We start from the raw sequence: 56,724 nt of genomic DNA, 5'->3' as shown, positions 1-56,724 counted from the left end.
TGGAGTACAAGCACTCATGGCGCACAAAGCGCCATAATCTCTCAATTAAGTTCAGATGGGGAGAGTAGGAGGGTAAGTACAACAGCTCAATCCCCAAAAAGCCAGCTACATCCTTGACAAAGCGACACTTTTGATAGCGGGCATTATCCAGGACGAGGGTGATCGGAATGTCCAAATCTAGCTCAGACAAATGCACCAACAATTCGCACACTGTTTCGGCATTGATATAGGTCTCATTGGTGACGCTCACCACTTCTTTAGTGACGGCATTAATCGCTCCCAAGACATTGAAGCGCTTGCGACCCGAAGGGGAGCGCATAAATATGCGGGTAAAACACCAGATGAATCCTAAATAGGCTCGATGGACAAAGTGAGCGGCATCAACAAAGAAAACGGCTTTCTTTCCTGCTTTGGCCTCTTCTAGTAATGGTTCCAGCTTTTGCTGACGGAAGTTTTCTTGCTCTTCAATCTTGTCGGGGTCTGACCCTTTGCCAGGGACAAAGCCCACCTTTCGACAGCCCATGCCGATACGGTAGAGAAAAGCCCTAATTTGTGTGGGATTGCGCTTGATTCCCGTGAGTTCTTCGATTTTGGCCTGGGCTTCAGCCACCTTTCGCGGCGGATGCTCCTGGAAGTAGACCTCAATAGTTTTGACCTGCTCATTGAGCTGACTGGGCTTCCCTTTGTAGTTCAATTGCTTCAGTTGCTCTATTCCTCCTTGCTGATACTGTCGAACATAGCTAACTAAGGTCGTTTTACTAATTTGGCATAAGCGACGAATCTCTTGATGGGATAGCCTCCGACTTTTCAGGTAGAGCACTTCCATCTTCTTTTGTACTCGGGGATGGGGATGATGATAGCGTTCGTAATTTAGCTGTTGAATTTCTTCTTCGCTGAACTCAATCTGGATCATATCTCGCCACTCTTCTTCAGTTGAATACTGCCGCATTATCCCACCTCAGCCCATCTCAAAAAAGTCCACTATTCACCCGCTCGGAGTATAGCTGACTATTTTGAGGACGTGGACAATGGCGATAACTTAACCTATAAGCTTGATGCAACCGTTTCTACTTTTCAAACTAGCACTGGTGAGAACAAATTTTTCGACGTTTTCTCCATTGATAGTAGCAAAACCCTTACTCTAGGCTACGCTAACGGTATCACTGGAACTGCTACAGTCAAGGTTAAAGTTACCGATAATGCCAATGAGTCAGTGAAAACTAGTTTTGATATTTCCATTGCCGATCCAAATGAAGAGACAACAAGTGCAGACACTCTTACCACTGCTGACGATACGGTTACGACTGATAAAAACACGTCTGTAACGATTTTAGCTACCGAACTACTTAGTAACGATACGGGAAATGACCTGAGTATTGTTGGAGTGGATAATGCAGTCAACGGCACGGCAGTTGTTGATGATTCAGGGAACGTTAATTTTACTCCTAATGCCAACTTTAATGGAAATGCCAGCTTTGACTACACCGTTACAGACGGCACAAATAACGGCACGGCATCTGTAAATGTTGTGGTTAATGCTGCTGATTCTGCTCCTGTTCTTACTAGTCCCATTCCTAATATTACAGTTGCCACAAATGCCTCTAATAGCGTTATTGCGATCGCTGACTACTTTTCAGATTTTGAAGATGGGGATAATTTAGCTTACTCTTTTGGTATATCCTCTTCAATTCAAGGTGGTACAAGCAACAAATTCTTCGATCATTTTTCGTTTGATCCCGCGACTAAATCGTTAATCTTAGACTACGCTGATGGGGTTGTTGGAACTTCTACTATCAGAGTTATAGCCACTGACAGTAATAATCAATCTGTTGAGACAGATTTTGTCGTTTCCGTTGTGGATTCAGTTGGTGAAATATCAAATGAAGCAACCCTTACTGCGGTTGATGATTCAATTTCCACAAGCGAAGATACACCCGTAACCGTGTTGGCAAGCGAACTATTTGGTAACGATATCGGTGGCAATTTAAGTATTAGCAGTGTAGATAGTCCGTTTGGTGGAACTGCAATCTTAGATGAATCGGGCAATGTTAAATTTACCCCTGCTGCTGATTTTTATGGGAATGCTAGCTTCGAGTATACCATTAGCGACGGTAGCTCTACTGCTACTGGTTTAGTGTCAGTTGATATTGCTGCCGTTGATGATGCCCCTGCTCTTACCAAAACTATTCCCAATCTTGTTCTAACTCAAAATGCTCCTAATAGCCTTGTTCAGCTTGCCGATTATTTTGAAGATGCAGAAAGTGGTGACAATTTAGCTTATTCTCTTGGTGCTTCTTCTTCTATCCAAAGTAGCTCTAGCGGTAGATTCTTTGATGGTTTAACCCTTGCTCAAGACAAGGCTTTGACTCTAAACTATGCTGATGGTGTAATTGGCAAATCGACTATTATCATCAAAGTCGCTGATAGCAATAATCAATCTCTTGAGACGAACTTTACTGTTTCGGTGATAGATGTTGATGTTCAAGGAGATATTTTACTTGGCGGCAACGGCAATGACTATCTTGTCGGAAAACAGGGGAATGATACTTTAAATAGTGGGTCAGGAAACGACTATCTAGCAGGTGGTGCAGGTTCCGATCGTTTTGTCCTCAATAGTTCCAACCAAGGAGTAGATACTATTGCTGACTTTGCAGTTGAAGATGATGCTTTGGTACTGTCTGCTAATGGTTTTGGTGGAAATCTTACGGTAGGTATGGTTAGTAGTGAAATGTTTACAGTCGGTACTGCTGCTACAAGTAGCGAGCATCGCTTTATTTATGATGCTGGTAGTGGCGATCTTGCTTATGACAGTGATGGAACAGGAGACGATGAGCAGGTTAAAATCGCTAACCTCACTAACGTTCCTACCTTAGCTCATAGCAATCTAATAGTTGAACGGTAGTCCCTACAAAACAGTGGAGGTCGAGAATTGACCTCTCTAGCATCAGATAAAATAGGAGATTATTCTCAGACTAGCGATCGCTGACTTATTGATGACAATTAAAGCTTACGATCCCTCACTCATTCATCGACTGTTCCCTCGCTACTGCCCTTGTCAAAACTGTTCCTATTACTTGGACTTAGATAATTACATTACTCTTGATGGGACATATTCCGTCAAAAATGATAGTCGAAAACGACAAAGACTTTACTGTCATGGAGGAGAACATCGCTTTTCCGAGACTGCATATTCCAATTTATTTGGACATCATGGCAGTTTTCAAGAATATGTTCAAACGGCCAAAATGTCTGGCTATGGTTTAAGTACAGAACAAATTGCCGATGTTTTAGAACGAGACGAGCGAACCATCTGCTCATGGCAAAAAGCTTTAAGTTATAAATGCAAAAGCTTTCATTTGGCTTTGTGTTCCTTAATCGGGCTAACTTTGATATCCATTCAAATGGATGAAATCTGGTCTTATTTAAAGAAAAAGAAACGTCAGTTGTGGTTATTTATTACGTTAGAATCAAAGACTAAATTCTGGGTTAACTTCGAGTTAGGCTCTCGCACCTCTCATACTGCTCATCGTCTTCTTAAAAATCTAGTTTACCTAATGCCTTGGGGGTTTGAGCATTTCCTTTTAGTCACAACAGATAAACTGGCAGCTTATGAGAAGGCGATCTCCAGCCATTTCCAGAAAGTTCGCTACGCCTATCTTCAAATTGTCAAACAACGCCGAAAAAAGAGGCTCGTAACGGTTAAACAAAGGATCGTCAAAGGTCAAGAGAGTGATTTCGGCAACAAGACCAAGAATACTTCTTACATCGAAAGATTTAATCTAACTTTGAGACAAAAAATCTCTTATCTACAGCGCAAAACCCTCGGCTACTGTAAACATCAGAAGAACTTTCAGCAGATCTTATGGATTAATTTATTTGATTATAACTATCGTCAATCTCATAAAAGTCTACGTCAAGACTTAACTGGTGAGTCTGAGAAATTCAAACGTCGCTATCAACATTTTACTCCAGGGATGAAAATGGGTCTGACTACAACTCAGTTAGAATGGCGGGATTTGATTCTTGCACCCATCCCTGAAAATGCCCATAAATTCTCGACCTCCACTGTTTTGTAGGGACTACCCAAACTTCTGCAAGTACGATGCTATATGTATCGCCGTTGTTGTCTTTCCGATTCCGCCTTTTAGTCCTATTAAACAGACATCCATTTTTTTGATTCTACTAGTTTATACCGCATCAATCTAACTCACAATTCTATTTTTGTATAATCCTAAAAATTTACATTTATACCTTTTTATAATTATAAAATTCTACAGCTTTAGATTTTTAATAATAAAAACAGAAAAAGTCTCTCATCCTAATCTCACCGATCAATCCTCCGTGAGCAGGAAGGAGGGGCAACACAATATAACGACACCTAAACTAAGCTCACAATCACTGTTGCCCCTACTTCTTGCGAACAAACTACGTAGCCCATCTCTCTCTACTCCAAGGCGATCAGATCACCTTGAACACCAAAAAAAAGCAGGTTGTATATATATACAACCTACCTAAAAAAGAGCAAGCAAACTTTACTCAAGTTCGCAATAGCTCAAAATCATGAACTTATCGGCGTAGGAACGAATCTCAATGTAGGAATACCAAGCACCTTCGCCAGTATACCCGTGGGCTACAACTTGCGGCTCACAAGGAGAAATCCCCTCGGGCAGACTTTCAACGATAGCAAAAGAACTTACGCTCTGTCCCCAAACTAGCTCAGAAGGTGAAGAAGCCTGAAAGGTCAAAGTTCGCGTAAAAGCGTGAAGCCGAGATATTTCGATAGCCATAGTTTGTTAATTGAACTCAACAGGTTCCAGTCAAACAGGGGCTACCGCGAAGGCAAGGGCAAGGAGGACACGACGCAGCTCCGTACTACCCTTGCCGAGCGTATGGGGGTCTGGGGGTTTCCCCCAGATATAAACGCGAAGCTCGAGCTTGCCCCTGTTAAACTGGAAAAACCTGTGTGATAACCCCACCGATTCACCCTGACTTTTCACGGCATCTTTGGAAAAGAGTATAAGTTAGGTAACAATGTTCGCTAACCTTTGCTGAATCTTGATGCTTCCTCTACCAAATCCTCCAACCCCATTGAAAGTGTACTCATCCCTCGCTCCAATGCTTCAATTCGGCCACGACGAGATAGAGCTTCAACCGCGTTCAAATAATCTTTACTTCCAGCTTTGCCTAAATATCGATGACGAGATGGAGTCCCATTTTTGGTGACAAAAATCGGTTCATGGGACATCCATTTGTAATACCAATAACGACCCCCCTTTTGTCCTTTGGCTTGGTAACGGACAATCCAACAACCAGACGGAGCAATTTCTCCTTCAGAGCGGATGTCTTCAATATCTTGTTGGAGTTGTTTGAGAAGATGTTTAAGTTCATCTAGACGACTGGCTACATCCTTCTGTTGACGGGCATTGGGCATAGTTAAGACCAGAAAAAGTCCTAATTCATTATGTAATAAAGTTCGCTAACCAAATCCTTATCCTACTCCCGCACCTCGTAGCAATCAACTCCCTCCTAAACTTTAAAATGGGAGCGTAATTGCCATCCTTCACACAAAGATTGCAATTCTAAAAATCCGCGCCATAAAACGGTAATACCAATATTACTTTTCTTTCGATGACTCAAGTAACCGCCCAAACGAGCTACAGCTTGCATCGCCCAGGCTACCGTCAAATCTACTACGGGGACTGATTTTCTTCCTTTGGCAGCTAAAACCTCAAGTTGTACCTCATTTAAAACCGAAGATGCCGGTGCTTCTGGTTCGGTTCGATTTAAATAAGTCATTTTTAACAATTGTGCCGCAATATTTGTTAAAAATCCTAATAATACCTGCATACTATTTCCAGATAGACGATAGCTTTCCGCCTTACATCCTGACTTGAGAATTTTATGATATTCTTCAATTCGCCAACGGTAAGTGTACCACCGTAAAATGGTTTGTGCCTGTTCCTCATTTGTAACGGGTTCTGTAGTCAAGATCATCCATTCTACGCGTTCACAGCCCTCTGGGGGGTCAATTTCTACGGCATAAACCCCATAAACTTCAAAAGATTCTGGTTCTTTAATTCTGGCGGGACTACGAAGTTTAATAGGTGCATATCTAATTGCCAAAACTGCGATTCGCTCTGTCCTCTGTTTGGTTTTGGCTAGTTCTATCGCTACTTCCATCTTGATCGGTTGGGATGGTAGCCATGACCATAGATAACTGTTTTCTCCCTCAAGTGCTCGATTATGTGCTGCTCTTACTACTAACCCTGTATTTGAGGTTTTACTGACTTGAGCAAAGACTTCCGCAATGTCCCCTTCTCGGTCAAATACATGGATAATTTTGGGCCTTGTAGGCTCTGGAACGGAGATTTTTAAGAGTTTTTCGACTTCTTTGAGAGCTTCTATCCATTTATAAGATTCTTTCTCTTCAATTGGGCGTTTTCTGGCTTCTGCTTGTTTTTTCTTCCTCTGTTTCTTCGTTAGATTTTCCCCTTTTTCTTCATGCTCTCGATGCCACAGTTTTTCTGTTAGTAATCCTATTGGTTGTCCATTGTCGGCATCAAGGGCTAAGGTGCTATGTAGAATTAGTCCATTTCCCCCATTGCCAATCGGTCCATATTCGGCTCTTTTGTCGAGGATTTTTTTGTAATCGAGATAGGTTGTATCTCCCACTGCTAATACGATGGGGAGTGCTTTAATCTGAGCTGCTGTTTGAAGATGATAGGGTTGGCACACACTGCTTAAGCTAGTTTTCGGATTGGCAAAGAATTCATAAGCTCTTTTCAGGTCACTTGCTCTCTCAAAAATCTCTGAGAGTGGCTTGCCATATTTTAACGATAATCTTGATTCGATGAACATCGCCCTTTTGGTTAAACGTTGATCTCCAAAGTCGCATTTTTCCGTTATTGAATTTTTGGTCTGATTCATTCATAACTTACAATCGGCTCAATTATTTTGCTCTATCGAGAGCGCAGATTTCTCTAAATGAGTAATTGTTAGCGAATATTGTTACACAACTTATATTTCCTCCAAAAGATGCCGTGAAAAGTCAGATTCTCCCCATTCAATCCAATCAGCATCTGCTAAAATTTGGATCTCTTTGGCAATACGTCTTACGTCTTCGGTTTTATCGGAGTTGTTGTCTAAAATAGTATTCATCACAAAAGACGTTCGCACTTTCTTAGAGCGCGATCGCGGGTAAGTTTATAAAACAAAAAGCGACGAACAATTTAATGTTCGTCGCCATATTTATTTGTTCATATGTTTATTGTAACATATTTGTATTACTTTTACCGTCGCTTTGGGTTTAAAGCCTCTTTCTTCTAGGAAGACTTCTTTTAGTTATTAGTTATTAGTTATTAGTTATTAGTTATTAGCTAAAGACTAAAGACTAAAGACTAATAGCTAATGGCTTAGAGCTTAGAACTAGAATTGATTTTGTTTGAAATCATCGATTGCCCTGTGAAAGATATCGCTGAAAGATTCGTTAAGTTCGTCTTTCATCATCTCGGCGATTGTGCTGTAGTCTTCAGGTGAAAACTCTGAGATATCGATATTTTGCGAAGAAAAGTCTTCCTGAGATAGCCACAGCAAGGCAATCTCAGGATAGTCAATGATGTTTTTGTTAGTCATTGTCAAAAATGTGATCGCTCTTTATTAGAGTGCGATCGCGGGTAAGTTTGTAAAACAAATGGCGTGTACAAATTAATTTGTACACGCCATATTTATTTGTCTTATCTTATTGCAACATATTTGTAGCACAAATAACATTGATAAGGTTAAAGTGTTCGAGGTCGGAAGTAGTTACGGCAGCAGTCGCTGCAGCTATATCTATCCACGAAGACTCGTTTTTGTAAATTTCGTGACGAATTTCTTGCTCACGGCATTTGGCAGCAAATAATTCATCGAGGTTTTGTTGTACCTCTGGACTTAAAAATTGAGGATCAAGCTCTAAGTCAAATTTTTTGTTTAAACTTTGAACGAACTCTCGTTGAATCCATTCAAGCCAGTCCTCGCGCATTTTTAATCGTACCAGTTCATCGTATACATCTTCATCTAAGATAGATGATGTTTTGATGTATTCTAAATTATCTATTAGATAATCTAAACTCCGACTTTTAAAGCCTTCCTCGCCTATTAATAGACGAACATCAATACCTACTGTAGGTATTGAATAATCACCGAATATCATGTACAAACCTTTTAGGTTGTAGGTATCCCAAATGCAATACAAGTTTGCTTTTTGGATTAGTATATGAGATACGGGATCAACAACTAGTATGAGTTGTAGATTTTCTGCGAAGTTATTACGTTCAGCAGGATAGAGGCAATGTCTAAATACCTCTTTCTCTTCCCCTAAGGGGGAAGCTTCTCCTTCGCAATTTTTGCCGTTATAAGCAAAAATTGTGCCTAAATGACTATATTTTTGGGCGATTGTTTCAAATGTTTCAAAATTCATCACAAAATGCGATCGCTCTTTATTGGAGCGCGATCGCGGGTAAGTTTATAAAACAAATGGCATATACAAATTAATTTGTACATGCCATATTTATTTGTTCTATATCAATTGTAGCATACTTGTGTCGTATAAGCAACTAGTCTTTGTTGCCAATTTTTCGTTGTTCTAGATTTTTCTGCGTTGAAGAAGCCACTTTGTAGTATAATGTTTATTACAAATGCGATCGCACTTTATTGGAGCGCGATCGCGGGTAAGTTTGTAAAAAGGAATGGCGTGGACATTAAATTGTTCACGCCATTCCTTTGTTCTTATACTCCGAGCGGGTGAATAGTGGACTTTTTTGAGATGGGCTGAGGTGGGATAATGCGGCAGTATTCAACTGAAGAAGAGTGGCGAGATATGATCCAGATTGAGTTCAGCGAAGAAGAAATTCAACAGCTAAATTACGAACGCTATCATCATCCCCATCCCCGAGTACAAAAGAAGATGGAAGTGCTCTACCTGAAAAGTCGGAGGCTATCCCATCAAGAGATTCGTCGCTTATGCCAAATTAGTAAAACGACCTTAGTTAGCTATGTTCGACAGTATCAGCAAGGAGGAATAGAGCAACTGAAGCAATTGAACTACAAAGGGAAGCCCAGTCAGCTCAATGAGCAGGTCAAAACTATTGAGGTCTACTTCCAGGAGCATCCGCCGCGAAAGGTGGCTGAAGCCCAGGCCAAAATCGAAGAACTCACGGGAATCAAGCGCAATCCCACACAAATTAGGGCTTTTCTCTACCGTATCGGCATGGGCTGTCGAAAGGTGGGCTTTGTCCCTGGCAAAGGGTCAGACCCCGACAAGATTGAAGAGCAAGAAAACTTCCGTCAGCAAAAGCTGGAACCATTACTAGAAGAGGCCAAAGCAGGAAAGAAAGCCGTTTTCTTTGTTGATGCCGCTCACTTTGTCCATCGAGCCTATTTAGGATTCATCTGGTGTTTTACCCGCATATTTATGCGCTCCCCTTCGGGTCGCAAGCGCTTCAATGTCTTGGGAGCGATTAATGCCGTCACTAAAGAAGTGGTGAGCGTCACCAATGAGACCTATATCAATGCCGAAACAGTGTGCGAATTGTTGGTGCATTTGTCTGAGCTAGATTTGGACATTCCGATCACCCTCGTCCTGGATAATGCCCGCTATCAAAAGTGTCGCTTTGTCAAGGATGTAGCTGGCTTTTTGGGGATTGAGCTGTTGTACTTACCCTCCTACTCTCCCCATCTGAACTTAATTGAGAGATTATGGCGCTTTGTGCGCCATGAGTGCTTGTACTCCAAGTACTACCTGACTTTTCACGGCATCTTTTGAAGGGTATATAAGTTGTGTAACAATATTCGCTAACAATTTTATCCATTTCGAGAAATCTGCCCTCTCGATAGAGCAAAATAATTGAGCAGATTTTGAGTGGTGAATGAATCAGACCAAAAATTTAATAACCGAAAAATGTGACTTTGGAGATCAGCGTTTAACCAAAAGGGCTATGTTCATCGAATCGAGATTATCGTTAAAATATGGCAAACCACTCTCCGCGATTTTTGAGAGAGCAAGTGACCTGAAAAGAGCTTATGAATTCTTTGCCAATCCGAAAACTAGCCTAAACAGTGTGTGCCAACCCTATCATCTTCAAACAGCAGAGCAGATTAAAGAACTCTCAATCGTATTAGCAGTAGGAGATACAACCTATCTCGATTACAAGAAAATCCGCGAAAAAAGAGCCGAATATGGACCCATTGGCAATGGTGGGAATGGACTAATTTTACATAGCACCTTAGCTGTAAATGGGGAGAATGGACAACCCATAGGATTATTAACAGAAAAACTGTGGCATCGAAATCATGAAGAAAGTAAGAGTTTAACTCAGAAACAGAAGCAGAAAAAGCAAGCGGAAGCAAGAAGACGTCCGATTGAACAAAAAGAATCTTATAAATGGATAGAAGCTCTCCAATCCGTCCAGAAACTCTTAGAAAAATCCGAACCAGAGAGTATTAGCACCAAAGTAATTCATGTATTTGACCGAGAAGGAGATATCGCGGAAGTCTTTGAACAAGTCAGTCAAACCGCAAATACAGGGTTAGTGGTAAGAGCAGCACATAATAGGGCATTATCAGAGTCAAACAGTTATTTATGGTCATGGCTCCCATCTCAATCTATCAAGATGGAAGTAGCAGTAGAATTAGCCAAAACCCCAAATCGAAAAGAGCGAACCGCTACTCTGGCAATTAGATATGCACCCATCAAACTTCGCAGTCCTGCCAGAATGAAAGAACCAGAATATTTTGAAGTTTATGGGGTTTATGCCGTAGAAATTGACCCCCCAGAAGGCTGTGAACCCGTAGAATGGATGATCTTGACCTCCGAACCCGTTACCAATGGGGAACAAGCACAAACCATTTTACGATGGTATACTTACCGTTGGCGAATTGAAGAATATCATAAAATTCTCAAGTCAGGGTGTAAAGCGGAAAGCTATCGTCTATCTGGAGATAGTATGCAAGTTTTACTGGGATTTTTAACGAATATCGCTGCACAATTGTTAAAAATGACCTATGTTCATCGAACCAAACCAGATGCACCTGCATCTTCAATTTTAAATCAGGTACAAATTGAGGTTTTAGCTGCCAAATTTGGAAAATCAGTCACCGCAGTAGATTTAACGGTAGCTTGGGCGATACAAGCTGTAGCTCGTTTGGGCGGTTACTTGAGTCATCGCCGAAAGAGTAATATTGGCATCACGGTGTTATGGCGTGGCTTTTTAGAGCTGCAATCTTTATGTGAAGGATGGCAATTACGCTCCCCTGGTTGAAGTTTAGAAGCGAGTTGATTGTAACTTTGGAGAGGACTAGAATGAGAATATAGTTGGCGAGTCTTTGTTACACAACTATATCCGATTATTTCTGAGCTGAACTATGGCTAATGCCCGTCAACAGAAGGATCTAGCCACTCGTCTAGATGAACTTAAACATCTTATTAAACAACTCCAACAAGATATTCAAGACATAAGGGACGAAGGTGAAATTGCTCCGTCTGGTTGTTGGATTGTGCGCTACCAAGCTAAAGGAAAAAAGGGTGGTCGTTATTGGTATTACAAATGGATGTCCCATGAGCCGATTTTTGTCACCAAAAATGGCAATCCTTCTCGTCATCAATATTTAGGTATAGTCATTCTAAATAATTTCCGTATGATTTAACGATGTCATCCAAGGAAGTACCAGGAGCGGAATAAATACGTCTTTTTTTGAGGATGCCCTAAAGGATTAGCTTCGCGTCGCAAAGTCTTGTTCGATACGATTAAAATCAGGTGAATAGGGTGGTAAAAACAAAACTTTGTGACCCGCTTGTTCGGCAATGCGAAACACATCATCCTTGCGATGAAATGCCGCATTATCAAGAATTAGAGTGGAGTTTGGTTTCAATTCGGGAATTAGATGCTCTTCGAGCCATTGATTAAACCATAAAGCACCATTTACTTCCTTTAAAAAGAACTGGTGCTAACAACTCTTTGCCTCTTTTGCCAGCTATCAGACTTGTTCTTGTTCCTCTTTTACCATTGCGATTGGCGAAGCCACTGCCCTTCGGGCAATCGCCGTAAGTTTTTTGTCCTCGTTTTGACCAGCCATAAGGACGATAGACATATTCTTCAAAGCCTGATTCATCCAAGTAAACTAAATTGCTTGATCCGTCAAGAATGACAATTTTACGTAAATTTCTCAGAAAGCTGATTCGCTCACTATGCTTACGTTCAGTGTATTTCAGCGTTTTTTTTACGAGTTAACTTCATTTGCTTCTGGGCATACCCAATAGCACTCGTATGCACTCCAAAATATTGCGCCCTTTCTCTTAACAAAGCATCTGGATTTTCTTGAATATGTTGGGCAATTGCTAGAGAGTCTAGTTTTCGCTTTCTTCCAAGTTGTGGTGCTGGAGTCAAATTCTTTCTTCGACACCAATCATTCACACACCATAGACTTACCTCATATCTTCTTGATGCTTCGGCTTTGGAGCCTCCAGCCGCTACAAAGTCCACTACCCGCTTTCGCAAATCTACACTATAAGTCATCTAACCTGATTGATTTCTCATCTAGCTTATATTATTTCATATGTTTCCTATTTAGAATGACTATAAAGCTGGAAGTCAAGCTTATTTGAAAGCGGTTGAAGCTCTATCACGTCGTGGTCGAATTGAAGCTTTGGAGCGAGGGATGAGTACACTTTCAATGGGTTTGTCAGATTTGGTTGAGGAAACCTCAAGATTGAACAAAAGTTAGCGAACATTATTACCTAGTTTTTTTTCGACCCAAGATACCGTGAAAAGTCAGCAAGTACTACGAAGATTTTGCTTCTTTCAAAAGCGCCATTGCCGACTGCATTGAGAACGCCAACACAGAACATCAGGAGAAATTGGAGAGCCTACTGAGTTGGAATTTTCAGTCCTTCAAAAAAGTCCAGATCTCAACCGTCTAGAGTATAACTGGCGATTCGGCAATTTGAGCAAGTAGCCTAGTTTTTAATTCGCTTTCAAGTTGGGCAAAGGTATTTCTAATGGTTGTTCTGCCCGCAGCGCTAGGATTGCTATTGTTCCAAGCTCGACCAACAAATTTTTCAAGAAATTCTAGTTCATAGTCAAAAGCATAAAAGCTATTGCTGCTTAAATTTGATACGTTGACACCTGCCCAGCGTATCAAAATAGGACGCATCAACTCACTCGCGGCAGAAATGTCACCCGAATTTACGCCAGCAGCAAATGATTCAACTAAGGCAACCAACTCTGAATCTTTTGCCATTGCAATCCGCAAATCTGGTAAATTACCATAACCTCTCAAATTTGGAAGAGTAAAAATTTGTTCGGTAAAAGTAATCTCTGAATTAAATGTAGAATAAGGATCGTAATAAGAATTTTGTTGATCGATATCAAATAAAACATTGGCTACTTGATGCTGTGTACCATCTGCAAATTCAAAACTAGCTATTTCATTAATTAGATTGCCATTGTTGCTAATACTAACAGCGTTACCTGTCGCGTCAATTTTGACAATATCATAATCTTCTAAAGTGAACAGTTCTTGAGGACTGGAATAACCATTTTGATCTAAGTCTCGCCAAATCTGCAATTGTGCAAAGTTAGCATCGTCAGCAGTAATTTGACCATCATTATTACTGTCTAACTCTTTGAGTTCGTCAAAACCACTCGTATTTTGATTTCCAAACAGTTCTGAAATATCGTTAATATGGCCGTCATTGTTACGGTCTAGTACCAAAAAACCATCTTGGGGTTTAACCCAGCCAGTTGCTTCGCGAAAACCATCACCATCAATATCAAACCGAACAGTTAGATCGTTGGTAGATGTTAACTCCACACCGTTTCCATCTAAATCTAAAATTAGAGGGTCGTAATATTGTCGCTGGATTTGATTTTCTGCTTGTTCAAATTGAGCTTCAATCTCTTCAGCATAAACTGGCTGATCTACAGAACTAATCAGTTTATCTAGAGCATTTTTTAATCTGTTCTTTAGCTGCTTTGAAGCAGAATCTCCTAATTTTTCTAATCGGTCAATTTCTCGATCTATTTTATCTCCTAGCTGTTCGAGAGCGCGTTTACCATCCTTTGCTAAATCAATTACGTCACTAATTAAATATTCCGCAGCAGGTGCAAAACCTTTTAATTCCCTTTTTTCATAATCTGTAAAAAATTCCTGAAACTGCTTGCTTATTTCTTTATCGGGATCATAATAATTATTTCTAAAAACTGCACCTAAAAAGTTGGAGTTATAGTCTTCTTTTTGATGAGCGCTAGGAAAGTTTTTTGTTCCTTGTTGTACTTCGATTGCTGCTCCCAACGGTTCTCCAAAACCAAAAGGTATGTCCGCAGATTCGAGAAAATGGCGCATATCGATAACCCTACCTGGATTATGAACGTCTCGAAGATACCGATGACCTTTAGGTCCTAATCCCTGTTCTGATATCTCAATATCAGAAACTTTGGCGGGCTTGGCAGGTCCACCGCTAAATTGAAGCTCTTTCAGGGTTTTTCCTTTAGAATATTGTATGAAAGAATCAACAGTTGTTGATTCACTAAGATGCTTTTTTCTCTCTGCTTCATTTACTTCACCAAAACGATCGCGATAAGGAAAATTCATAATTATATCTTTAATAAAATAATAAAATTTGCTGAAATAATTACACAAAGCCAATCCTTTCAGGACTATCAGAAAAGACTTTAATTACTTTTTCCGTTTTGCTATCAAACGCCAGCATATGCCATTCGTAGCATTGTTCTTTTCCTGAATCTTCAACAATACAACTATTAAGATCGGCACATAGCAACCAAAATTCCCATTGGCTCTTTTGCTCTGGGAACAATAAGCTTGTTGGGTAAACTATGCTTTCTATCTCGTCCTGCTTAAGAATTAATAAAACTTCTTCCTTGCTCATTCCAAGCTGTATCTTATTAAGATTTTTTCTAATAGCCTCGCACTCGGCTTTACTAAAATCGGGCTTCAAAAAAGCATAAAGAGCCAAAGAACCAAAAAGAAAAGGAAGCAATACGAATGATGCAATTAAAACTTTTAGCTTATTCATTTTCATATTTATTAGCTTTTGGCAATATTTTTCAACTGTTTCCCAGAAAATAGTTTTAATTTAATCTTTAGGCTTTAGTTTGTAAGTAATAACAACTAAATATTATTACTTACAAACTACATAAATATATTAGCTTTCCTAAAAAAACATACTCGTATAAAGATTTGGACAAAATTTGGCAGTGTTGCGAAAATAAAGGATAAAGGTAAAAGTCAAGATAAACCCTGGATTATCCTAAATTTTAGACAGCGATCCCAAAAATGGAATGAACAAATTTGATTTGACCTAAAATGTCGTCTCGTTCCACATTTGAGATTTGGCCTTTGCGGATCATGTTCATAGTTTCATATCCAGAAATAGTTCGACTGGCACTATCAAATTCCCGAAAATGCTGGCTAGCAATGACTCGCCGTTTGATATATCGATGATCCTGCTCAATGATGTTGTTCAAGTATTTGACGGCTCGATGTTCCACAGAATCAGGAAGAATACCCGATTCCTTCAAATCCTTGATAGCTTTGGGATAAGCCTTATCCTTATCGGTATTAATGACTCTAATCTTTCTGGTGTCTGAGTGTCCAAAGGCTTTAAGGAAGAAAGTTGTCACTGCGGGAGCATCGCGATTCTCTGTCAGCAGGAAATCAATAGTATTGCCGTTACTGTCGATGGTCCGATACAAATACTTCCACTCACCCTTGACCTTGATATATGTTTCATCCACTCGCCACGAATCATTGGTTGACCCCAGGTGCTTACGACAACGTTGATTCAACTCAGGAGAATAAGCAATTACCCAACGGTAAATGGTAGTGTGAGCAACCTGTAATCCTCGCTCGCGCATCATTTCTTCAAGGTTTCGATAACTCAATGGGTATCGAAGATACCATCTCACGCACAACAGAATAAAATCTGCTTGAAAGTGTTGCCATTTAAATGGTTGTTGAGAATTCATTCATGTTGAGCTTGAGACAGCAGTTCAATACTACTACATTAATATTTTATTTTTTTGCAACACTACCTAGGTGTGACGGATAGTTATAGTAAACCGTCACCAACTATAAATTTACCCATCACAGTAGGAGAAGTCACAAAAATAGATCTAAAGAGTATTGAGATGTTCAAGTGTATTTTTGAGCCATAGTTTTGGAGCGTTTATAAACGGCAGATTTTTTTCGAGCAGTCAAACGTTCGGTGGCAAGCTTGAGAAGACGCTTTTTGGAGGTGGGACTATTCAAAGAGAGAATCAGGGCAGACTCCATGAGTGTGTCCCAACTAGTATCGGGATGTTCATAAAGTATTTGATCAATCTCCTTACGAAGAGCAATCTCCAAAGTGAGAAGTTTAGGCTTGGAAGTTTCAACAACAAGATGAGTTTCATGATGAGCTATGGATGGAGAAGGGGATTTTGGAGAAGTAGCTTCTGGGGTCAGAGAATCATCTTGATGGAGATTGGGGTCAGTAAAACCATCATTGGTACGGGGCTTAACCTTATGGGGAGTTTGTTTATCTAACTGTTGATAAATGTCGTTCATCTTTAAGGGTCTCTAGTTTGGTAACAAGTTGTTCAAAGGGAAAAGCTAAATCAGGTTTTCCTAAATCAGCCAAAGTGGAGTTAGTAGAGATAGCTTTTTTGGGGATAGTAGATTCTCTAAAAGAAGGAAGAATAAAACTAGAGTCAACCAACTTAGACATTTGTTCAATGGCAGCGGCACTTTCAATAGAGCGATTAAGACCGAACCATTTATCACGGAAGGGCAAAATGGCTAAGAGTTGAGTATGAACGACACCAGAAGCAACAATTTCATTGACAGCAGAAAGAGTCCGATTCAAGGATAAGACACCTTTGACTTCGGGTTCGGCGGGAATCACAAAATAGTCAGAAGAACCAATTCCAGTCATACATAATTGAGACTTTTGGGGAGGAGTATCGACTAAACAAAAATCGAAATCCAAGTGGGTTTGAGAAAGTTTATTTAATTGGTTACGCAGACGGATGATACCCATACCAGAGGCAGCCAAAAAGTCATTAGCGACTTCTAGTCCATCATCGGCGGGAATAATAAACAAATTATCCAAGTTAGGAACAGGATAAATAGATTCGATAGTAGTCTCGCCTTTGAGAAATTCAAAGATACTAGCTTCGTCTGGATTAACGATGACTCTCAAGAAAGTGGAAATATTATGCTGTGGATCTAAATCGAGAACCAAAGTTTTAAAACCTTGAAGAGCAAGTAAGCGAGATAAGAAATAGACAAGGGTTGATTTGCCTTGACCGCCACTCAAGCTAACAGAAGTTAAAGTCTTCATCGCTTAGTTTAATGAATAAAACAACATGATTATAAGTTAGATTTTCAAAAAAACAAGAGTAATATAGTTTGTATGGATATTTGTTAAATAATTTAATAGTTTATATGTACTTTAATTTGTTAATGTAATTAACCTGTATGTTGTATAAAATTAAACAATAAAGTTTTATAGTTTATATAAACTATAAAACATACAAATTATTGTTTATATGTACTTTAATTTATAAACACAATTGACTTATATGTTGTATAAAATTAAATAATAAAGTTTTATAGTGTTTTATAGTTATATAAGGCTGATAGTCAAGAAAAGTTAGAGAGAAATGACAGATTCAATGGGAGGAAAAGACTTATCTTTCTTATTGTGAGTAGAAGAGAGTTGATGTTTTTGGTGATGAGCGTCGATTTCAGATTTACGAGCGTTATAGACAGCATAGACAGGATGCTGACCACAACCAGCCAGACGTTTTAAGCCAGCAACACTAATAGACCATTTTTCGCCATGAGGACGATCAAGAGTATCGTTAAAAGCCATAATCGCATCGATATATTGATTAACTTTCTGGCGAACTTGCATCGAATGTGACTTGCGCGGGGAAACTTCAGATTGTGGTTTAGGTGGAGTTTTTTGAGTCTTCTGTGTAGGTTTACTTGATTGAACCAATGTACTCTTAGAAAGAGGAGAAGAGTTAGCTGGTTGCGGAGGAACCTTAGGTGGAGAGATGGAAGAAAGACTATGGTCAAAAACATGAACAAGTTCGCCAATAGCATGAGTCAAATGATCCAAAGACTGTTGTTGCTGACTCATTTGGTTTAATTGCTGATCCATCTTCTCAAAAAGGATTTGAGTATGAGAAACCTTTGACTCTGATTCAGTAACAGGTTCCCTGTCTTCCGTGGCGAAAACAGGCTCCTGATTCTCTTCCATATCAGTAGTAGCTTCGGAAGCGGAAACAGAGGAAGAAGACTCTTCAAAACTATCTAATCGTTCGAGCAGAGCTTCAGGAGAAAGATTGAGGCGATCAGCATTATCAATCAGAGATTGAGCAAGATTCAGAACGTAATGATTGGCATTAGCTCGGGTTTGGAGACCAAACCGCTCTTGAATGTGAGCCAGGGCAGAGCGATCGCGTTGTGTGACAGTAATTTTGACGATTCGACCGAGATTTTTGGAAGAAGAAGTCTTTTGAGGTTGAGGAGCAAAAGCCTTGAGAATTTCAACTCCATCTTCATCGAGACGAATACCCAAACGACCGTCAACATTACCATGACCGTCGCTAATTTTATAATCCCAGTAATGACGGGAAGAAGCCATGTCAGTTTGTTTAGTTGGATTCTTCTCGTCGAGAATCTTAAAATGTCCTTGGATGTAGGCTCGAAACTCCAAATCGCTAACAGAGGTCGGACAAAACCAATGAGTAGCAATAGTAGCGTAGACAGCACGAAACAAATGAGAGTAAAGATTATTCTTACCATCTCTGGTAGGAACTAAATCACGAAAGTGGCGATCGCAAGTCCGAGCAACAATTGGTTCATACTTATCATTGATTTGGCGATTGGTCAGATCTTGAGTGTCCAAAAGAGAACGCAAGCGAGAAATAGCATCAAGAACGAAAGGAGCTTCAACCAGAGTAGGAATTTCAAATTCTAAAGGAACAGACTCGTGACGACGTTTAGCAGCCCCAACAAACATGACGGAAAATTGAGAAACCAGTTCAAAGGATGCAGTTTGAAGAACTTCGCTAACCCGACGACCAGTGATGACAGCCAAGCCAGCAGCAATATCAGACCAAGTATGGCTCTGGAGTAAATCCAAAGCGGTTTGGGTGATCTCATCAGGATGAGCCAAGAATTGAGTAGAACGATGATGAGTATGAGAAGCAGCTTGAGAATTAATCGCAATCCACTCATCTGAAGATAAGCCGACAACACTTAAAACAGGATGTTGGGGGTCAAAAACCTTAATTGCATTTCTGACATCAGTAATACGATTCTTTTGTTGAGAGGGAGAAGTAAGACCACGCTCAACAAACTTATCTTTGATCAGAGCATCAAACAGTTTAGCTTTTGACCGATCGCGAGCACTATTGGTAAGAGGAATTAACTGAGGAAGAAATTCATCTAAAAGCTGTTTGAGCCATTGAGTACGGGCGCATTTGATAGCATCCTGAAATTGTGGAGAAGAGGTATCGAACATGAGAAAAAAACTGGAAAAGGGAATACATCAATATCAATGTCAAACACAATCATCAATATCAATACTTCAATATTGCGGTATAGATTATTAAAAGTCAAGAAAGTGATATTGATGATGATGAGAGGAATTGAATTTTCAAGCTATAAAGCTCTTTATGACCTAGGGCGAACGCATCTTAATTGTGAGAACAAAGGAGTTAGATAGTACACAAATACCAATCAACAAAACGATAGTGAGCCTGCTGAAAATGTATGAGTCGGAGCAAGTGGAGCGTACGATTGCGCTCCGCCCTAAACAAAGGCTTAAGCCGCATGTACTTGCTGAGTCTAACGACTTGCTCCGCAACCGCGTCGCGCAGTGGCAAAGCCAATCGCTTTATTCAAGGTGAGAAAGAGAGAACAACAGATAGAGAATCCATCAGGCTACTTTGTCCAAGCGTTAAAGGGCAACTGGGCGGGGAAGAAGATGGCGGTAGCTAATTCTTCTACTGAGGAAAATAAGGTAGATACATAAGGGATATTCTGTCATTGGTATGACCTGGCGAGAGAGCTAGGGTATTGTTCGGGTCAGGCAATCAAAGAGAGGGAGCAATGGGTTTGTTTGTCTGGAAGTTGGGAGAGATGGTCAGAAGCAGTCAAGCGGGGTTATTCACTAGAGTATTTAAAGAAGATAATCAAGAGGAATCAAGGAAAATGAGATGTTGAAAATCAGTTGAGAGAGTGTGTATAATGGCGTGTCTGAAATTCAAGTAGTGGCTGAATGAGAAGAGAGACATCTTCAGTAAGATTCCACTTTCTAGCCAAAGGCTCAACATTAATTGAAGATGGAGGAGATATCAAAACGTTTTTCAGAGAAATCTTAACTTCGGTAACTATTGCCATAAGTTCGAGCTTCCTGCGCTCGGGAACACAATTAAATCTCATTAAACGATCAATTAAATAGCCAGCTTTTTGAAGTTCTTCATCATTTAGACCATGAAGGTTGGGGGTGAAGCCTTCATGCCAAATTCCTAAAGCAATGGGTTTCAACTCTTCTACTGAAATATCAGATAGAGGAGAATGAACAATTTTCCGAAATTGTTGATTCAAACTCATTGTGCTGATTCTCGAAGAAATTCTACAGTTAAATCTATGTTAAATTGTAGCTTATCAATGGCGACACAGTAGTATTTCTTCGCTTCGGATGCGATATCGAGAAAATCTTGTTCGTCAAATAGACCTTGTTGATAAAGGCGTTGAATATCTTGGCGATCGACTGATTCAAATCGACCGAGTTTGGAAACGGCTAAATCCACAGCAGAAACGAGATAAATAAAGATGAGTCGGGATTTAGTGATGTGTATTAAAGTTGCTCTTTCATCATAAGCAGGATCGACAGGAGCAAAGGATAAATCGAAACCGCCATCCCAATCTAAGCTACGAGGAAAACCATTCTCATCATCAAAATCAACAGATTGAATGGCTTGTTTAAGAGTACTGAGTTGGAGTTGGGGAATGGATAATAGTTCAGCATCTACATCATTGCTGGTTCTAGCTTGGGTGTGAAGATGCATGGCACAACCACCAAAGAGATAAACAGCAACAGCACGTTCGGGAAGCTCAGAATACTTGTGAGTTAGCCAAGAATCAAGATTTTCAAACATTTCAAAAATAGCTTTGGAGAAAGCAGTCTGAGTATATGGCATTTGTATTTTCTCTCTTTATCTATTTATTTCATTATCATTATCATTAACTCATATCTATATTAAGGTTGATGATATACAAAAAAGAAGTTTTAGTCTCAAGATAGAGGTTATAGAATAAAGCGATTGCGCCCTTGCGCAGTGGCTTCGCCAATCGCTTTGATGGAGTTAAATCTCGTAACCGAGAGATTCAATAGCCTCGTTAATGCGGTCGCATTCTTGGAAGAAACTAAGAGTGTTCAGCTCAGAATCAGTAATAGCGATCAACCCAGCAAGTTCATCAATACCGCAAGACCAAAGGTTATCGTTAGCGTCAAACTCTTGAGGATAGCCAAGAAGAGCAACGACTTGAGAGTAAATGGAAAACATATCTTCAATAGTAGAGAGCATAAGAAAAAACCTTAAAAGTGGATAACCGCTTGGGAGGATAGCGGTAATACTTAGGGCGAACGCATCTAAATCTGGAGAAAAAAGGAGTTACGATGAAATTATTAAAATCAACTTATCAGATAAGTTGAAACAAGCCAAAATAACCTTGATATAAAAGAAACAAAGGTATATAAAGCAAATTTTGGCAGCTCAAAATTCTGTTTGATTCTCGTTACTCAGAGAACAAACATTTCCAAGAAAGAGTGAGAGCTGATTGTAGGTTATTGAAGACCTAAAACTTTAGCCAGATATTGATTATCCCAAGCAGCTTTGAGTCGTTTATTAGCTACACCAACCTTGGCGGTCTTCTCGCTTGATAAAAGATTCAAAGATATCTTTCTCAATTGAGCTAGATTCTCAGGAGCATGGTCGGAGTGAACGGGACAATCATCTTCTTTAAATGCCACATCCAAAATCCAATGAACATTATTTTCCACTTCCCAATGCTTGCGTACAGCATTAGCTAGTACTTGAGCATTACTTCTAAAACTGTTGAGATAATAACGTTTATTAGTGGTTGTTTCGCCGTCGATTTTTCTGACAGATTCCACTAAGCCAATACTTTGAAGCCCCGCCCATTTCGACTCATCAAAGAACAATCTCCTCACTGCCATCGTCCAATGACGACGTATTTCCGTTCTACCATGACCCTTATTAATAGTGCGATGGAAATCATGTTCTACTTCCGACCAATCAATCTCTTCTGCTTGGTCAAATAGATTAACTACCTGTTGGAAAAGATTCGGCTGATTTTCTTTCAATGCTAGACAATAATCAGCACCGTTATCTTGAATTAACTGAGCTATCTTCGTCTGAGTCCCGATCGCATCTATGGTTACTAAACACCCAGATAGTTCCAAAACTTTGATTAATTCTGGGATTGCTGTAATCTCATTTGATTTGTTCTTGACCTTGACTTGACCCAAAACTAATCTTTGCTCTGTTGCCCAAGCATTTACGATATGAATCGCTTTTTTTCCTTTGCTCTTGGAGCCAGAATGTTTAGCCGTTTTGCCATCAATGCTAATTATCTCCCCAGGAATTAGTTCCGATATTGTTTTTACCCAGTCTCGAAAACATTGTTCAAATTCTTTTGGGTCTATCCTGGCAAACACCCTAGAAATGGTGTCATGAGATGGTATGCCATTAGGTAGTTCTAAGAACTGCTGTAACCATTCTTGTTTGGCGTTCCCGTACTGTTCCATAGCTACCCAATTATCGGCACCGCACAGCATTCCACAGATCGCAATGGCTATAATATCTATGAGTTTATGATCTTTGGTTCTGTCTATTCTAGGGTCGGTCAAATTGCTAAAATGATCTAACAGAGTAACCTTCGGCTTCAGCTTCATTTTCTCTCAGTTATGCCTTAGTTTTGCTACCAAATTAATCTATCATTTTCACTCAATTTAAGATGCGTTCGCCCTACACTTTCCCTCAATTCTTTTAGTGATCTAAAGCTTCATTTTTCCCCTAAAATACTAATCATGCCTAACATTAATCATGATCAGCTTTTCAAAGAGCTTCTAACTACCTTTTTTATCGAATTTCTAGAGTTATTCTTTCCTTCAGTCTTGGAATTCCTCGATGTCGAGACCATTTCTTTCGTCGATAAAGAATTGTTCACCAATGTCACTAAAGGAAAGAAAAAAATCATGGATGTCGTTGCTCTGGCTAAATTTCAAAAGCAGAATCATACTTTCCTCATCCATATCGAAAATCAGGCTCGCAACGATCCCCAATACAACCAACAAATGTTTCGCTACTACTGTAGCCTTTTTTTAAAGTACGATCGCCCCATTTATCCTATTGTCATTTTTGCTTACGACCACCCAAAAAGAGCCGACAGAGATGATTTCTCGATTGATTTTCCTGAAGGACTAGACCGTTATTTTCCTCTACAATTTAAATATAAAGTAGTGCAACTCAATCGTCTTAACTGGCGCGATTTCCTTCAACGTCCGAACCCCGTAGCCGCCGCGCTGATGGCAAAAATGCGAATTACTCCCAAAGACCGCCCTCTCGTTAAAGCTGAATGTCTACGTCTGATGGTTACTCTCGAACTTAACCCCGCTAAGATGCAGTTGATTTCAGGTTTTGTCGATACTTACCTTCGCCTCAACCAAAATGAACAGCAAGTTTTTCAGTCCGAATTAGATAAAATGGAATTACAACAGCAGGAACAGATTATGCAAATTACTACTAGCTGGAAAGAAGAAGGTATTGCCGAAGGATTAGTCCAAGGGCAAAGCAATACTATCTTAAGACTCCTCAACCGTAAGCTCGGCACTCTCGATAATGCGCTCGCTTCCCGCATCAAATCCTTAAATCCAGACCAGCTAGATAACTTAACTGAGGATTTATTAGATTTTCAAACCTTAGACGACCTCAACCAATGGCTTGAAACTCATTAGCCGTTATTACCTTTTCTTCTTCTCCGCTACTTCTTCTCCGCTACTTCTTCTCCGACTCCTCACTACACCCTGTTTTATTTTGTACTTGAAAGTGGTTGATTACAATCTACTTGGAGATGTCCTCTCCTCTGGTACTGCCGTTGTTTTTTACTATTTTGGTAACAGCCAACAATAATATCTCAATATCTATATCATTTTATTGACTTTTGATAACCCATACCATTATATTAAAGATATTGATATTGATATCTTTCCTCTTCAAGATTTTTATGAGAGTTGATACCTCTTCACTTCAATTTCAAAAAGCTCTTGACTGCGCTCGTACTCAATGGCTCAAACAGCTCTTAGAAGAATTTCTCCCTCAGATAATTCCTCTTACTAATAGCGAGCGCGATCAGTCAAAAGCTAAACTGTTTGATGCTCTAATCAAAGATAAGTTTATTGAGCGTGGTCTTACTTCTCTCTCTCAACAAAAGAATCGTCTTACCGATGTCAGAAATGCGATTAAGGTTTTTGACCCCCATCATCCTACCCTCGATGTTGTTGCTTTCTCTTCTGATCAATGGATCGAAATTAATCAAAAAGCTGCTCAACGTGCCCATCGTTCTACTCAATTCTTGGATCATCCTCATGCCATCGCCCAAACTGCTTTGGACTTATTCTCTAGCGCTCAATGGTCTGATCTTGCTGCTGGGTTGGCTGTCGCCACTGGTCGCAGGATTGGCGAAGTTCTTCAAACTGCTTCCTTTGAACTTGTTTCTCAGTTTTCAGTCCTCTTTGTTGGGGCTGCTAAACGACGCAATGAATCCATACCTTTACAGTTTGAAATTCCTACTTTAGTTCCTGCTCCTTTAGTTCTTAATGCTATTTCTCGCTTACGCTCCCTTTTGGACACTCGGTAGTGCATCAAAAAACTGTGGGATAGCTAACCAGATCATTCCAACTCCATTGCCGAGAAGTTAATCCAGCCCTTTGTGCTGCGGTAGTACCACATCTAATGTTTGACCAAATCCAATTAAAATAGCTAACTATTAATCTGGCTGTTATTTCTGTCTGTTGCCAAATCTTTCCAAACTTATTTTGTCGTCGATGCCATTTACCTGTTTGCTGCCTCACAATTCCATTCGTTCGTTCGAGACGTTGAGTTCGCTCTTTCCCGATGTAATGCTCGTATTCTTCTCCTAGAATTCGTTCGTAACCGCCCCAACCATCTGTATTCCAGCTTTTACAATCGGTTTTTCCTTCTGTATTGACCAATAACTCTTCGAGAAAACTATCAGTATGTTTTCCTACGCGAGCAGCAATAATCAGTCCACTGTCTGAGGCCAAACTAATTCCAATCCAGCAGTCTCCCATCATTAAATCTTCTGTGGTGCAGTTTTTTTGTTTTTAAAAATAAACGACCACATCTCATCGCTAATAATTTCGGAAGTATTAACTTGCTTTATTTTCCCATTGTGAATCATCTGCGCTTTGACTGAAGCATCTCTAATTAGTGAGACTACTGTGTTATAAGCTCTACCGCTAATTCGACTGACTCCTCTGAGGCTACTTCCTTCTGCGTGGGACTGGAGAATTAGATGAACTTCTTGTGGACTAAGATGTCGATTATAATACAAAGTACCTATGTTTTCGGGAAATGTTTGAATGCACTTTGGACATCTATATCGCTGAATTCCTTTAGCGGTTTTTCCGTGTTTATGGGCTTTTTTGTGACCGCACAGAAGACATTCAGTAGTCATATTTTTGGCTGATTTTTTTCCTTTTAAATTATCCCACAGATTCTTGATGCACTACCGCTTTTTAGCGAACTGATAGATTTAAAAGCGATCGCCTGAATTTTAATTGTTGAATAATTAATCTATCACTATCTATAGTAAGCAGTAAGCAAATAATCGCATAATGAGTCGTATAATTACTATTATACGATCTAAAACGCTTGTGATCGATATTATTCCGTTATTTTTACTGCGTCGTATAATAATGCTGGCTACTTCTAATCCGCCTAATTTAGCTCAAACTGACTTAATCGACAGCTTTGCTCACTTTCTCAATGTGGATGTGGCATCAGGGGATGCTAGTGACGACACGATTAAAAATTATGCCTGTCAAACAAAAAAGTATTTTCAATGGTGCGATTGTGAGGGCATTGCACCTATCAAAGCGACTCGCGATGATATTAAAAAGTACCGTCGTTGGTTAATTGAAGTAAAGCAGTACAAGCCAGCCACCATCGCTTTTAAGTTAATTGTGGTCAGGAGATTGTATACTGCTGCTGTAGAAAGAGGATTAATTACGATCAATCCCGCCATTGGCGTATCGCCTCCTTCTGAATGTCGCGACCCCGCCGAACGCATTACCTATCTAGAACAGCCAGAAGTCCCCCATCTATTAAGTGCCATTCCTACAGACTTGTCTGTCGCATCTTTACGCGATCGCCTGTTGGTAGCCATAATGATGCTAGAAGGTTGTCGCACTGTCGAGATGCACCGCCTCGATATCAAAGACATCATTCGACGGGGTAAAAATGTAGGCTTGAGGGTTAAAGGAAAACGTTCTTTGCGGATAGTCCCCCTGACCGTAGACTTAGTTAAACTATTGGAACTGTATCTAGAAGCCAGACTGCACTGCAAAGAGGAATTAACCCCCGATACGCCCATGTTGATCTCAGTAGCTCGTAACAATCGCGGTCACAGACTTACCCGTCGCAGCATACAGAGGATTGTCGATAAATATCTTAATGCCACCGACCTCAAACATACCCCTGGCAGAACGCTTTCTGCTCATAGTTTGCGCCATACCGCAGGTACGCTGGCACTAAGAACTGGTTCGGATTTAAGACAGGTACAGGATTTATTAGGTCACGCCGACCCCAGGACTACGGCTATCTATGCCCACGTAGGTGATCGCTGGAAAAATAACCCCGCATTGAGGTTTGGAGTACCATTATTTTAGAAGTCTGTAGATTTAGAAAATGACCCTTACTCTTAATCCCCTACGGCAAGAAATTGATGATTGTAAAAGCTTAAAATAAATATTAGATAGTTTCAAATAGTTAGGAGATTTTTAGATGAGTTCAACAATTAAATTACCTAGTGGTAAATTAATCGATTTATCTCGTTTTGTTGCTTTATTAGAAGATGATAATTCAGCAGAAAATAATTATCAATTGAGCTTAGATGGATTGAATCAAACGATTAATATTGATGCTACTGATGCTGAATTTATTAACCAAAAGCTCGAATCTAAACTAGATACCCATAGCTTTCATACTAATCAACATTGGGATAAAGAAACACAACTCAAAAAAAATCAGCCATTGATGAAATTAATCAAACAATGGCAGTCACACAAAAACGGCAAACCTCTTACAGAAGAGGAAATACGAGAATATCAAGATATCCAAGAGTCTCTTAAAAGAAACCGCTAAAGCCGAGCAAACATCTTAGTTATAAACAACTTATCTATCAAACCAAGCGTGATTGTAATTTTAGACTCAGGAGTGCTTCATACTCTAATTAGTGATAGCAAAGTTCAAAAAGTAATTGATTGCCAAAACTGGTTCTATCGGGGATTTCGCAGGTTGAGGAATAAAGATAGGGTATTAAAATGAAGAGTTAAAATAACCTCTGAATGGATATCCAAGTTAAAAACTTAGACCACCTAGGTATAGTAGCAGGAATCGTTGACCAAATAGGATTAGTTGAAGAAATAGATAAGCAAATAGAGCAACATCCCCAACAAATCATCAGCACAGGACAAGTGGTGAAAGCTATGATTCTCAATGGATTAGGGTTTGTCAGTGCACCGCTGTACTTATTTAGTGAGTTTTTCGTTGGCAAAGCAACGGAACATCTTTTAGGAGAGGGGATTAAACCAGAACATCTGAATGATGACCGAATTGGAAGAGCTTTGGATAGCTTGTCGAATCAAGGATTAACGACCTTATTCACTAGCATTGCGATGTTAGCCCATCAAAGATTTAACCTTTTGACCAAGAGTCTACATCTAGATTCGAGTAGCTTTAGTTTGGAGGGAAGCTATGAAATAGAAACCGCAGATGAATCAACCGAATCAACCGAATCAATCGAATCCGTCAAGATAACTTACGGCTACTCCAAAGATCATCGACCAGATTTAAAACAATTCATGATGGATGTTATCTGTACAGGAGATGGAGATGTCCCCCTGTTTGTGAGGATAGGAAATGGAAACGAATCCGACCGTGCTGTTTTTGCTCAATTGATCGAGCAATTTAAACAGGAATGGAATCTGGATAGTATCTACGTTGCTGACAGTGCGCTTTACAGTTCAGCAAATATTCAACAACTGGGAGAGTTAAACTGGATTACCCTTGTCCCTCGAAGTATAAAAACCGCCAAAATCTTAGCTGAATCAATCGAAGGCGAGGTGTTGGTTGAGAGCAAAATTCCAGGTTATCGTATTGCATCATGTTGTTGCGATTATGGAGGAGTTCATCAACGTTGGCTAATTATTGAAAGTGAAAAGCGTCTTAATAGCGATCTCAAGCAACTCGAAAAGCGACTAACAAAACAACTTAAAATAGCGACAAGTGAACTTAAGTCACTGATGAGACAAGATTTTGCCTGTGCTGCCGATGCCAAAAAAGCGGCGGAAAAACTTAGCCGCAACTGGAAATATCATTCCTTAGAATTAATCGACATTGAGACTGATGCTCACTACACAAAGGCAGGACGACCTAGGAAAAATCAGTCTCCTGAACATTTTACCTATCGTATCGAGGCTCAAGTTGTTCCTGTAGATGAGGTAATTGAGATTGCCAGAAGACAAGCAGGAAGGTTTGTTCTCGCTACTAATGTTCTCGATGAGAAGATTCTGACTAATGATGAGATTTTAACTGAATATAAAGGTCAGCAAAGTTCGGAAAGGGGTTTCCGATTCTTGAAAGATCCTCTGTTTTTTACTTCGAGTGTCTTTTTGAATACTCCTCGGCGAGTGGCAGCCCTGGCAATGGTTATGGGTTTGTGTTTGCTAGTTTATACTCTCGGTCAACGTCAATTAAGACAAGTCTTAGCTCATTCCGAGCAGACTATTCCCAACCAACTCAAGAAACCCACCTCTACTCCTACACTAAGATGGGTATTTCAGTGTTTTCAGGCGGTTCATCTTGTTCATTTGAATCATCAAATACAAGTTTCTAATCTTACTGACACCCGACTGAAGATCTTACGGTTTTTTGGAAACCCTTGCCAAAAATATTATTTAATCTGCTGACTGACCTGCGAAATGTCCGTTCTATTACCTACTCTCAAGAAGTGCCTTAGTAGTCACCTCAGCTATTTGTAATTACGAAGTAAAGCGAGAGTTGATTAGAAGAAATAATGTCAAAGAAATCAATAATTTAAACCAATTAAAAGCCTTAGTTGATTTTTTAGTTGTTGACGAACCTACTTTAGATTTAGCAGCCGAATTATGGGCAGAAGCTAGAAATAAAGGACTACCAACTGCCGATGATAATCGTCTCGATGCTGATGTAATTATTTGCGCTCAATACCAACTGCTGGCAGAAAAATACCCAGGTAGATATGTTGTTATTGCCACAACTAATGTCAAACACCTCAGCCGCTTTACCGAAGCAAAAGAATGGCTTGATATTGATTTTTAGATAAGAGGTAATAGGTTCATCTGTAATGGTAAAATTGACTTTATCCGATAAGCACCGATAGTATCCGATATGAATAGCCGACAAACCGATACAGTAACCAGAGTCGATATTCGCATCCCAAATCATCTCTACAGTCAAATTCAGGAAATAGCGACTAATCATTTCAACGCCAAGATTCACCATCGCAGCAAAAAGCCCGAAATTACCTTAAAAAGCTATAAGCTCTAAGCCTTAAGCTATAAGCTCTAAAGTTTACTTAGGTAAACGGCTAACAGCTTATAGCTATCGGGTTTAATGCCCCCAGCAAACGAAGTTTGGTGGTCTACAATTAGGAGAGGTTAAAGCCTCTTCTAATTGACTTACAGCTTACAGCTTATAGCTTATAGCTGCGGCTCTGCCGCTTTACCCCCACCATTCTCGAATTAATTCAGATTGGCATCGCACACATAGAATCTAATTTGCCTGTAGCGGATGAAAAGGTAACAGACAATTTGAAAAGACAGATTAAGCAATTAGATATGCGATTATCAGAAGTAGAAAGTAAACTATAGGAGGTGCAAACCAATAATGCTGAAGTTAGTGATGAAATACCGTCAGATGAAGGATTAAGTGATAGTGAGCTAGGTAAACTTTTAAGTATTAGCAGCTCATTAATTTATCATTATCGCAGAGATGGTAAAGCTAACCCAGGTGTAGTTAAGAGATTAAAAGATTGGAATATAAAAGGCGATCCCGCTTATCGAAAAAGCCAGAAAAGAATAAAAAAATAAACATCACAATACAGAATCAATTGAATTATAAATTATTGTTATCTTTTTTGAGCAATTTTTCGCAATAATAATCAGGTATTATCAATAGCACTTCCTATTCTCAATAAAAATCGAGTGTAATTTAGACAATCGCCCTAACCCCTATTCTGTCGTAAATTGAAGTCCCGATAGTGAAGAATTATCGGTAGTAAAAACCAGAAATGTATAAGAAAACTAAATGCGTAACAGATCAATCGACAAGCTATCCTCTTGACTGTTTGCCATTTTTTTTGTGCAATAAAACCCCTAAAATTTTAGTGTTAAACTACTTTAAAGAATTATATTGAGTATAAGAATGATCTATGGAACTACCTCTTGGGAAAATCTTAGATCGCAGGTATCGAATGATCGAGGTTTTGGGAGAAGGAGGTTTCGGAAAAACATTCTTAGCTCAAGATACTAAACGTCCAGGTAATCCTATTTGTGTAGTCAAGCAATTAAAGACAAATTTCTCTACACCAGAAGTATTTGCTAAAGCACAAGAATTATTTAATCGTGAAGCTGAAATTTTAGAAAATTTAGGCAAGCATCCTAATATTCCAACTTTACTAGCTTATTTTGCCGAAAATGAGCGTTTTTATCTGGTTCAAGAATATATTAGTGGTCATACTCTCAATACAGAACTAATTTCTGAACAGCCATTACCAGAAGCAAAAGTAACAGAAATTATGCAACTACTACTATTAATACTTCAGTTTGTTCATAGTAAAAATGTTATCCATCGAGATATTAAACCTGAAAATATTATTCTTAGGGAAGAAGATAATCAACTAATTTTGATTGATTTTGGAGCAGTTAAAAAAGTGACTGCTACTCCACAACAACAAACTATTATTGGTACTCCTCAATACATACCAGAAGAACAATTACGTGGACAACCAACTTTTAGCAGTGATCTCTATGCAGTTGGGATTATTGCTCTGCAAGCTTTAACAGGAATTACACCAGATTATGATCGTAATTGGCAGGAAATATTAAGCCAGGATAATTCAAAACTTAGCGATAGCGCTCCGCGCAGTGGTTTATCCTCGAATGGGGGCAAAGCCAATCGCTTGAGAGATTTTCTGCTCAAAATGTCTGCTCAAGATGCTTGTCAGCGTTATCAATCTGCTACAGAAGCTCTTCAAGTATTAAACAATATCTTAAACACCAAAGCTGAAGCTAACGTGATTTCTCCAGCAAAAACTTCAAATATTATCTTAAGAGCATCAGCACTTATTTCTGGTTTATTTGCTGTGGCAACTATATATCTTTTATTTAATAAATCTAATCTAGAACAGCAGTCATTGTCACAACTAAAATTAGATAACAAGTCCAAAGAAAGTCTATTAGACGAAAATGATATGTGCGACAATTTTATGGAACAAGTATATTGCGAAGAATATTTTTTTTCAGGAGAAAGAGGACAAACAATAACTATTGAAATGAATAGTCAGCAATTCGATTCCTATTTAGTTATACGCCAACCTGATGGTAATAAATTAGCTATCAACAACGATATATCTCCTCAAGATTGGAACTCCAGAATTACGGTGAATTTGCCCCGAAGTGGTCAATATAAGGCGATCGCTAGAACTTCTGCTGTTGGAGAATCAGGAAAATATACGATTAGGGCAAAGATTAAGTAATGCTAAATTGAGCGGCAACAATTAGTATTCAGCAAAATATAGGTGTAATATTTATGCAATATTAATACGACTTATATTCAACTAATGATCGGGTTAAAATTAGCAAGACTCATTATTTCTGCGATCGCCATTACCACAGTAAGTTTTGGTTGTGTAAACAAACAAGTAAAATCATCTTCTGCTACGAGTCAAGAAAAACCTAGAAAAACTGTTCAATTTATTTGCAGTAAAACCTACGATAAAAATAGTGACCAATACGTTTACTCAACTGTTGCCTGGAATCCAGCCAATAAAAAGCCGATAGTTGTCTGGAAACGGCAAGATTTTAGTGGGAACAACTATCCTCCTCAAGCCCGTTGTGAAGAAGTATCACCTCGATTTCAACAAGCCTATGACAGTGGCAGTTTTAAATACATTACTCACGGTGAAATGAACGAGCAGCCAGTAATCTGTACCTCTTCAGCAGTAGGTGGCGACTGTCAGACACTACTGATTACTTTAAAACACGAAGATAATGCCGAGAGAACTCTAGAACAATTGAGCGACATTTTGTTGGGTTATGCAAGCTCTGCATTGGAACAAAGTTCTGGAGGTATATCTTATTCAGAAGATAACAAACTCTATGTGGAAGTAGATGTCGAAGATTTTCTTAGTCAACCTTAGTGAATTCATTAATAATCACTAAAGCGATCGCTCTTATCTATACAGGAGGTTTATCTCAATGAATCGTCGTTATCTGTCTTTTATCTTATTTGGTGTTTGTTTACTACCAGCATCAGTCTTATATCTTAGCGGGTGTCAGGCTCAAACATCTATCGAACAAAATTCTAATTCAGACTCCAATTTAGCCTCAGATTTAGGCTCAGAACAAGTTATTCCCCAAGCAGAATTATCGGGCATGGCTGCCAAAATAAAAGTTATAGCTGAACCAATTACAGTTCGCATAGATGTTTCTAACGGCAACGGTTCAGGGGTAATTATTGCTCATCAAGGAGAAACCTACTATGTGCTAACAGCAGAACACGTAGTTGCCAAAGAACAGGAATATAAAATAGTAGCTTCAGATGGTAAGCAATACTCCCTAGACTATAGCAAGGTCAAAAAAATAGCTGGCTCGGATTTAGCCGTCGCTCAGTTTACTAGCAAGCAAGACTATCAAATTGCCACTTTAGGTGATTATAAAACTAGACGAGAAACAATGATGGAAGAATTATGGGCTACTAATAGCGATCCTGAAACTTCCAAAGCAGCTAGTGAAGAGATTCTGCGAAAATACGATCCAATTCATCTAGAATCCAGAAATCTCGTTCCTTGGCTATTTCTTTTTGGCTGGCAAAGGCAACAAGACTCCTCTCAACCTAGGTTAACTGCTGGGAGAGATTTCACTGACCGAATTAATTTTCTCTCAGAAGAAGATAAAGCGACTACTGCTTTTAAAGATATTAGTGCCTTCACCCAAGCAAAAGGTTATCAGCTTAGTTATACTAATTTTTCTCAGGGAGGAATGAGTGGTGGGGCAGTTTTAGATAATCAGGGCAGAGTAGTTGGCATTCATGCAGCAGCAGAAGGCGAAAGAGTTGGCTTGAGAGAAATTCAATTAGGATTAAGTTTAGGTGTACCAATTCAGATTTTCTTAGATTCGGTAGAACAAGCTGGCATCAAGCCCGAATGGCTGAAAATTGAGACATCTCTACCCCCATTAATTACCGCAGCAGATGAAACAGCTATTACTGAAAGTTTGTTTGAGGTGATACCACCAACAGCTAATGCTAAAGCAACTGACTGGATCAATTATGGCAATAAGCTATGGCGTTTATTTCGTAATGAAGAAGCTATTGTCGCTTTTGACAAAGCAATCGTACTACAACCAGATTTAGCTCAAGCTCACTATGGCAAGGCTATTTCTTTAAAAACCAAAGAAGAAGTTGCTTTTGTAGATCAAGAACAACTAGATCGAGAATTAAATGAGGACGAATTTGAACTTGATCGCGCCACCTATGAAGCAGCGATCGCTAGTTTTAAGAAAACAACCGAACTCGATCCTAATTTCGAGCCAGCCTGGCGAGAACAAGCTCAGTTATTAGAGGAGTTGGGAGAAAAATCTGAAGCCCTAGCTGCTTATGATCGGGCGATCACTCTCAATCCCAATAACGATCTCCTTCATCATTCTCGCGGCTCTTTACTAAGTCAATCATATCGTCTTTCTGAAGCTATTGAAGCTTATAATAGCGCGATTTCTATTGAGCCTAATAACCCCTTGTATTATTTGAGTCGAAGTATGGCTTATTTAATGAAGGGCAATTCACAGCAAGTAAAAACTGATATGGAGCGTGTCAGAGCCATCAAACCTGAACTTGTAGATGAGCAGTCCTGGTCTGACTTATTAGAAAGCTTGTCCAATTCTGAAAACTTGCCCAACCGGGAAAATAATTTGAATGATTTAAAGAACTCCCCCGACTATGAAAAGTTGTTGCAAAATCTTCCCGATCCAGATAACTTGCCTGACTTAGAAAATATTAAGTAACAAACAATTCAGCAGCCAGCTAACTTCAGTTTATACTACCTAACAATTCATTTGGCTTTCAAAGCTCATTAATATTGGATTTAACACCGATCTCATTAAATATCTTTAATAAAAACAATGACTTTTGTAAACAGATTAATTACCTTACACCTCGGTGCAGTGATGCTAACTTGCTTACCTATCATAGCTAAAGCGGACAAAATACCTAAGATTACCTGGCAGACAAGCCCCAGCAGCCTTGGTCTTGATCAGTGTAATTAACTTATCCTTTGACTTCATTTAAGACAACAATCAATACCAATCTAAATTAATAAGATCTTAAAAATGATTTTTTCTCATAAATTTGCGATCGCTCTATCTGCTTCAGTTTTACTTACTGGAGGACAAAGCATTGCCCAATCTAATGCAGCAAGCATTGACTATAGCCGTTTAGAAAGTCTTTTAGCTGAAGGAGACTGGCAAGAAGCACATCAAGAAACCAGAGATTTGATGATTCAAGCTGGTGGGGCAGAAGAAGTAGGTTATCTCGAGGATGAAAGCGTTACCAATTTTCCCTGTTTGGATCTCAACGCAATAGACCAATTGTGGTCACAATATAGTAATGGTAAGTTTGGCTTTAATGCCCAGCGGCAAATATGGGAAAATATGGGGGGGAATCCTTCATCTGGAGATACTGCATTAGATAAATTTGCAGTTCAAGTAGGCTGGAAAAAAGAAGATGCTGGTCGAACTGAATATTTAGAATATTCAGAATTAACATTCGATCCTCAAACTGCGGTTGCAGGACACTTACCTGCATTAAAGTTTATACCCGATATTGTTGATGCAGAAGTTCCTGGTAGCATAACCTCTGGTAGTACGTCTGAATTTTTACAAAGGGTCAGGACTTGTAGTAAGTAAAGGTAGAAAATGAAAGCATTACATCAACAAACAGAGGTCATTTTCTACCGCTACCAAATTATTACCGTCCTCGGGCAGGGTGGTATGGGCACTACCTATGCTGCTATTGATTTAACTAACTCTCAACTAGTAGCAATTAAAGCTGTATCTCTGCGTCAAGCTAACGAGTGGAAAATCCTAGAGTTGTTTGAGAGGGAAGCCAAAGTTTTAGCTAATCTAGATCATACCCATATTCCTAATTATCTCGATTATTTTGAGTTAGATAGCGAAGATGATAGAAGGTTTTATTTAGGACAAGAATTAGTTCAAGGGCAATCTTTAGCTGAATTAGTTAAACAAGGATGGCATGTTAGTGAAGCAGAAATAAAATAATGGAAACCTTACATCAACAGGCGGAAATCATTGTCAACCGTTACCAAATTGTTACTACACTGGGACAAGGTGGCATGGGGACTACTTACGCTGCGGTAGATTTACAGAGTTCCCAACGAGTTGCCATCAAAGTTGTTTCCTTACGCCAGGTACAAGATTGGAAAATACTAGAGCTATTTGAGAGAGAAGCTAAAGTATTGGCTAATCTCAATCATCCCTATATTCCTGATTACTTAGATTATTTTGAGTTGGATACAAATGAAGACAAAAGATTCTATCTAGTACAAGAGTTAGTAGAGGGTAAATCTGTAGCTGAATCCTTTGAACAAGGTTGGCAGGCAACAGAAAATGAGGCAAGAAACATTGCTGCACAGGTATTGTTAATTTTAGGTTATTTACACTCACTGATACCACCAGTAATCCATCGCGACATCAAGCCACAAAACATTATTCGTCGAGAAGATGGCAAAGTCTATCTAGTAGATTTCGGTGCAGTACAAGATGTCTATCGCAATACTGTTAGTGTTAGTAATACTTTTGTTGGTAGTCTCGGTTATATGTCTTTAGAGCAGTTACGGGGTAATGTTGTGCCTGCTTCAGATCTTTATAGCCTGGGATGTAGTCTTATTTTTCTAATCACTGGCAAATCTCCTACAGATTTACCAGAAAAACGGATGAAAATAAATTTTCGTTCTCAGGCTAATGTATCTGACGATTTTGCTGATTGGCTAGATCGACTAATTGAACCTTCTTTAGAAAGACGCTTTCCGTCTGCCGAAGACGCGCTTAGTCAATTACGAAAATCCCCAAAAATACCAGTTGTTAATTCACAACCCATTATTCAAAAACTTCCTAATAGCAGTATTGTTATTAAAAAAGAGAATCAAAAATTACATATTACAATTCTTGGAACTGTAGATGATTTAGTTTTTGGATTTGCGCAATTTTTAGTTGTAGGTTTGGGATTAAGTTTTATTGCTTTAGGATTTTTGGGTTCAGGAAATTTAGGTCTAGGTCTAATATTTTCAATTGGTCTTGTTGCCTTATATGTTGCGATTCTCAACACATATTACGGAATTGTAAAAAAAACTTCTTTAGCTATTTATCCTACAAGTTTTCAATTGGATTGGACAACTTGGAGTTGGACTGGTGCGAAAAATAAATCTGTATCAGGATTCACTCAAGATATTGATTCAGTTTATCTTTATCTGGATCTACATAAAACTAAAACTACAAATGGAAGGATCGAAAAAACAATAGTAAGTAGTTGTGCTATTTCTGTTGGCAAACAAGAATATGAATTCGGTAATGGATACCAGTTAACTGAAGCAGAAGCCAATTGCTTAGTTCAAGAAATATCGGCATTTCTTAAACATGTTCGTGGTTAATTATGAAGGTGAAAAATGAAATTACTTCATCAACAAGCAGAAATTATTGCTAATCGCTACCAAATTGTCAATACACTCGGACAAGGTGGTATGGGTACTACTTATGCTGCTATTGATTTAAATAGTTCCCGTCGAGTTGCTATCAAGGTTGTCTCGCTGCGTCAATCTAACGAGTGGAAAATCTTAGAGCTATTTGCCAGAGAAGCTCAAGTATTAGCTAGCCTTAATCATCCTTATATTCCTAATTACCTCGATTATTTTGAGTTAGATAGCGAAGATGACAGAAGGTTTTACTTAGTACAAGAATTAGTAAAGGGCAAATCTTTAGCTGAATTAGTCGAACAAAGATGGCGTGCTACTGAAGTTGAAGTAAAAGACATTGCCAGACAAGTATTAAATATACTAATTTACTTGCATTCCCTTGCCCCACCAGTAATTCATCGAGATATTAAACCGCAAAATATTATTCGCCAACCAGATGGCAAAGTTTATCTAGTAGATTTTGGTGCAGTGCAAGCCGTGTATCGAAATACTATTAGTATCGGTGGAACTTTTGTCGGTACTTTGGGCTATATGTCACCCGAACAATTGCGCGGGAAAGTTGTACCTGCGTCAGATTTATATAGCTTAGGGTGTAGTTTATTATTCTTGTTAACCCATCGAACGCCCCTTCAACAACTCACACCTGCTCTAACGAGACGAGGTGTGAGAATGCCCAACCCAGTAGGCTGAAACGTTGAATAGACCAAGAGCCTAATCCTGGTACAGACTTCCAGATGTTTCCCTAGTCTGGATTATCTCTAAATCTACTGGATATAGATTCATCTAAAAGGTGGACATCTTGGATTAGGTGGTCGAAGGGACTAAAACTCAAACGAGGATTATATCCAAATGCAAAGAGTACCAGTTGTAGACAAAAACGGCAGTCCATTAATGCCCACCAAATGCTCTCGTGCCAGAAGAATGGTGCGAGATGGTAAGGCGGTAGGCAAGTGGAATAAGCTTGGAGTCCACTATATTCAATTAGTTAAAGATCCTAGCGGTAGAGAGATGCAATCAATTTCAGTAGGTCTAGATCCAGGCAAATTTTATTCTGGAATTGGACTTGTAAGCAGCAAGTTTACTCTCTTTACTGCTCATGTATTTCTACCTTTTGAAACCGTCAAAAATCGCATGGAACAGCGTCTAATGATGCGTCGTTCTAGAAGAGGAAGAAGAATTAATCGCAAGGTTGAATTTTCTCAAAGAGCGCACAGACAAAAAAGGTTTTCTAACCGCAGACAGAAAGGTGTTGCCCCAAGCATCAAAGCCAATAGGTTACTCGAAATTTCTATTATTTCTGAGTTATCTAAGTTGTATCCAATAAGCTCTATTGTCTACGAATATGTAAAGGCTAAAACAATTAAAGGATGCTCTTTCTCACCTGTTCAGGTAGGACAGAAATGGGCAATCGAACAACTATCCAAAATTGCTCCCGTCGTAACCAAATTTGGTTGGCAAACGAGCAATCTAAGAAAACACTTGGGTTTACCTAAGCAGAAACTAAATAAGAAAGAACCTATTCCAGCGACTCATGCAGTTGACGGTTTGGTTCTTGCAGTAACTCAATTTATTGATTATTTACCTTTTGAAAATTCAGGTGGCAGAGGTCATTGCTGGCAAGGAAAAATAACTATTACCGATGCGCCATTTTTGGTTATCCGAAGACCACCTATTAGTAGAAGACAACTGCATCTAATGTTGCCCTCTAAAGGTGGAAACAGAAGAAAATATGGTGGCACTATTACTCGTCATCAAGGTATCCGAAAAGGAGACTTTGTAGAAGGAGTTAAAGCTGGAATTACATCCCAAGGATGGTGTTCTGGAGATACAGCTAGGCAGATTAGCATCTCGAATGCAGCCTGGAAACGTATCGGGCAATTCACTGCATCCAAGGTTAGGTTGTTGCAACGGTCAACAAAACTCATTTGTACACAGGGAAAGAATTTCACCGTTGCAGTTTAATACTGGTTTTCGTTTCCTCCCCTCCCTGCTAAAGCGAGCAAGGGGTATCCACTCAAACATTTTTCGATGAATTACCCCTGAAAGGATTAAGGATTGATTTCCGTTCCAAGGTCAACATATCTCAAAGCTTTGCTAATTGGCTAGAAAAAATATTAGAATCAATAGTCGAAGAACGGTTTCCATCTGCCAATGATGCGATTTTAGCTTTAGATAATAAGGTTGCGATCGCTTATGTTCCAGCTACTTTTAGAAAACCAGAAAAAAGCCGTATCAATCTCAAGATACGATCTAATAATCTATATATCAAAATTCCCTATCAAAGTCTGGAGATTGCTTCGATTCATGATGAAACTTTAGAAATTAATCCTCAAAAATTTAAGTTGAAATCGAGAAAACTCAATTTGTTTGTTATTCCACAAGAATATAAACATCAAGGGAATACTGCCGATATCAGTTGGATCAGTCTGATCAGAGGTAAAGGAGTCAAAAATACAGTAATTATTGTTGTTCTGGAACACAACAAAAAAACATATCTCAATTTTGGTAACGGTTTAATTGGTCAACAAGAAGCTATTTGGCTTGCTAGGGAAATATCAGCTTTTTTAGAACAAATCCGTAGATAAATGCGCCAAATTTATTCGTAATTTTGATTCAAATGCATAATTACCCTTTTGCAGACATATTATTCAGGTAATTATAGAGGTTTACTAATAAAATAATGGAAACCTTACATCAACAGGCGGAAATCATTGTCAACCGTTACCAAATTGTCACTACACTGGGACAAGGTGGCATGGGGACTACTTACGCTGCGGTAGATTTACAGAGTTCCCAACGAGTTGCCATCAAAGTTGTCTCGCTTCGTCAAACAAATGACTGGAAAATTCTGGAGCTATTTGAGAGAGAGGCTAAAGTATTGGCTAATCTCAATCATCCTTATATTCCGAATTATATTGATTATTTTGAGTTAGATACTAAAGACGACAAAAGGTTTTACTTAGTACAAGAATTAGTTCAAGGGCAATCTTTAGCTGAATTAGTTAAACAAGGATGGCGTGCTACTGAAGCAGAAGTAAAAGACATTGCCAAACAAGTATTAGATATTCTGATCTATCTTCATTCAATTACACCACCAGTAATTCATCGCGATATCAAACCACAAAATATTATCCGCCGAGATGATGGCAAAGTTTATCTGGTAGATTTTGGTGCGGTACAAGATGTTTACCGCAATACCGTGAGTTTGGGTAGCACTTTCGTCGGCACTCTCGGCTATATGTCTCTAGAACACTTGCGAGGTAATGTTACACCAGCATCGGATTTATACAGTTTGGGATGCAGTTTATTATTTTTACTAACCCGCAAATCGCCAACTGACTTACCCCAAAAAGGAATGGCGATCGATTTTAGCTCTCAAGTTAATCTTTCTCATGGTTTTGCTAATTGGTTAGAAACAATACTGCAACCAATAGTGGAAGATCGCTATCAGTCTGCTGAAGATGCATTAAGAGCTTTAGATGGTGATGTTTTAGTTTCTTATATTAAGCCTCTATTGAAAAAACCAGAGGGTAGTCGTATTACTCTCAAAAAAAATTCTCAAAGTTTGCTAATTAAAACTCCGTCTCACAATTTTGATAATGATAAGATTCCTATAATTGCTTTGACAATTTTGTGGGATATTCTTATATTTCCCAGTTTTTTTAGCTCTATTATTAATCTTGAAATAAAAAAATTCTTATTTCTATTGCCTTTTTTTTTAGTAGGTATTGCCCTCGCAAGCTTCTGTTTTTTTAGTATATATAGCAATATACGAATGAATTCTTCTTTGGAAATTAATCCCCAAATATTTATCTTAAAATGGACAGAATCTGTTTCTTTTAAAGTATCTAAAAAGCAAGCTAAAGGTAATACTCAAAATATAGCTTTGGTGAATTTAATAACGGGTAAAGGAAGGGTCAGCCAAGTAATTATTGCTGTTAACCAACAAGGACAAGAGAAAAAATATTATTTTGGTGCTGGTTATATTAACGATCGCGAAGCGAAATGGTTAGTTAAGGAAATATCAGCTTTTTTAGAGCAAATACGGAGCTAGTTAATACTAAACAAATATTTAGTAGAGGTTGCTTTGAAAATCAAATAATAAATAATAATAGTAAATGCCATGACCTCCCTCCATCAACAAGCAGAAATTATTGCTAATCGCTATCAAATAATCACTACTTTAGGACAAGGTGGTATGGGTACTACCTATGCTGCAATAAATTTAGAAACTTCTCAACGGGTTGCAATTAAAGTGGTGTCTCTACGAGAGGCTAGCGACTGGAAAATTTTAGAGTTGTTTGAGAGAGAAGCTAAAACTTTAGCCAGCCTCAATCATCCTTTTATCCCTAACTATCTTGATTATTTTGAGTTAGATAGCCAAGATGATAAAAGATTTTATTTAGTACAAGAATTAGTTGAAGGAGAATCTTTAGCTGAGTTAGTCAAACAAGGTTGGCATGCTACAGAAGAACAAATACGAGATATTGCGGTACAAATTTTAGATATTTTGATTTATCTTCATTCAATTACACCACCAGTAATTCATCGCGATATTAAACCACAAAATATTCTTCGCAGAGATGACGGTCAAGTTTATCTTGTAGATTTTGGTGCAGTGCAAGCAGTGTATCGCAATACTATCAGTATCGGTGGAACTTTTGTAGGGACTTTAGGCTATATGTCTCCCGAACAATTAAGAGGTAATGTCGTTCCTGCTTCTGATTTATATAGCCTGGGATGCAGCTTAATTTTTCTATTAACCCATAGAAATCCTAATGAGTTACCTCAACAACGAATGAAAATTGATTTTACTAGTAAAGTAAATGTATCTCCTTATTTTGCTAATTGGCTGAATAAACTACTGGAACCAAATGTAGATAATCGCTATCAATCTGCTGAGGAAGCATTATGGGGTGGAAGTTCAATTAATTCTGATATACCCAAAGTTCATCAACCGATAGATACTAAGATAAATATCCAAAAAGACCGACAAAACTTACGGATTGAAATTCCTTCTAACAGCTTCGGATGTTTTCCTATTTTGGGAATTATTTGTAGTATTGTGTGGAGTTTTGGCTGGGGTCTGGGATTATTGCAGGGAGATTTTGTAGCTGGTTTAGCCTGTTTTATTGGGATTATTATGTTGTATTTTTCTTTTTTAGGATTACAGTATGAAAATAAGAAAAAGACTTATTTAATAATTAATAATAATAAATTTAGATTACAGTGGACAGACTTTGGGCTGATGGGTTCGGTAGAAAAATATATATGGGGCAATATTTCAGAAATTGATTTTGTCAATCTAAATGTAGATATAGACAAAAGCAAAGATAAAAATGGCAAAACTACAACATTAATTATTAATAGTTGTGCTATCACCATTGACGAGGAAGTTTTTAAATTTGGAGATGGTTATGATTTAACGGAAGAAGAAGCTAACTACTTAGTAAAGGAAATTTCTGCATTTATCAAATAAATAAAATATTGATTATATTCAGAAAAAAATCAATATGATGTTTTAAAAGCAACATTTATAAAAACATTTTCATAGCTTAAATAATGATTTATGAACAAAAATAATTAAAACATGAAAACTTTATATCAATCATCAGAAATTATTGCCGATCGCTACCAAATTATAACTATACTCGGACAAGGTGGTATGGGAACTACTTATGCTGCGGTGGATTTAAATAGTTCCCGTCGAGTTGCCATCAAGGTTGTCTCGCTGCGTCAAGCTAACGAGTGGAAAATCCTAGAATTGTTTGCCAGAGAAGCCAAAGTTTTAGCTAATCTAGATCATACTCATATTCCTAATTATCTCGATTATTTTGAGTTAGATACAGAAAACGATAGAAGATTTTATTTGATACAAGAATTAGTCACGGGAGAATCTCTGGAGAAATTAATTGAAACAGATTGGCAAGTTACAGAAGTAGAAGCGAAAAATATTGCTATCCAAATGCTGGAAATACTGGTATATCTGCATTCAATTACACCACCAGTAATTCATCGCGATATCAAGCCCCAAAATATCATTCGCCAAGCAGATGGTAAGGTTTATCTGGTTGATTTTGGTGCGGTACAAGATATTTATCGCAATACAGTCAGTATCAGCAATACTTTTGTCGGTACTCTTGGCTATATACCTTTAGAACAGTTACGAGGAAAAGTTATACCTGCTTCTGATTTATATAGTCTCGGATGTAGCCTCTTGTTTTTATTAACTGGAAAATCACCTACCGATTTACCAGAAACCAGAATGAAGATAGATTTTCGTTCTCAGGTGAATGTATCTCAATATTTTACCAACTGGTTGGATCGACTCATCGAACCTGATATAGACAAAAGATTTCAGTCTGCTGAAGATGCTTTACTCGGTTTATGGCACAAATCAAAAAGGAGAGACTTGGGTAACAAAAATACCGATCCATACAAAAATATCGACTTACTATAGCCTGGATTTTTTTCATGATTATTCGCCAAGCTAGATTGGAAGATGCCCAGGCGATCGCCTGGGCTCGCATTGATACTTAATCAACTACATATTGTAAATAGTTTTCTATGAATATATTTCTCAGCCTCACTTGTAAATCTCGCCTAATCTCATACGTTACATTCATCTTGGCAAGTATTTATATCCTATCTCCGTCAGCAAGTGTCGCTCAATTCTCAACAGAGTCAAGAAACGATCAACGCTCAAAAATAGATACGTCTATTGATGACCAATTAATTGCAGACTCTTCTACTGTTAATGAATCAGAATTACCAGCATTAGCTTCTGCTAATCAAAAATATTCTAATTTAATTCAAGTCTTAAACTGTCCCAACGATCGCTCTAACTATGGCGATTTTGATGACTGGGGATATTGGGGTGGTGGAAGCTGGTGTGAACAAACAGGTAAAGCAGGTTACTGGGTTTGGGTTGCTCCTAATTGGTATATTTGGCAAAAGCAAAACTAAGTATAAAAATAATGATTCCCAACTTTTTTGGCATAAAAAATCGTCCATAACCATAAATAAATTAAAGCCTTAGGGTATTGGTGAACCGATGGATACATTACATCAACCACAAGAAGTTATTGCCAACCGCTACCAAATTATTACTACCCTCGGACAAGGTGGCATGGGTACTACTTATGCTGCGATAGATTTAACTAACTCCCAAGAAGTTGCGATTAAAGTTGTTTCCCTGCATCAGACTAATGATTGGAAAGTCTTGGAGTTATTTCAAAGAGAAGCCACAGTTTTAGCTAGTCTCAATCATCCCTATATTCCTAACTATCTTGATTATTTTCAGTTAGATACAGAAAATGACAGAAAATTTTATCTAGTACAAGAATTAATCGAGGGAAAATCTTTAGCAGATTTAGTAACACAAGGATGGCATTCTACAGAACAGGAAGTCCAAGATATTGCCAGACAATTATTAGAAATTTTAGTTTATCTACACTCTTTAAATCCATCAGTAATTCATCGGGATATCAAGCCCCAAAATATTATTCGTCGAGATGACGGCAAAGTCTATCTAGTAGATTTCGGTGCGGTGCAAGCTGTGTATCGCCATACGATCGGTATCGGTGGAACTTTTGTCGGGACTTTAGGCTATATGTCTCCCGAACAGTTAAGGGGCAAAGTTATACCAGCATCGGATTTATATAGCTTAGGATGCAGTTTATTATTCTTGTTAACTCATCGATCGCCTCATGAATTACCTCAGAAAGGTATGGGAATTGATTTTAGTTCTAGAGTTAATATTTCTCCTAGTTTTGCTCAATGGCTAACAAGAATTATTGAACCAATAGCAGAAGATCGTTTTCAGTCTGCGGAAAATGCTTTAATAGCCTTACCAAATTATCAAGTTTTTGTTTCTGGTAATATTTTAAATCAAACTCTTGAAGCTTCTCAGACAAATGGTTTTTATGCTCTTAAAAAAAATACACCTAAAACAGTAAAAAATAATCTGGCTTTAGAAAAAATAAACCGACCTAAATTTAGTCGTATTCATATTATTAATAAAGACCATGAAATATTAATAACAATACCAGTAAAAATTAAAAGTATAACTATAAGTTTGCTCTGGGCGATCGCTACAGGAATCAAAAAGATATTTTCTCAAGCTCTGATTCGTACAGACTTTATTGGATTACAAAAGTTTCGGGGAGTTCATCGGCTTTTAATGACGATGACAATCAACCTAATTATTGTCATTATCAACACAATTATGTTAACAACAATTGCTATGGCAAAGCCTGTATTTTTAATTCTTTTATTAATACCATTTATCGTTTCAATATTTACTTTTGCTGCTTCTATTCAAACTAAAATTTCGCCGATTTTGCTCCAGTATGGATTAAATATGAATTTAGCAATATATGTTCTGCTTTTGGTTTTAGCTATAGATATTTTATGGTTAATATTAAACTACATTTTTGGGAATCATATTGTTCGAGTAAAAAATAACAAAATGCATTTTGTCCACAAATTTTCATTTTTTACTATTTCCCAAGAAAAAACAAATTTACCATATTCTAAAAATCATAGCGATCGCTTATCAACTTTAAAACATTTTCTCACAGGTTTTATAGTTAATGATTTAAATACTAGAGAACTTAACTGGATATCGCAAGAAATAGCTGATTTTTTAGAGTCATCTCAAAACTAACGATGAAAGCATTACATCAACAAACGGAAATTATTTATAGTCGTTACCAAATTACCACTATCTTGGGACAGGGAGGCATGGGAACTACCTATGCAGCGATAGATTTAAGTAACTCACAGCCAGTTGCCATAAAGGTTGTCTCGCTACGTCAAACACAAGATTGGAAGATACTAGAGTTATTTGAGCGAGAAGCCAAAGTATTAGCTAATCTCAATCATCCTTATATTCCTAACTACCTCGATTATTTTCAGTTAGATACCGAAGATGATCGAAGATTTTATTTAGTACAAGAATTAGTTGAGGGAAAATCTTTAGCTGAATTAGTTCAACAGGGATGGCACGCTACAGAAAAGGAAGTAAAAGATATTGCTACTCAGGTATTGGATATTCTGATCTACCTACATTCAATTACACCACCAGTAATTCATCGCGATATTAAACCTCAAAATATTATTCGCCGAGATGACGGCAAAGTTTATTTAGTCGATTTTGGTGCAGTGCAAAATGTTTACCGCCACACCATCGGTATTGACGGTACATCTGTAGGAACTTTTGGCTATATGCCCCCAGAACAATATCGAGGTAAAGTTGTTCCTGCTTCAGATTTATATAGTTTAGGCTGTAGTTTATTATTCATCTTAACTGCTAAATCTCCTAGTAAATTACCTCAAAAAAGGATGAAAATCAATTTTCATTCTGAAGTAAAATTATCTAAAACTTTTTGTTCTTGGTTAACTAGGGCGATCGAACCAATAATAGAGGATCGATTTCAATCGGCAATTCAAGCACTCCAAATACTAAAAGAAGAATACCAAGATTTTGCAATTATTTCTAGATTGGCAAAATCTCAAAGAGATTATAGCCAATTAGAATATAACTTTTCTTTTGAGGAAAACTATAAAAAAATCTGATTTTTTCATTATTGGCATAAATATTGTTCAGAAAGTCAAATAATATTTTTGAATCTAAAAGGACTATTAATAAAACTATCAAAAATCTTAGCTTTTCTAGGAAAAACATTATCAGAAATGCTAAAGGCTATCTCAGCAGATGGCTTAGTTTTTCTTTTTTTTCTTGGTATTTTTAGTATGGTTAATTTGATATTGTTTTTATTGATTGTAATAACACCAAATATCATAGCTAATACTAATTATATTCGACTTTTATTGACTGGAATCGCAATATTTCTATTAGTCTATGAATTATTTGCATTAACTGTTAATTTTATTTTCTTCATCAAAGATAAATTTCCAACTATCAAACTAAAACTCAATGAGCGATCGCTAACAATACAATATGCCTATGGAATTTTTACAAGGCAAGTGGAAATTAGCACTGATGAGATTATTTCAGTTGTAGTTGAAGCAAATCAAGAAAGCTGTATTCTCAGAACTAAAACGAAGAAATATCAATTTGGTTGTTGGCTAACTACAGCCGAACAAGAAATAAATTATTTTTTAGATCGAGTTTGCCAATAAGTCAAACATTGATTTTGTATCATATAACAATTATTCAGGCGATTGAACTTCACTCACTGCCATAGGCGATCGCCTTACAACACTACCAGAAATGGGAGCGATAATATCTTTAATCTTGCGAGCGACAATACTGCTAGCAAAGCAATGAGACTTACGTTTACTTTCTTTTCTGGTTTGTTCGGCGATCGCTTTAACTTCCGCAACAAGAGCCTTAAATTCTGTCCAATAGGTAATCTTAATTTGTTCGTTCAAAATGTAGAGAGACACGATGAAAACCTGTAATGTAGCGAGTACCTGAAACTATCTACATTATAGAGTTTTTAGTCAATACCAAGGTCGAAAGCCAGTCTCAAAAATAACTTTTGTTACACAATAATAGAAGATAATTATTAGCTTTATTGTGATACTTTTTAAACAAAAATAAATAAAAAGGAGATAGTATTTATTTTTTACTTTTGCCTCTCAAACCATTTCATATTTTCTGTATTTTCTGCGTTTTTCCACTGCCGAAAATATTTGCACCGCATCATCGTAGCAAGTACAGTTAACTATCATCTCTCTCCCCCTTTTAGAGCGCACATCGCCCCAGGACTTACAAACAATCCAGTTACCAAATAAGTCCTGCTGTAGCTGGCAATAGTAGTAGCGCGTTCCTCTGCGCCAAGCAGCACTTTTCCAGCGATCGCTTTTATAAGTAATCGTATTCATATTTAAAATATAAAACCGAAAAGTAATCTTGGGATGGCTATTAGCTTTTTATTAACTATTAAACTGAGTTACTTTGGGGAATTGAATGTATACGGCTCGTCATAGAACCGCATACAAGAGAATAAAACCTATACTGCCATTGCAACTTCTTCTGACTGCTGTTTTTCTTCAATCACATTAAGTAACCCCCGTTCGATGGTACGACGTAAATAATCTTCAACATGACCTTTTTTGCGCTCTTCTAGGCGAAAGCTATGGTTTCTTACCCCATCAGCGATCGCTTCTGTCGAGTATCCGCGATGAATTAGCTGGCAAACTACCGCTAAATCAGTTTCGCTGCGTTGTTTGGCAACATCAATGCCCTTAAGCAGTTTGGCAGACTCAATAGAACGGTAAAGCTTTTCTGCTGCTGCATCTGCGGATTTATCCCTATTGAGTTTTCTTGCCACTATCAAGCGATCATTTAACTCCTGCCAAAGATCGTCCAGATCGCCAGTTACAATCCTTTCTCTGCTTTTTTCCCAAGCATTAGCTTTTGCTTTAGTAGCAACCAGCAGTTCGTGACTTTTACTAATGACGGTATGCTGGGCATAGTGAAGCCGAGTTATGGGATAGCGATCGTCAGTAGTACGATATTGCTGTTTGACATTGGGAAATCCTACCATGCGACCGTAATAACGGTAATTACAGCAGCTAGGGTCGCCCCCAAAGCGTTCGGCTAAATAACGAGCGATAGTAGTAGCGTGACTGGCACGAATGTAAACATTAGCAACGCAGACCCAAACTTGATAGTTGTCGGGGCTGGTTTCAATCACCGCACTCGGCTCGAAGCCTTCTTTGAACATGATTCTAGCCCGATCTAGGGTTAGATCGTCGATAAAGATGTAAGAGCTTACGTTAGGGCGAAACCAGACGTGAAATGGGTCTTTTTGAAGGTGTTCATTGATAGTTGGTATCTTGGCAATGAATTCTTCTGCCGTCTTCATGCTCCAGATCGCTTTATCTCTGCAATCGTTCTTCAACACAAATTCGTATTGAATTGACTGTAAACCAAATGATAGAGCCTGGAAAAGCTCTCTTGCTCGCTTGACTTGGGCATCGCGATAATCAGCCAGAGAAGCCGTATTTAAGAAGGAAACCATAATTTACAACCCTAATGATGTTTGGGCTGTTATGGTCGAATTTCGGCTTTAACTCGCTTCTGGGAGGACGATTTGTTTCCTCTGCTATCTGCCTCAAGACAAAACCCGAAATAAAAAAAACACACACACTAAAAACGCGGTACTGTAGCGACTGACCCAGGGCAGTTGTAGGGCAAAGGGGGGTGTGTTCTTTTTGTTCTTTATGTTCTATTGTTCCTGGAGAAAAAAGTAATAATTTCAGTATTTTAAGTGCGGTCAAAAACACAGATTCGGGCGTTACGGACACAGATTCGGGGGATACAGACACATATTTGGGCGTTAAGGACACAGATTCGGGGATAAAGACACAAATTCGGGCATCAAAGCCACATAACACATTTTTGTTGAGGCTTGTGTTTCTTTATGCAACTATAGGCTGTCCGATAACCATAACCTTAAAGCGATCGAGGAAATGAAGACTAGAAATTACCGTATTGAGCCAACAGGGAAACCATTGGATTTGGACGATAAAACCCCCGCAACTGTTTGTATTTCAACCGATGTGATGAAGTATAGGGTTGTAGACAAAATTAGAGAAAGAGAGCGAAAGCTATTTATTCTCTTGGTTCATGCGGTGTGGCACGAACTGGGTAAAACCAATACCCATAAAATAGAAATTGACAAAATCAAAGGGGTATTTAGAAAGGTTTGTAGCACCAAAAGCTATAAGGATTGGCTGTGGGAGTATCTGGAGAATCTTTCAGAAATCAAGATTGTTTATCGAGATGAAAAGCTTCGAGGTGTTACCCATCTGTTTGCCAGTGCCTACCTAGATGAAGAGAAGGAGTATATCTACTTTCAAATCCCCGAAATATTGGCTCAGGCTATCTTATCGGCAAATTGTTTTGCTCGCTTGGATACCTACTTTCTGATTGGATTGAGTGGCAAATATGCGGTAAGCCTCTATCAATTCCTGGAATCAAAAGTGGGCATGGACAAGTTTAATCCCTCCCTCGTACCCAATAAAGCAGAACGGTTTATCCAGATTAGTCTCGATGACCTCAAAGAAGTCTTATCAATTAGAAATAATGAATATGCTCGCTGGAGTCATTTTAAACAGAGAGTTTTAGATCCAGCAGTGGATGAAATTAACACCAATTCGATGCAGTCTACCTTTAAAGTTGAGTATGAAACCGTTACTGCTAAAAAGAGGAAGGTGGCTGGGGTCAAGTTCTTTTTAGCCAAAACTCCCGAACGACTGGAAAAAGAAAGCCAGTTAAAAAAAATCAGACAGCTAAAAATTAGTCCCCCAAAACCCTTACCAGAAACGTCTCAACTTCTATCGGATACCGAGGAGGTAGCAAAATTAGTCATCCACTTTGAACGGGCGAGAAATGGCGTGGCAATATCCCCAGATGATGTATCTCATCAAGATTTAGGGAAAGCAGCAGCTTTCATGTTGGGCATCGATAGTTTGGAAGATGCCAAGGAGATAATATCGATAATTTGTCACTACAAAAACCGACCCGATTTCTTTGGTGGGTTAGTCAAACACAAAGCCAGGGCTATTGCTGAGTTTAAAGCCAGAAAAGCAAAGCAGAAGCAGGTACAGCATTCTCAGGAAAAAAAACGAATCGAACAAGAGAAGAGGAAAGAATATAAAAAAGCCCTGGAAACAGAATTTACTATTTATTTTGACGGACTAGAACCATCTCAAATTGAGGAAATAGACCGAGAAATACTCTCTGAATTGCCTCGGATGTTTATTCCTTACTTTGATTCCCAGCGCGACGATTTTGCTAGTAGGGTAGTTGTACGCGATCGACGTTTTCGGTGGTGGTTAGTTAATAAAATGGGACTGTCAGAAAAAAAAGTCGATCTACTGCTGAAAACTTAAGACTTATTGAGGATGCGATCGCTAATTTAGTCGATCTTGGAACGGATTTATAGGGAAGACCGATAATAATCAAACCTTTATCAGTCCTCAGCTAGCAATTAAAAATCGGGCTTAGTAACTGCCTGGAAATAACCCACTTGCCAGATCCGCTCTAAAAACCGCCATTCCTCAACAGTTCTACGGGCTGGCTCAATCTTAGAGATGCGAATCATTTCAGATGCCTCAATCTCGCTAATGCCTAAACTATCTCGATACTGTTCTGCGTCCCAAATAGGGCAAAAAAGTTCCGCATCAGCTAACACTTTCTCAACCGCAGCTTGGCGTTGAAATTCTTGGATTAACTTTACATTTTCATCCGACCAGCAGCCGTCGCTATTGTTAGATTCATACCAAAAAACAATCTCCGAGCGAAAGATGCTATTGCTTTTAAGGTACTCTATCTCATGGGAGATAAAGGATCGCGGATGTTCGCTGACGGCATCCCAGATGAAATGCTCAATCCTACGACCATCAGCATATAAATCCAACCGCTCGATAGCTGAAAGTACCTTAAAACGGAACTCAAGCTCTGCTTGATGCCAACCCCGTACCAGTTTCTCTCCCGATTCATCTTCGCAAATTAAATCAATCAGAAATTCTGGCACATTATAATCTGCTAAATACTCCGCAACCTCTTGACGGTTTATATTCGTCATAATTCCTTAAAACCTAATAATCAGTCTTCAGGAGTGTTATGGATTACTTAAAAGCAACAGCTTCATTGTGTCTATTGTTTTCACATCTTCTAAGTTCGATACCATTAGTAAATAAGCATTTAGAGTCAGAAAATGACAATGGAATCTGATTTTGTCACCAGGAAAATCAAGAAGCGCGATTACCCCATACCTCTACTAAAACAGCTAGACACCTTACATCAATCACAAAAGGATAAATCTCAGAAACCACCTTATCCTTACGATGCTAAAAGAAGAATTATTCGTCTTCCCAGAAGTGTCGAACAAGAATTAAGACAACTGGCGCAAAACGGCAAGAAACCCGAAGCGTTAAAACGAGTATCCGAACTAACAGGAGCAAGCTTGATTGTTTCTAAAGATTACATCGATACCTATTTAATCAAGACGCTATTTTAGTTGTTTTGGATTGCCTTTAATCTAAATAGACCTCCTCAAGCACCATCAGCAACCGTTCCTCCAGAGAATTAAGCTGGCTGCGATTAAGCTTTTCTAACCCCTTTAATAACCAGGTAGCTGCTTCATCTAATTCCCCAACCTCAGATAAAGCCGTCATTCTCGCGCCTAAATCCAGCATTTGTTCCGATTCTTGAGATGTGAACTTCATGGGCATTAGGTCATCAACCGAAACCACAAACCGATCGTCCCAAGTATCTACCACGCACTCATCTTGACTAACTTCCGCTACGACGCACCAACAATTCTGTTTACCTGGAACTCCCGATTTAATGCGACATATCTCGCCAATTGAAAAAGGATTAACAGGCGGATATTTCTGCTTGAGATAAGCCTTAACTGCCGATTTGACAATCGAATAAGAAGGTACTTGACCCTGAGCAATTTCCACTGCCATTACCCAAACTTCACCAGCTTCAATTGGACTTAAATGAGCCTGGAAAATTGGTCGCAATTGCTTTTGTTTAGTTGGTTTTGGGTCATTTAGACCTTGGGTCTTTAGATATTCTTCAATTAAGAAATAAGTCTCGGCTGCGGTCATACATCGCTCGATGTAAAGCATCGTAAAACCAAATACCGATTCACAATAAGATTCAAAATTATCAAAGCGATCGCGATATAACCCAAGTCGCTTAATCATCCGTAGTGCCTGACCTCGAAGCACGAACCCCGTCCGTACCTGATGCTCTAATTTATCCCTAAGCTCCGCTTCTTGTGGTGAGAGAACATACAACCGAGAATATGTCCTGATTTCCTCTAATTACTAGTCCAGTTTACAGCTTTTAGTGCAAATAACACCTATTCTATGCTGTAAGATTTTCGTGTATGTTTGCTTGGGAAGAAGGTATGGCTATTCGACGTTCGAGCCAAAGAAAATACGATCGAGGTAATCGTTCCTTAGCTATTGTCTCTACTTTACCTACGGTGAAGGCAATGCGGGACTGTTTTGAGAGATATCTTAACCTAACTATCGCTGATGGTCATGCCAGTAACGATACAGTTAAAACCTACCGCAGTCGGGTTCATCAATTTCTTAGTTGGTGCAGAGAGCGGGAGCTTTATCCAGCCCTTATTACCAAGGAAAATATTCTAGAATACCGCAAACATTTGGTTGATGGTAGCAAAACATCCCCCACAATACGTTTATCTCTAATCTCTATCAAGCACTTCTATACCGCTTGTTTGGCAGAAAAACTGGTCAAGGACAATCCTGTCGTCGGGGTAAAAGCACCAAGGGAAAAGCGAGAAGTTGGTAGCACCATTAAGTATCTAACCGAGGAAGAGTTACAGCAGATATTTGATAGCGTCGCTCCTACTTACAAAATTCGTGGAGATAAAATTGCCCAAGTACAGGTATTGCGCGATCGCATTCTACTAGCTTGTATGGCTCTCCAAGGTTGTCGCAGCGTCGAAATGTATCGGGTTAATCTGGGAGATATTAGCCAATCGGGAGGTCAGCATTATCTTAAGCTGGATGGTAAAAACAGCATTAGAACTGCTATTTTACGCCCCGATCTAGCTCAGGAAATAGTAGAGTATCGTCAAGCTCGCGCTCAAAGTGGAGAAAAGGTAAATGCTGACCGTCCATTGTTTATCTCTTTATCTAATCGTCGTTACGGTCAACGTTTATCTAGAAGTGGCATCAGTCATGTTATTGATGGCTATCTAGAAAAATGTAATCTAAAACACACCGATCTAGAGCGAAGTCTTTCACCCCATAGTCTCCGCCATACGGCTGGTACATTAGCATTGAGAAATGGTTCGGATCTAAGAGAAGTGCAGGATTTTCTGGGTCATAGCGACCCTAAAACTACTGCGATCTATACCCACGTTCTTAATTCCCATGAGAATAATCCTGCTGCCAAGATTGACATAACTTTTTAATCTTTAGAATTTATTCTCCATAAATATCCTTCAAAACTTCAGCCAGGGCATTATCCGCATCAAGTAGCGCAGCATCAATACTTTCGTAGCTATTTTTTCCAGACCAAGGCATTCCTCCACAATCAATAGCCCGAACAAAAGAATTTATTGGGCTATCTACGTCATAACCAAGCTCAAGTACACCTTCATGTTCTTCGACCCAACGGGCAATATTTGGGTACTTTTTATCAAATGGATTCTTCATGATTCAAATAACCCGATCGGTCTAACTTCTTGTTGATAACAGGTTAAACTATAGCTAAGAGAATCCTTTCTAACTGATAATGTTCGACCTACAAGAAACTCTGGAACGGAGATTAGCTGCTCTCCAGGGCAAACCAATAAAATCCAATCCTCCAAAACAGGCTCATCTTACTCAAGTAGAGTTAAATGATACTTCCAAAGAGTATATTATTCGTTCTTTGACTGAATCTGGCATTCTAGACGAGCAAGGAAACGTTCGTAAATTTAATTTCCCTAACTAAGTGTACGTTTCCCCAGAAATTGTCGTTGGTTTTCACGGATGCGATCGCTCTGTTGCCGATAGAGTCATCAAGCATGGCGAAGCTCTTGTTAAAAGTGAAAATGACTATGATTGGCTCGGACATGGAATTTACTTTTGGGAAGGTAGCTATCAGCGTGCCTTGCAGTGGGCAAAAGCTAGTAAAAATATTTCAGAGCCAGCAGTAGTCGGCGCATTCATTAAACTAGGTAACTGTCTCGATTTACTCGACTACGAACATATTCAAACTGTTAAGACTATATACACAATATTAGAAACAGAATTTCAACAAGTTGGCAAAGCTATACCCCAAAATCGAGTACTTGTTAATGGAGTAAGTTTTGTTCGAGAATTGGATTGCCAAGTCATTTTAAGGCTGCATCAACTCAATAATGAAGGAATTGCCGAAGAACTGGGACTGTCCGATATGAGTGGTGAAAACAAGAAACAAATACAGTGCCATCCTAACTTTATCGATTCAGTTAGAGGTATGTTCCCAGAAGGTAATGAACTATATCCAGGCGCGGGGTTTCTCAACAAAAACCATATCCAGCTTTGTATTGTCAATCCTAATTGTATTATTGGTTACTTCGAGCCAAGACAACAGACTGACTGGTATAAAAAGCTTTGAATGATTTATGAAATCGCGATGATTATTTAATGCTCAACGTTAACTACGGGTTTCATCGCGCTAATTTTTTCATAGCGAAAACAATTAGTTGTATGGTCGTTAACCATTCCCGTAGCCTGCATATAGGCATAGCAAATCGTAGAACCAACAAACTTAAATCCTCGTTTCTTTAACTCTTTACTCATCGCCTCAGATTGAGGAGAAGTAGCAGGAACTTGTTCTAAATTCTCCCAGCGATTTTGGATTGGCTTACCCTCAACAAACTGCCAAATATAGCTGGCAAAACTACCGTATTCTGCCTGTATATCAAGAAATAAACGAGCATTAGTTACTGCTGAAGCTATTTTGAGCTTGTTACGGATAATGCCAGGATTCTGTTTTAGTTTTTCCTGTTTATGGTCATCAAACTGAGCTACTCGTTTGGGGTCAAAGTTGGCAAAGGCTTGACGGTAGTTCTCCCGTTTCTTTAGAACCGTACTCCAACTCAAACCAGCTTGCGCCCCTTCAAGAATCAAGAATTCAAATAGCTTTCGGTCATCGGTCACGGGAACGCCCCACTCATTATCGTGATAAGCAATTTCTAGGGGGCTATCTTTTAGGCAAGCACATCTGTTCAAAAAATTATCTCCATAACCAAAAAAAACTCTAGTCAGCTCTATGGGCTTCAAATGTAGAACGATCTCCATAGTGAAACGCTATCGTGCCTTGAATTTGGTCGGGACTTTCTAATTCCAGCCAACCGCTACCACTAGCTTCATCCATTTCGTCACAGCCTTCCCAGCTAAAGGAAAGTCTCTCTTTTCCTCTGATGTTTTCGATATAGCCGTCAAGATTGCCACTGACCAATCCAAACTGAAATTCACCAGAACTATTGGACTGAATTTCAACAAAGGCTCGAACGTCCATATTGAAATAATCTTCGTCCCACTCAGACATTTCATCAATATGCCAAGTCCCAACAAAAGCATTTTCCGTCGATTCTCTTTCTATTTTGGTAACATTCATAATTGTTTTAAGCTGGGTATCTTTTTCTATTGTTCTACAACGAAGATATTCGATCTGATAGCGCAATAAATAGCTAATCAATATTTAAGATAATCGTTATTTCCAACCCTGTTATTACCATGAAAGCTAAACTGGGGGAGAGCCGAGATACATGTAAAATAGTGCAACATCTCCCTCAAAAGCTTACTCTGACTGAC

At 38.7% G+C, this 56,724-nt stretch carries 59 protein-coding genes and 3 pseudogenes; 36 read left to right on the top strand and 26 right to left on the bottom strand.

All coding sequences use genetic code 11. The annotated features are described in order from the left end of the window. The coding region (locus PLEUR7319_RS33760) for an IS630 family transposase (protein ID WP_237743495.1) at nt 1–913 on the bottom strand (913 nt) is incomplete at its 3' end. A 108-nt stretch (nt 914–1,021) separates the two neighbouring features. Between PLEUR7319_RS33760 and PLEUR7319_RS37660 the strand changes: the two genes are divergently transcribed. Together PLEUR7319_RS37660 and PLEUR7319_RS0101300 are read left to right on the top strand one after the other, a co-directional pair. Further along, nucleotides 1,022–2,902, top strand: a complete 1,881-nt coding sequence (locus tag PLEUR7319_RS37660) for an Ig-like domain-containing protein (RefSeq protein WP_019503400.1) — start codon at nt 1,022–1,024, stop codon at nt 2,900–2,902. A 91-nt stretch (nt 2,903–2,993) separates the two neighbouring features. Beyond that, the gene (locus PLEUR7319_RS0101300) at nt 2,994–4,076 is read left to right on the top strand and encodes an IS1 family transposase (RefSeq protein ID WP_019503399.1); all 1,083 of its coding nucleotides are present in this window, start codon (nt 2,994–2,996) and stop codon (nt 4,074–4,076) included. Nucleotides 4,077–5,038: 962 nt separating this feature from the next. Here the strand turns inward: PLEUR7319_RS0101300 and PLEUR7319_RS0101285 are convergent. The 5 genes from PLEUR7319_RS0101285 to PLEUR7319_RS0101265 form a co-directional block, all read right to left on the bottom strand. After that, nucleotides 5,039–5,431: a hypothetical protein gene (locus PLEUR7319_RS0101285; RefSeq protein WP_019503396.1), complete on the bottom strand. Its 393-nt coding sequence runs from the start codon at nt 5,429–5,431 to the stop codon at nt 5,039–5,041. Between the two features lie 95 nt (nt 5,432–5,526). Next, nucleotides 5,527–6,927 (bottom strand): IS4 family transposase, encoded by a 1,401-nt coding sequence (locus PLEUR7319_RS0101280; RefSeq protein ID WP_019503395.1) that lies wholly within the window; start codon nt 6,925–6,927, stop codon nt 5,527–5,529. Nucleotides 6,928–7,017: 90 nt separating this feature from the next. After that, nucleotides 7,018–7,158, bottom strand: coding sequence for a hypothetical protein (locus PLEUR7319_RS41160; protein ID WP_019503394.1), 141 nt, complete (start codon nt 7,156–7,158; stop codon nt 7,018–7,020). Between the two features lie 267 nt (nt 7,159–7,425). Beyond that, complete coding sequence (locus PLEUR7319_RS0101270) at nt 7,426–7,632, bottom strand: hypothetical protein (RefSeq protein WP_019503393.1); 207 nt, start codon at nt 7,630–7,632, stop codon at nt 7,426–7,428. A 106-nt stretch (nt 7,633–7,738) separates the two neighbouring features. Further along, complete coding sequence (locus PLEUR7319_RS0101265) at nt 7,739–8,458, bottom strand: hypothetical protein (RefSeq protein ID WP_019503392.1); 720 nt, start codon at nt 8,456–8,458, stop codon at nt 7,739–7,741. A 399-nt stretch (nt 8,459–8,857) separates the two neighbouring features. Here PLEUR7319_RS0101265 and PLEUR7319_RS33750 point away from each other — a divergent pair. The 3 genes and pseudogenes from PLEUR7319_RS33750 to PLEUR7319_RS33745 all read left to right on the top strand — a co-directional run. Further along, nucleotides 8,858–9,787 (top strand): annotated as a pseudogene (locus PLEUR7319_RS33750) (IS630 family transposase); the annotation flags it as partial. Between the two features lie 118 nt (nt 9,788–9,905). Further along, nucleotides 9,906–11,297 carry an IS4 family transposase gene (locus PLEUR7319_RS0101255; protein ID WP_019503390.1) on the top strand — a complete coding sequence of 464 codons (1,392 nt, stop codon included), beginning with the start codon at nt 9,906–9,908 and terminating at the stop codon, nt 11,295–11,297. A 103-nt stretch (nt 11,298–11,400) separates the two neighbouring features. Further along, complete coding sequence (locus PLEUR7319_RS33745; protein ID WP_019503389.1) at nt 11,401–11,682, top strand: hypothetical protein; 282 nt, start codon at nt 11,401–11,403, stop codon at nt 11,680–11,682. Here PLEUR7319_RS33745 and PLEUR7319_RS43340 read toward each other — a convergent pair. Then, nucleotides 11,654–12,551 (bottom strand): annotated as a pseudogene (locus PLEUR7319_RS43340) (IS630 family transposase). The gene PLEUR7319_RS33745 and the pseudogene PLEUR7319_RS43340 sit on opposite strands and share 29 nt — an antisense overlap. Before the next feature lie 257 nt (nt 12,552–12,808). Between PLEUR7319_RS43340 and PLEUR7319_RS42415 the strand changes: the two are divergent. Further along, a pseudogene (locus PLEUR7319_RS42415) lies at nt 12,809–12,955 on the top strand (IS630 family transposase); the annotation flags it as partial. On the opposite strand, the gene PLEUR7319_RS0101240 reads toward PLEUR7319_RS42415, so the two are convergent. The 6 genes from PLEUR7319_RS0101240 to PLEUR7319_RS0101215 all read right to left on the bottom strand — a co-directional run bounded on the left by PLEUR7319_RS0101240 (nt 12,952) and on the right by PLEUR7319_RS0101215 (nt 19,573). Continuing rightward, on the bottom strand, nt 12,952–14,628 hold the full coding sequence (locus PLEUR7319_RS0101240; protein ID WP_019503385.1) for a hypothetical protein: 1,677 nt from the start codon (nt 14,626–14,628) through the stop codon (nt 12,952–12,954). The pseudogene PLEUR7319_RS42415 and the gene PLEUR7319_RS0101240 sit on opposite strands and share 4 nt — an antisense overlap. 40 nt (nt 14,629–14,668) lie before the next feature. Beyond that, nucleotides 14,669–15,076: a hypothetical protein gene (locus tag PLEUR7319_RS0101235; protein ID WP_019503384.1), complete on the bottom strand. Its 408-nt coding sequence runs from the start codon at nt 15,074–15,076 to the stop codon at nt 14,669–14,671. A gap of 235 nt (nt 15,077–15,311) precedes the next feature. Continuing rightward, complete coding sequence (locus tag PLEUR7319_RS0101230; protein WP_019503383.1) at nt 15,312–16,022, bottom strand: IS6 family transposase; 711 nt, start codon at nt 16,020–16,022, stop codon at nt 15,312–15,314. Between the two features lie 166 nt (nt 16,023–16,188). Continuing rightward, on the bottom strand, nt 16,189–16,602 hold the full coding sequence (locus PLEUR7319_RS0101225; protein ID WP_019503382.1) for a hypothetical protein: 414 nt from the start codon (nt 16,600–16,602) through the stop codon (nt 16,189–16,191). Further along, nucleotides 16,574–17,377 carry a ParA family protein gene (locus PLEUR7319_RS0101220; RefSeq protein ID WP_019503381.1) on the bottom strand — a complete coding sequence of 268 codons (804 nt, stop codon included), beginning with the start codon at nt 17,375–17,377 and terminating at the stop codon, nt 16,574–16,576. Before PLEUR7319_RS0101220 ends, PLEUR7319_RS0101225 begins: the two co-directional genes overlap by 29 nt. 312 nt (nt 17,378–17,689) lie before the next feature. Next, nucleotides 17,690–19,573, bottom strand: coding sequence for a protelomerase family protein (locus PLEUR7319_RS0101215; RefSeq protein ID WP_019503380.1), 1,884 nt, complete (start codon nt 19,571–19,573; stop codon nt 17,690–17,692). Between the two features lie 357 nt (nt 19,574–19,930). Here PLEUR7319_RS0101215 and PLEUR7319_RS41155 point away from each other — a divergent pair, with 357 nt between their 5' ends. Continuing rightward, complete coding sequence (locus PLEUR7319_RS41155; RefSeq protein ID WP_019503379.1) at nt 19,931–20,086, top strand: hypothetical protein; 156 nt, start codon at nt 19,931–19,933, stop codon at nt 20,084–20,086. 194 nt (nt 20,087–20,280) lie between these two features. Here the strand turns inward: PLEUR7319_RS41155 and PLEUR7319_RS0101205 are convergent, their stop codons facing one another. From PLEUR7319_RS0101205 to PLEUR7319_RS0101190, 4 genes are all read right to left on the bottom strand, one after another. Next, the gene (locus PLEUR7319_RS0101205) at nt 20,281–20,667 is read right to left on the bottom strand and encodes a hypothetical protein (protein ID WP_019503377.1); all 387 of its coding nucleotides are present in this window, start codon (nt 20,665–20,667) and stop codon (nt 20,281–20,283) included. Then, a complete protein-coding gene (locus PLEUR7319_RS0101200) occupies nt 20,664–21,257 on the bottom strand; it encodes a DUF6036 family nucleotidyltransferase (protein WP_019503376.1) in 594 nt (197 codons plus the stop codon). Before PLEUR7319_RS0101200 ends, PLEUR7319_RS0101205 begins: the two co-directional genes overlap by 4 nt. Nucleotides 21,258–21,422: 165 nt before the next feature. Then, nucleotides 21,423–21,644: a hypothetical protein gene (locus tag PLEUR7319_RS0101195; protein ID WP_019503375.1), complete on the bottom strand. Its 222-nt coding sequence runs from the start codon at nt 21,642–21,644 to the stop codon at nt 21,423–21,425. Nucleotides 21,645–21,904: 260 nt separating this feature from the next. Then, on the bottom strand, nt 21,905–23,035 hold the full coding sequence (locus PLEUR7319_RS0101190; protein WP_019503374.1) for an ISAs1 family transposase: 1,131 nt from the start codon (nt 23,033–23,035) through the stop codon (nt 21,905–21,907). 135 nt (nt 23,036–23,170) lie between these two features. Between PLEUR7319_RS0101190 and PLEUR7319_RS42410 the strand changes: the two genes are divergently transcribed. Together PLEUR7319_RS42410 and PLEUR7319_RS0101180 are read left to right on the top strand one after the other, a co-directional pair. Continuing rightward, nucleotides 23,171–24,097, top strand: coding sequence for a DUF4351 domain-containing protein (locus tag PLEUR7319_RS42410; RefSeq protein WP_019503373.1), 927 nt, complete (start codon nt 23,171–23,173; stop codon nt 24,095–24,097). Nucleotides 24,098–24,366: 269 nt separating this feature from the next. Next, nucleotides 24,367–24,999 carry a protelomerase family protein gene (locus tag PLEUR7319_RS0101180; RefSeq protein WP_019503372.1) on the top strand — a complete coding sequence of 211 codons (633 nt, stop codon included), beginning with the start codon at nt 24,367–24,369 and terminating at the stop codon, nt 24,997–24,999. Between the two features lie 4 nt (nt 25,000–25,003). Here the strand turns inward: PLEUR7319_RS0101180 and PLEUR7319_RS39855 are convergent. Beyond that, a protein-coding gene (locus tag PLEUR7319_RS39855) for an IS1 family transposase (protein WP_237743493.1) occupies nt 25,004–25,839 on the bottom strand; the annotation gives its coding sequence in 2 pieces (ribosomal slippage) (nt 25,004–25,488 and nt 25,488–25,839; 837 coding nt in all). Nucleotides 25,840–26,080: 241 nt separating this feature from the next. Here PLEUR7319_RS39855 and PLEUR7319_RS0101165 point away from each other — a divergent pair. The 22 genes from PLEUR7319_RS0101165 (at nt 26,081) to PLEUR7319_RS0101060 (ending at nt 47,553) form a co-directional block, all read left to right on the top strand. After that, nucleotides 26,081–27,052, top strand: coding sequence for a tyrosine-type recombinase/integrase (locus PLEUR7319_RS0101165; protein WP_019503369.1), 972 nt, complete (start codon nt 26,081–26,083; stop codon nt 27,050–27,052). Nucleotides 27,053–27,167: 115 nt separating this feature from the next. Then, nucleotides 27,168–27,527, top strand: coding sequence for a hypothetical protein (locus PLEUR7319_RS0101160; protein WP_019503368.1), 360 nt, complete (start codon nt 27,168–27,170; stop codon nt 27,525–27,527). Nucleotides 27,528–27,730: 203 nt separating this feature from the next. Beyond that, entirely contained in the window at nt 27,731–29,353 is a 1,623-nt protein-coding gene (locus PLEUR7319_RS0101155) for an IS1634 family transposase (protein ID WP_019503367.1), read from the top strand. Between the two features lie 91 nt (nt 29,354–29,444). Further along, a complete protein-coding gene (locus PLEUR7319_RS33735; RefSeq protein ID WP_019503366.1) occupies nt 29,445–29,744 on the top strand; it encodes a hypothetical protein in 300 nt (99 codons plus the stop codon). 69 nt (nt 29,745–29,813) lie between these two features. After that, on the top strand, nt 29,814–29,972 hold the full coding sequence (locus PLEUR7319_RS41150; protein WP_019503365.1) for a hypothetical protein: 159 nt from the start codon (nt 29,814–29,816) through the stop codon (nt 29,970–29,972). Nucleotides 29,973–30,298: 326 nt separating this feature from the next. Further along, the gene (locus PLEUR7319_RS0101140; RefSeq protein WP_019503364.1) at nt 30,299–30,514 is read left to right on the top strand and encodes a hypothetical protein; all 216 of its coding nucleotides are present in this window, start codon (nt 30,299–30,301) and stop codon (nt 30,512–30,514) included. 341 nt (nt 30,515–30,855) lie between these two features. Then, a complete protein-coding gene (locus tag PLEUR7319_RS33730) occupies nt 30,856–32,181 on the top strand; it encodes a protein kinase (RefSeq protein ID WP_019503363.1) in 1,326 nt (441 codons plus the stop codon). An 84-nt stretch (nt 32,182–32,265) separates the two neighbouring features. After that, the gene (locus PLEUR7319_RS0101130; RefSeq protein ID WP_019503362.1) at nt 32,266–32,844 is read left to right on the top strand and encodes a COP23 domain-containing protein; all 579 of its coding nucleotides are present in this window, start codon (nt 32,266–32,268) and stop codon (nt 32,842–32,844) included. Between the two features lie 58 nt (nt 32,845–32,902). After that, nucleotides 32,903–34,705 (top strand): tetratricopeptide repeat-containing serine protease family protein, encoded by a 1,803-nt coding sequence (locus tag PLEUR7319_RS0101125; RefSeq protein WP_019503361.1) that lies wholly within the window; start codon nt 32,903–32,905, stop codon nt 34,703–34,705. A 324-nt stretch (nt 34,706–35,029) separates the two neighbouring features. Further along, nucleotides 35,030–35,605: a GUN4 domain-containing protein gene (locus PLEUR7319_RS37645; protein ID WP_019503360.1), complete on the top strand. Its 576-nt coding sequence runs from the start codon at nt 35,030–35,032 to the stop codon at nt 35,603–35,605. Between the two features lie 9 nt (nt 35,606–35,614). Beyond that, on the top strand, nt 35,615–35,977 hold the full coding sequence (locus PLEUR7319_RS0101115; protein ID WP_019503359.1) for a protein kinase: 363 nt from the start codon (nt 35,615–35,617) through the stop codon (nt 35,975–35,977). Then, nucleotides 35,977–37,365 carry a serine/threonine-protein kinase gene (locus PLEUR7319_RS0101110; RefSeq protein ID WP_019503358.1) on the top strand — a complete coding sequence of 463 codons (1,389 nt, stop codon included), beginning with the start codon at nt 35,977–35,979 and terminating at the stop codon, nt 37,363–37,365. The genes PLEUR7319_RS0101115 and PLEUR7319_RS0101110 overlap by 1 nt, the downstream gene beginning before the upstream one ends. A 15-nt stretch (nt 37,366–37,380) precedes the next feature. Continuing rightward, complete coding sequence (locus tag PLEUR7319_RS0101105) at nt 37,381–38,097, top strand: serine/threonine-protein kinase (protein WP_019503357.1); 717 nt, start codon at nt 37,381–37,383, stop codon at nt 38,095–38,097. Between the two features lie 159 nt (nt 38,098–38,256). After that, a complete protein-coding gene (locus PLEUR7319_RS0101100) occupies nt 38,257–39,369 on the top strand; it encodes an RRXRR domain-containing protein (RefSeq protein WP_019503356.1) in 1,113 nt (370 codons plus the stop codon). Between the two features lie 401 nt (nt 39,370–39,770). Next, entirely contained in the window at nt 39,771–39,992 is a 222-nt protein-coding gene (locus PLEUR7319_RS0101095; protein ID WP_144054214.1) for a hypothetical protein, read from the top strand. A 95-nt stretch (nt 39,993–40,087) separates the two neighbouring features. Further along, nucleotides 40,088–41,461, top strand: coding sequence for a serine/threonine-protein kinase (locus tag PLEUR7319_RS0101090; RefSeq protein ID WP_019503354.1), 1,374 nt, complete (start codon nt 40,088–40,090; stop codon nt 41,459–41,461). A 69-nt stretch (nt 41,462–41,530) separates the two neighbouring features. Continuing rightward, nucleotides 41,531–42,886: a serine/threonine-protein kinase gene (locus tag PLEUR7319_RS0101085; protein WP_019503353.1), complete on the top strand. Its 1,356-nt coding sequence runs from the start codon at nt 41,531–41,533 to the stop codon at nt 42,884–42,886. A 111-nt stretch (nt 42,887–42,997) separates the two neighbouring features. Next, nucleotides 42,998–43,867 (top strand): serine/threonine-protein kinase, encoded by an 870-nt coding sequence (locus PLEUR7319_RS0101080; protein WP_019503352.1) that lies wholly within the window; start codon nt 42,998–43,000, stop codon nt 43,865–43,867. 167 nt (nt 43,868–44,034) lie between these two features. Continuing rightward, nucleotides 44,035–44,373 carry a hypothetical protein gene (locus PLEUR7319_RS0101075; RefSeq protein ID WP_026102234.1) on the top strand — a complete coding sequence of 113 codons (339 nt, stop codon included), beginning with the start codon at nt 44,035–44,037 and terminating at the stop codon, nt 44,371–44,373. Nucleotides 44,374–44,461: 88 nt separating this feature from the next. Next, nucleotides 44,462–46,075, top strand: a complete 1,614-nt coding sequence (locus PLEUR7319_RS42405; protein ID WP_019503350.1) for a serine/threonine-protein kinase — start codon at nt 44,462–44,464, stop codon at nt 46,073–46,075. Between the two features lie 2 nt (nt 46,076–46,077). After that, nucleotides 46,078–46,986 (top strand): serine/threonine-protein kinase, encoded by a 909-nt coding sequence (locus PLEUR7319_RS0101065; protein ID WP_019503349.1) that lies wholly within the window; start codon nt 46,078–46,080, stop codon nt 46,984–46,986. 48 nt (nt 46,987–47,034) lie between these two features. Next, nucleotides 47,035–47,553 carry a hypothetical protein gene (locus PLEUR7319_RS0101060; protein ID WP_019503348.1) on the top strand — a complete coding sequence of 173 codons (519 nt, stop codon included), beginning with the start codon at nt 47,035–47,037 and terminating at the stop codon, nt 47,551–47,553. Between the two features lie 30 nt (nt 47,554–47,583). Here the strand turns inward: PLEUR7319_RS0101060 and PLEUR7319_RS0101055 are convergent, their stop codons facing one another. From PLEUR7319_RS0101055 to PLEUR7319_RS37640, 3 genes are all read right to left on the bottom strand, one after another. Further along, the gene (locus PLEUR7319_RS0101055) at nt 47,584–47,820 is read right to left on the bottom strand and encodes a hypothetical protein (RefSeq protein WP_019503347.1); all 237 of its coding nucleotides are present in this window, start codon (nt 47,818–47,820) and stop codon (nt 47,584–47,586) included. Nucleotides 47,821–48,015: 195 nt separating this feature from the next. Then, nucleotides 48,016–48,261, bottom strand: a complete 246-nt coding sequence (locus tag PLEUR7319_RS33715) for a WGR domain-containing protein (protein ID WP_019503346.1) — start codon at nt 48,259–48,261, stop codon at nt 48,016–48,018. Nucleotides 48,262–48,389: 128 nt separating this feature from the next. Further along, nucleotides 48,390–49,403 (bottom strand): DNA-primase RepB domain-containing protein, encoded by a 1,014-nt coding sequence (locus PLEUR7319_RS37640; RefSeq protein WP_019503345.1) that lies wholly within the window; start codon nt 49,401–49,403, stop codon nt 48,390–48,392. Nucleotides 49,404–49,854: 451 nt separating this feature from the next. Between PLEUR7319_RS37640 and PLEUR7319_RS0101040 the strand changes: the two genes are divergently transcribed. Next, the gene (locus PLEUR7319_RS0101040) at nt 49,855–51,279 is read left to right on the top strand and encodes a replication initiation protein (protein ID WP_019503344.1); all 1,425 of its coding nucleotides are present in this window, start codon (nt 49,855–49,857) and stop codon (nt 51,277–51,279) included. 98 nt (nt 51,280–51,377) lie between these two features. Here the strand turns inward: PLEUR7319_RS0101040 and PLEUR7319_RS0101035 are convergent, their stop codons facing one another. Further along, nucleotides 51,378–51,974 (bottom strand): hypothetical protein, encoded by a 597-nt coding sequence (locus tag PLEUR7319_RS0101035; RefSeq protein ID WP_019503343.1) that lies wholly within the window; start codon nt 51,972–51,974, stop codon nt 51,378–51,380. A 132-nt stretch (nt 51,975–52,106) separates the two neighbouring features. Here PLEUR7319_RS0101035 and PLEUR7319_RS0101030 point away from each other — a divergent pair, with 132 nt between their 5' ends. Next, a complete protein-coding gene (locus tag PLEUR7319_RS0101030; protein WP_237743492.1) occupies nt 52,107–52,409 on the top strand; it encodes a hypothetical protein in 303 nt (100 codons plus the stop codon). Between the two features lie 16 nt (nt 52,410–52,425). Here PLEUR7319_RS0101030 and PLEUR7319_RS33705 read toward each other — a convergent pair whose 3' ends face one another. Continuing rightward, on the bottom strand, nt 52,426–53,199 hold the full coding sequence (locus PLEUR7319_RS33705; protein ID WP_144054213.1) for a hypothetical protein: 774 nt from the start codon (nt 53,197–53,199) through the stop codon (nt 52,426–52,428). A 92-nt stretch (nt 53,200–53,291) separates the two neighbouring features. Here PLEUR7319_RS33705 and PLEUR7319_RS0101020 point away from each other — a divergent pair, with 92 nt between their 5' ends. Next, on the top strand, nt 53,292–54,350 hold the full coding sequence (locus tag PLEUR7319_RS0101020; protein ID WP_019503340.1) for a tyrosine-type recombinase/integrase: 1,059 nt from the start codon (nt 53,292–53,294) through the stop codon (nt 54,348–54,350). Nucleotides 54,351–54,360: 10 nt separating this feature from the next. Here the strand turns inward: PLEUR7319_RS0101020 and PLEUR7319_RS0101015 are convergent, their stop codons facing one another. After that, on the bottom strand, nt 54,361–54,594 hold the full coding sequence (locus PLEUR7319_RS0101015; protein ID WP_019503339.1) for a hypothetical protein: 234 nt from the start codon (nt 54,592–54,594) through the stop codon (nt 54,361–54,363). Between the two features lie 79 nt (nt 54,595–54,673). On the opposite strand from PLEUR7319_RS0101015, the gene PLEUR7319_RS0101010 reads away from it, so the two are divergent. Next, nucleotides 54,674–54,874 (top strand): hypothetical protein, encoded by a 201-nt coding sequence (locus PLEUR7319_RS0101010; RefSeq protein WP_019503338.1) that lies wholly within the window; start codon nt 54,674–54,676, stop codon nt 54,872–54,874. Continuing rightward, nucleotides 54,875–55,522: a hypothetical protein gene (locus tag PLEUR7319_RS0101005; protein ID WP_019503337.1), complete on the top strand. Its 648-nt coding sequence runs from the start codon at nt 54,875–54,877 to the stop codon at nt 55,520–55,522. Between the two features lie 26 nt (nt 55,523–55,548). On the opposite strand, the gene PLEUR7319_RS0101000 is transcribed toward PLEUR7319_RS0101005, so the two are convergent. Then, entirely contained in the window at nt 55,549–56,139 is a 591-nt protein-coding gene (locus PLEUR7319_RS0101000) for a DNA-3-methyladenine glycosylase I (RefSeq protein WP_036798290.1), read from the bottom strand. Nucleotides 56,140–56,167: 28 nt separating this feature from the next. Continuing rightward, entirely contained in the window at nt 56,168–56,527 is a 360-nt protein-coding gene (locus PLEUR7319_RS0100995; protein ID WP_036798275.1) for a hypothetical protein, read from the bottom strand. Nucleotides 56,528–56,724: the final 197 nt, after the last annotated feature.

The organism is Pleurocapsa sp. PCC 7319 (genome assembly GCF_000332195.1).
GTDB lineage: Bacteria > Cyanobacteriota > Cyanobacteriia > Cyanobacteriales > Xenococcaceae > Waterburya.
The sequence above is the reverse complement of the archived record's forward strand: the minus strand, read 5'-3'. Positions and strand labels throughout refer to the sequence as shown.

Coding starts and splice junctions, on each gene's coding strand:
- PLEUR7319_RS0101300 (WP_019503399.1), top strand. CDS start 2,994: ATGACAATTAAAGCTTACGATCCCTCACTCATTCATCGACTGTTCCCT.
- PLEUR7319_RS0101285 (WP_019503396.1), bottom strand. CDS start 5,431: ATGCCCAATGCCCGTCAACAGAAGGATGTAGCCAGTCGTCTAGATGAA.
- PLEUR7319_RS0101280 (WP_019503395.1), bottom strand. CDS start 6,927: ATGAATCAGACCAAAAATTCAATAACGGAAAAATGCGACTTTGGAGAT.
- PLEUR7319_RS41160 (WP_019503394.1), bottom strand. CDS start 7,158: ATGAATACTATTTTAGACAACAACTCCGATAAAACCGAAGACGTAAGA.
- PLEUR7319_RS0101270 (WP_019503393.1), bottom strand. CDS start 7,632: ATGACTAACAAAAACATCATTGACTATCCTGAGATTGCCTTGCTGTGG.
- PLEUR7319_RS0101265 (WP_019503392.1), bottom strand. CDS start 8,458: ATGAATTTTGAAACATTTGAAACAATCGCCCAAAAATATAGTCATTTA.
- PLEUR7319_RS0101255 (WP_019503390.1), top strand. CDS start 9,906: ATGAATCAGACCAAAAATTTAATAACCGAAAAATGTGACTTTGGAGAT.
- PLEUR7319_RS33745 (WP_019503389.1), top strand. CDS start 11,401: ATGGCTAATGCCCGTCAACAGAAGGATCTAGCCACTCGTCTAGATGAA.
- PLEUR7319_RS0101240 (WP_019503385.1), bottom strand. CDS start 14,628: ATGAATTTTCCTTATCGCGATCGTTTTGGTGAAGTAAATGAAGCAGAG.
- PLEUR7319_RS0101235 (WP_019503384.1), bottom strand. CDS start 15,076: ATGAAAATGAATAAGCTAAAAGTTTTAATTGCATCATTCGTATTGCTT.
- PLEUR7319_RS0101230 (WP_019503383.1), bottom strand. CDS start 16,022: ATGAATTCTCAACAACCATTTAAATGGCAACACTTTCAAGCAGATTTT.
- PLEUR7319_RS0101225 (WP_019503382.1), bottom strand. CDS start 16,602: ATGAACGACATTTATCAACAGTTAGATAAACAAACTCCCCATAAGGTT.
- PLEUR7319_RS0101220 (WP_019503381.1), bottom strand. CDS start 17,377: ATGAAGACTTTAACTTCTGTTAGCTTGAGTGGCGGTCAAGGCAAATCA.
- PLEUR7319_RS0101215 (WP_019503380.1), bottom strand. CDS start 19,573: ATGTTCGATACCTCTTCTCCACAATTTCAGGATGCTATCAAATGCGCC.
- PLEUR7319_RS0101205 (WP_019503377.1), bottom strand. CDS start 20,667: ATGAGTTTGAATCAACAATTTCGGAAAATTGTTCATTCTCCTCTATCT.
- PLEUR7319_RS0101200 (WP_019503376.1), bottom strand. CDS start 21,257: ATGCCATATACTCAGACTGCTTTCTCCAAAGCTATTTTTGAAATGTTT.
- PLEUR7319_RS0101195 (WP_019503375.1), bottom strand. CDS start 21,644: ATGCTCTCTACTATTGAAGATATGTTTTCCATTTACTCTCAAGTCGTT.
- PLEUR7319_RS0101190 (WP_019503374.1), bottom strand. CDS start 23,035: ATGAAGCTGAAGCCGAAGGTTACTCTGTTAGATCATTTTAGCAATTTG.
- PLEUR7319_RS42410 (WP_019503373.1), top strand. CDS start 23,171: ATGCCTAACATTAATCATGATCAGCTTTTCAAAGAGCTTCTAACTACC.
- PLEUR7319_RS0101180 (WP_019503372.1), top strand. CDS start 24,367: ATGAGAGTTGATACCTCTTCACTTCAATTTCAAAAAGCTCTTGACTGC.
- PLEUR7319_RS0101165 (WP_019503369.1), top strand. CDS start 26,081: ATGCTGGCTACTTCTAATCCGCCTAATTTAGCTCAAACTGACTTAATC.
- PLEUR7319_RS0101160 (WP_019503368.1), top strand. CDS start 27,168: ATGAGTTCAACAATTAAATTACCTAGTGGTAAATTAATCGATTTATCT.
- PLEUR7319_RS0101155 (WP_019503367.1), top strand. CDS start 27,731: ATGGATATCCAAGTTAAAAACTTAGACCACCTAGGTATAGTAGCAGGA.
- PLEUR7319_RS41150 (WP_019503365.1), top strand. CDS start 29,814: ATGAATAGCCGACAAACCGATACAGTAACCAGAGTCGATATTCGCATC.
- PLEUR7319_RS33730 (WP_019503363.1), top strand. CDS start 30,856: ATGGAACTACCTCTTGGGAAAATCTTAGATCGCAGGTATCGAATGATC.
- PLEUR7319_RS0101130 (WP_019503362.1), top strand. CDS start 32,266: ATGATCGGGTTAAAATTAGCAAGACTCATTATTTCTGCGATCGCCATT.
- PLEUR7319_RS0101125 (WP_019503361.1), top strand. CDS start 32,903: ATGAATCGTCGTTATCTGTCTTTTATCTTATTTGGTGTTTGTTTACTA.
- PLEUR7319_RS37645 (WP_019503360.1), top strand. CDS start 35,030: ATGATTTTTTCTCATAAATTTGCGATCGCTCTATCTGCTTCAGTTTTA.
- PLEUR7319_RS0101115 (WP_019503359.1), top strand. CDS start 35,615: ATGAAAGCATTACATCAACAAACAGAGGTCATTTTCTACCGCTACCAA.
- PLEUR7319_RS0101110 (WP_019503358.1), top strand. CDS start 35,977: ATGGAAACCTTACATCAACAGGCGGAAATCATTGTCAACCGTTACCAA.
- PLEUR7319_RS0101105 (WP_019503357.1), top strand. CDS start 37,381: ATGAAATTACTTCATCAACAAGCAGAAATTATTGCTAATCGCTACCAA.
- PLEUR7319_RS0101100 (WP_019503356.1), top strand. CDS start 38,257: ATGCAAAGAGTACCAGTTGTAGACAAAAACGGCAGTCCATTAATGCCC.
- PLEUR7319_RS0101090 (WP_019503354.1), top strand. CDS start 40,088: ATGGAAACCTTACATCAACAGGCGGAAATCATTGTCAACCGTTACCAA.
- PLEUR7319_RS0101085 (WP_019503353.1), top strand. CDS start 41,531: ATGACCTCCCTCCATCAACAAGCAGAAATTATTGCTAATCGCTATCAA.
- PLEUR7319_RS0101080 (WP_019503352.1), top strand. CDS start 42,998: ATGAAAACTTTATATCAATCATCAGAAATTATTGCCGATCGCTACCAA.
- PLEUR7319_RS42405 (WP_019503350.1), top strand. CDS start 44,462: ATGGATACATTACATCAACCACAAGAAGTTATTGCCAACCGCTACCAA.
- PLEUR7319_RS0101065 (WP_019503349.1), top strand. CDS start 46,078: ATGAAAGCATTACATCAACAAACGGAAATTATTTATAGTCGTTACCAA.
- PLEUR7319_RS33715 (WP_019503346.1), bottom strand. CDS start 48,261: ATGAATACGATTACTTATAAAAGCGATCGCTGGAAAAGTGCTGCTTGG.
- PLEUR7319_RS37640 (WP_019503345.1), bottom strand. CDS start 49,403: ATGGTTTCCTTCTTAAATACGGCTTCTCTGGCTGATTATCGCGATGCC.
- PLEUR7319_RS0101040 (WP_019503344.1), top strand. CDS start 49,855: ATGAAGACTAGAAATTACCGTATTGAGCCAACAGGGAAACCATTGGAT.
- PLEUR7319_RS0101035 (WP_019503343.1), bottom strand. CDS start 51,974: ATGACGAATATAAACCGTCAAGAGGTTGCGGAGTATTTAGCAGATTAT.
- PLEUR7319_RS0101030 (WP_237743492.1), top strand. CDS start 52,107: ATGACAATGGAATCTGATTTTGTCACCAGGAAAATCAAGAAGCGCGAT.
- PLEUR7319_RS0101020 (WP_019503340.1), top strand. CDS start 53,292: ATGTTTGCTTGGGAAGAAGGTATGGCTATTCGACGTTCGAGCCAAAGA.
- PLEUR7319_RS0101015 (WP_019503339.1), bottom strand. CDS start 54,594: ATGAAGAATCCATTTGATAAAAAGTACCCAAATATTGCCCGTTGGGTC.
- PLEUR7319_RS0101010 (WP_019503338.1), top strand. CDS start 54,674: ATGTTCGACCTACAAGAAACTCTGGAACGGAGATTAGCTGCTCTCCAG.
- PLEUR7319_RS0100995 (WP_036798275.1), bottom strand. CDS start 56,527: ATGAATGTTACCAAAATAGAAAGAGAATCGACGGAAAATGCTTTTGTT.